The sequence below is a fragment of the Streptosporangium jomthongense genome (assembly GCF_042650425.1).
In the GTDB taxonomy this organism is placed as follows: domain Bacteria; phylum Actinomycetota; class Actinomycetes; order Streptosporangiales; family Streptosporangiaceae; genus Streptosporangium.
In genome coordinates this window covers 5,519-61,070 of sequence record NZ_JBHSBC010000037.1, presented here as the reverse complement: position 1 = coordinate 61,070, position 55,552 = coordinate 5,519, and the positions used below count along the sequence as shown (strand labels likewise).

Here is a 55,552-nt window from a genome sequence, read left to right as displayed (position 1 = left end):
CCCGCTCACCGAACAGGACCGCGGCCTGTGGAACCGCGTCCGCATCGAGGAGGGCGTCGCTCTCGTCACGAACGCGCTGTCCCGCTCCGCGGTCGGCCCCTACCAGCTCCAGGCGGCGATCGCCGCGGTCCACACCGAGGCCGCGTGCCCGGAGGAGACCGACTGGCCGCAGATCCTCGCCCTGTACGAACTGCTCTCCCGGCTCTCACCCGGCCCCGTGGTCACACTCAACCACGCGGTCGCCGTGGCGATGGTCCGGGGGCCGAGGGCGGGGCTGACCCTGCTGGAGACGCTCGACTCCGACGGGCGGCTCTCCGGTCACCACCGGCTCGACGCGGTGCGCGCCCACCTGCTGGAGATGGCCGGGGAGCGGGAGGCCGCCAGGGAGCGCTACCGGACGGCGGCGCGCCGTACCACCAGCCTGCCCGAGCGGCGTTATCTGGAGACGCGGGCCGCCCGGCTGGGGTGAGCGGTTCACTAGGGTGGGCGGGTGCCAGTCCTCCCCGCCCGCCTGTCCCCCGCCACCCGTGTCCGGCTCGCCGCCGTGGCCGCGGCCGTCGTGACCGTCGCCGCCGGGCTCGCGGTCCGCGCGGTCACCGGCGGCTGGTTCGGCAAGTACGCCGGGGACGCCCTGTACACCGTGCTCGTCCACACGCTGGTGGTGGTCGTGGCGCCGCGCCTGCCGGCGGGCCGGGCCGCGTCGTGGGCCCTGGCCGTCAGCTGGGCGGTCGAGTTCGCCCAGCTGACCCCGGTGCCCGCCGCGCTGTCCGAGGCGAGCGTGCTGGCCAGGCTGGTCCTCGGCAGCACGTTCGGCGCCGCCGACCTGGTGGCCTACGCCGTCGGCGCCGCCCTGTCGTGGGCCGGTCACGCCCTCGTCCTGCGTCTTCGCCGTGGGTGAGCGGAGCGCCGGGGCCGTACCATGTGTGGACCATGCCTGAAGGACACACCATTCACCGGCTCGCCGGGCTGCACCGGCAGGTGTTCGCCGGCACGGTCGTCAGCGCGCTGAGCCCGCAGGGCAGGTTCGCCGCCGGAGCGGCGCAGATCGACGGCCGGGTGCTCAGAGAGACCGACGCCCACGGCAAGCACCTGCTGCTGGGCTTCGACGACGACCGGTGGGTCCACATCCACCTCGGCATCTACGGCAAGTACACCTTCGGTCAGGCGCCGCCGCCCGCCCCGACCGGCGTGGTACGGCTGCGCCTGAACAACACCGCCGAGTACGCCGACCTGCGCGGCCCCAACACCTGTGAACTGATCGACCCGGTGGAGAAGAAGGCTCTGCACGCCAGGCTGGGTCCCGACCCGCTGCGCGCCGACGCCGACCCCGAGCTCGCCTGGCGGCGGATCGGGCGCAGCCGTACGGCCGTCGGGGTGCTGCTGATGGACCAGTCGGTCGTGGCGGGCGTGGGCAACATCTACCGCGCGGAGGCGCTGTTCCGGCAGGGGGTCGATCCCGCGCTGCCCGGGCGCGACCTCACCCGGGAGCTGTGGACGGCGATCTGGGACGACCTGGTGCTGCTGATGGCCGAGGGAGTGCGCCTGGGGCACATCGACACGGTCAGGCCGGAGCACACCCCTGAGGCGATGGGCCGCCCGCCCCGCGTCGACGAGCACGGCGGCGAGGTCTACGTCTACCGGCGGGCGGGCATGCCGTGTTTCCTGTGCGGTTCCGAGGTCAGGACCGGGGTGCTCGCGGGACGCAACCTCTTCTGGTGCCCGGGCTGCCAGGGCGGCTGAGCCCGGGCGGCGTCAGAGCAGGCGCAGCACCGCCTCGACGGAGTCCTGGCCCGCCGGGACCAGCGGGAGACGGACGGAGGCGGTCGGGATGCGTCCCTGGGCGTGCAGCACGCCCTTGATGACGGTGGGGTTGGGCTCGGTGAACACGCTCGCCGACAGGGCGGACAGGCGGTGGCCCAGGGCTCGCGCGTGGGCGACCTCTCCCGAGCGCCAGGCCTCGACCAGCTCGACGAACAGCCCGGTGCGCAGGTGGGCCGAGGCGAGGATGCCGCCGGAGCCGCCCAGGGCCAGCAGCGCCGACAGGTAGGGGTCGTCCCCGGCCAGTACGGCGAAGCCCTCCGGCGGGTCCGCCAGCAGCGAGAGGGTGTCCTGGTCGACGCCGCCGACGGCGTGCTTGACCCCGGCGACCATGGGCAGTTCCCCGATCCGCCGCAGGGTGGCGGCGCCGACGGACTGGCCGGTCCGGTAGGGGATGTTGTAGACGACGATCGGCACCGGCGTCTGCTCGGCCAGGGCGGTGAAGTGGGCCAGCACCCCGGCCTCAGAGGGGCGGACGAAGGAGGGCACGGTGACCAGCGCGCCGGTCACCTCGGGCCAGGTCTTCAGGGCGCGCAGCGCCTCGGCCGAACCCCGGGTGTCGCTCGAACCCGCGCCGACGATCAGTTCGGCGGACCGTTCCCGGCACACCTTCGCGCACACCTCGACGACCGCCCGCCGTTCCTCCTCGGCGAGCATGGCGACCTCGGCGGTGGTGCCGAGCGCGACCAGTCCCGCGGCGCCCTCCTCAAGGGCGGCGCGCGCCAGGTCCTCCAGGGCGTCCAGGGCGATCTCGCCGTTTCCGGCGAACGGGGTGATCAGGGGAAGGTAAACACCGCTGAGAGTCATGTCCCCAGCTTTCCGGCCGACGACCATACAGGTCCAGTTCCGTTTCCTTCAGAAACCGTTAAGCTGAACTGATGCTCGATGTGCGCCGTCTCCGTCTGCTCCGCGAACTCTCCCACCGGGGCACGATCGCCGCGGTGGCCGAGGCCCTGACGTTCACCCCCTCCGCGGTCTCCCAGCAGCTGGCCGCGCTGGAACGGGAGGCGGGTGTGGCGCTGCTCGAACGGACCGGCAGGCGGGTGGCGCTCACCCCCGCGGGAGCCGCCCTGGTACGGCACGCCGAGGCCGTGCTGGAGCGGCTCGAACAGGCGGCGGCGGAGCTGGCGACCGCCCGCACCGGACTGGCGGGAACGATCAGGATCGGCGCCTTCCCGGTCGCGACCCGCACGATCCTGCCCGCGGCCCTGGCCGCGCTCGGCCGCGACCATCCGCGTCTTGAGCCGATGGTCGACGAGATCGACCCCGCCGAGGTCGCCCCCCGGCTCAGGTCGGGCGACCTGGACGCCGCGCTGATCCACGAGTACGACCTCGTGCCCGCGGCGCCCGACCTGACGCTGGACACCGAGCCGCTGCTCGACGAACCGATGTATCTGGCCTCCGACCGGGCGGGCGACTCGCTCGCCGAGCGGCACGACGCCCCGTGGATCGTGTCGAAGCCGGGGACGCTCTGCTACGAGATGACCATGCGGGCCTGCCAGACGGCCGGGTTCTCACCCAGGATCCGCCACCACATCGACGACTTCACCGCCGTGCTCGCGATGGTCTCCGCGGGGCAGGGGGTCGCGCTCGTGCCCGGGCTCGGGGCGGCCGACCCGCCGGGGAACGTCCGGCTCACCGAGCTGCCGACGCGTCGCCGTACCCGGATCGCCTTCCGGCGGGGGGCCTCGGCGCACCCGGCGCTGACGGCCCTCACCCTGGCGTTGCGCTCCTCGCTCCCCCGGGGGACGGCCGGCGGGCGGCAATGGGAATTCTCCAGGTAATCGACCGGTCACCTCATGTGATATGAAAGGTGAGGCACCGCCCCGCGCTTCCGGCGAGGGGCTTTTCTGAAGTGCACCACCATTGTCCAGCATCGGGATAATAAGAGAAGGCGGTCGACGTCCTCCGCCTTCCGATCAGAAGGTCACGAAGCCGATCGGTTAACGGATAACGGAGCGTGATAGTGGACGCGATGGACTGGACACTCCTGGCGGAGCTGCAGAGCGACGCGCGGCTGTCCTACAGCGAGCTGGCCCGGCGGGTGCACATGTCGGCCCCGGCCGTCGCCGAGCGGGTGCGGCGCCTTGAGGAGACGGGCGTGATCACCGGTTACCACGCGCGGGTCAATCCGGCGCTGGCCGGGCGGGGGGTGGCCGCGCTGATCAGGATGGCGTGCTACGGGCCGCGCTGTGTGCTCCGCGACGAGCAGGCGCTGGCCTGGCCGGAGATCCTGGAGGTGCACCGGGTGACCGGTGACACCTGCTGCCTGATCCGGGTCGCCGCGGCCTCCATGATCGCCTTCGAGGAGCTGATCGACAGGCTCGCGCCGTACGGTCACCCGTCGAGCATGATGGTCCTGTCCAGCCCGGTCCCCTGGCGTCCCCTCTCCCCTGCGAAGCACGACTGAGCCGGGCGTACGGCGACATTTGTTACCTATGGGATAGTTGCCGTGCGGAATGATCTCTGGCGGCGGACCTCGGAAAGGCGTTAGCGTCTGCGCATGCGCCACGTTGACATACCGGGCAGGCGGCTCAGGCTGCGAGAGGTCACCGTGGACGACGTGGACGCGCTGCACGCCGTCTACGGCGACCCCACGGCGACCGAGCACCTTCCCTTCGACCCCAGGACGCGCGAGGAGGTCGAGGAGATCGTCGCCGAGGCGATGCGGGCCGCGGAGACGGAACCCCGCAGGCTGTACGTCCTGGCGGTGACCGACGTGGCCGAGGGCCGGACCATCGGCGTCGGAAGGCTGCACATCGAGCACGACCACCCGCACAGCGCCGAGATCGGCATGGGCCTGCGCCCCGACCACTGGGGCAGGGGCATCGGCACCGACCTGGTCCGGCTGCTGCTGGTCTTCGGCTTCCGGCACCTGGGCCTGCACCGCGTCTGGGGCGCCAGGTCTCCGGCGAACACCGCCGCCCAGCTCACCATGCTGATGGCCGGGATGGTCGAGGAGGGCAGGATCAGGCACCACGTGCGGGCCCGCGGCACCTGGCGTGACTCCGTCGTCCACTCGGCGATCGAGGACGAGTGGGAGGGCTACCGGGACGTCTGACCCCCCTCTGAGCGTAGGGTGTGGCGAACCACCACAGCCGACATACGAGGGCAAATGACAACAGGGCTGACCTTCCGCCTGTTCGGCACCCTGGAGGTCCGCGACGCCTCAGACCGGCCGCTCGGTCTGGGCACCCGTAAGGAACGCGCCGTACTGGCGATGCTGGCCCTCGACCCCGGCCGGGTGATCCCGCTCGACCGGCTGATCGACGAGCTGTGGGCCGGTGAGGCCCCCTCCGGGGCGACGGGCACGCTCCAGGCCTACATCTCGCACCTTCGCAAGGTGCTCGAACCCGGCCGCAGGCCCCGCACCCCGCCCTCGGTGCTGCTCACCCGTGAGCCCGGCTACCTGCTGGCCGTCGCCCCCGGCCAGGTCGACCTGACACGCTTCACCGCCTGGGCGCAGGACGGCGCCCGCGCGCTCGCCCGGGGAGAACACACCGAGGCCCGCCAGACGCTCGACCGGGCACTCGCCCTGTGGCGGGGCGAACCGCTCGGGGAGTTCGCCGAACTGGCCTTCGCCAGGCCCTCGGTCACCCGGCTCACCGAGATCCGGGCCACGGCCGTCGAGGACCGCTTCGAGGCGCTGCTCGCCCTGGGCGAGGACGCCGCGCACGTACCGGCCCTGGAGGCGCTGACCGAGGAGTTCCCCTACCGGGAACGGTCGTGGAGGCTGCTCGCGCTCGCCCTGTACCGCGCGGACAGGCAGGCCGACGCGCTCGGCGCGCTGCGCAGGGCCAGACGGCGGCTCGCCGAGGACCTCGGCATCGACCCGGGCCCCCGGCTCAGGCGCCTTGAGGAGGCGGTGCTCGGGCACGCCCCCGAACTGGAGGCCCCCGCGCCGACCGTGGCCGTGCGGACCGTCGCACCCGCCGCGGGCGAGGAGCTGGTCGCGCGCTCCGCCCAGCTCCGGTCCGTCGGGGAACGGCTGGCCTCGGTACGGCGCGGCACCGGCGGCGTGCTGCTGGTCACCGGGGAGGCCGGGATCGGCAAGACCAGGCTCGCCCAGGCCGCCGCCGAGGAGGCCGAGGCCCGGGGCTTCACGGTGGCCTGGGGACGCTGCCTGGACGGCGGCGCCCCCGCCTTCTGGCCCTGGCGGCAGGTGTTGCGGGAGTGCGGTGCCGGGTCCTGGCCGCCCGGCGGTCTCACGGGCGGGTCCGACCCCGACGCCGCGCTGTTCGAGCTGTACGAGTCGGTCGTCTCCACGCTGACCGGAACCGGCGGCCCGCTGCTCGTGATCCTCGACGACCTGCACTGGGCCGACGTCTCCTCACTGCGGCTGCTCGGCTTCGTCGCGGGCGAGCTGGCCCGGCGCCCCGTGCTGGTGCTGGCCACGCTGCGCCCGGAACCCGGCGAGCATCCCAGGCAGCTGCGCGACACGCTCGGCGCGCTGGCCGGGCAGCCGGAGACGGAGCGGATCGAGCTGACGCCGTTCGGCGCGGAGGAGGTCTCGGCGTACCTGCGGCGGCACCGGGTCGAGGAGACCCCCGGCCTGGCCGCCGCGCTGCTGGAACGCAGCGGCGGCAACCCCTTCTACCTGGGTGAGCTGGTGCGCCTCAGGAGGAGCGAGCGAGGACTGTCCTCCGCCCTGCCGCCCGGGGCGCGCGACGTCATCGGTCAGCGCGTCGCCAGGCTCCCCGAACGGACGCGGGAGTTGCTCGGCGTCGCCGCGGTCGCCGGGCGCGACGTGGAGGCGGGCCTGCTCGAAGCCGTGACGGACGTCCCTGTCGAGGAGGTCATGTCCCTGCTCGAACCCGCGGTGGCGACCGGGCTGCTGGCCGAGGTGCCCGGCGGCCTCGACTACCGCTTCTCCCACGCCCTGGTGCGTGACGCGCTCTGCTCGGACCTGAGCCGCCTCGCGCTCGCCCGGCTGCACCTGAGGATCGGCCGCTGCCTCGAACGGACGCCGGGCGTCGAGCCGGTACGGCTGGCCCACCACTTCGCCGCCGCCTCCTCGGTCGGCGGGGCGGCCAGGGCCGTCGAACACGCGGGGCACGCGGCGCGGCAGGCCGTGGAGCGGCTCGCCTACGCCGAGGCCGTCGAGCTGTGGGAGCTGGCGCTGTCCTGTCTTCCCTCCGGTGACGAGGCGGGCCGGTGCGCGGTGCTGACCGAGCTCGGGCAGGCCCGCCGTACCGTGGGGGACGCCGAGGGTGCCTTCGGCGACCTGGAGGAGGCGATCGGCCTGGCCCTGCGCACCGGCGACCGCTCCGCGCTGGTCTCGGCGGTCACCGTCTTCGGCGGGCTCGCCGTGTGGAACTGGCGGCCGTACGGCGTGGTCGACGAGCGGATGATCGCCGTCCTGGAGGACCTGCTCGCCGGGCCGCTCACCGAGCACGACCGGGCCGCGCTGCTGGGCACACTGGGCATGGAGCTGTACTACGGGCCCCGGCGCGCCGAGGGCGAGCTGCACGCCACGCGGGCGGTGGAGATCGCCCGCTCCCTGGGCGACCCCGGGCTGCTCGCCCGCACCCTGAACAACCACCTGCTGGTCAGCTGGGTCCCCGGGCGCAACGCCGAACGGCTCGCGGTGGCCGGGGAGATGCTGGCCGTACCGGGGCTGACCAGGGCGGCCGAGCTCGTGGCGCGGGTGCTGCGGATGGCCTGCCTGCTGCGCGCGGGCGACCTGACGGCCTGGGACCGCGACCTGGCCCGTTGTGAGGAACTCCTCGACGAGGTGCGCCGCCCCGAGCTTGAGGCGATGGTGCGCATCGCCGAGACCGCCAGGTGCACCTTGGAGGGACGCTGGGCGGACGCCGAGGCGCTCATCGGCGCCTTCGACGACGTCCGGTACGGCTCCAGCCTGTGGCAGGGCGCCGAGTTCCGCAGGCTGCTGACGAGGTTCGTCTGCGAGAGCGGACGGGGCCGGCCGCGGCTCGTGCTCGACGAGCTGGTCGAGGCGGCGGAGCGGGCGCCGATGGTCCCGTTGCGCCCGGTCGCCGTGCTGGCCGCGGTCGAGGCGGGCAGGCCGGACCTGGCGCGGGAGCTGGCCGAGCGCTGGGGCACCGAGGTCGGGCAGGACTGGATCGCCGACTTCCTGCTGCCCGTCTGGGGGGCCGTCTCCGCCGGGATCGGCGTGCCGGAGCCCGGGCCGCTCTACGAGGCGCTCCTGCCCTGGGCCGACCAGCTGGTCGTGGCGGGCACGGGCTGTGTCGCGTGGGGCTCGACCCACCATGTGCTGGCCGGGCTGGCCGCGCGGCTCGGCCGTACCGAGGCGGCGCGGGAACACGCCCGCGCGGCCGTCGCCACCCACCGCGCGCTCGGTCTGGCCCACTGGGCGGAACGCAGTCAGGCGCTGCTCAGCGAACTTGGAACGGTCGAACGGCGTGTTCCTCCACCCTCGGAAATGTCGTGACGGAATTGCCGCCTTTTTCGCTGACGGAAAGCGTGAAATGGGCCTAGAGTCCGCGCATGTGAGTGAGAGTTCCATCCTCCCCGTACGCGGGCGCGCCGTGCGGCCGTCAGGCAGGCACCGCAGACCCGTGCCCTCCCACCTTCCGCCGGAGGCACCCGCGCTGGTGCTGGCCACGCTCGGTGACGGCTCCGGTGTCGCCGCCGAACTGACCGCCCTGATCCGAGGGGACAACCCGCAGATCGAGGTCCGTCTCGTCGGTCTCGGCGAGGACGGCAAGGAGCTGGTCGCCGCGCTGGAGGACTCCGGCCGGGAACGGCCGCAGGACGGCACCGCCGCCGTCGTGGTTCCGCTGCTGACCGGCCCGCACCCGGTCGCCGACCCGCTGATCGCCGGGGCGGTCGCGGCCAGCGGGGTCACGGTCACGGTCACCGAGCCGCTGGGGCCGCACCCGCTGCTGGCGGAGGCGCTGCACATCCGCCTCGCTGAGCGGGACCTCGCCAGGGCCGACCGGATGCGGCTGCTCAACGTGTCCAGCCCGGTCGACGCGGTCATCCTGGCCACGGTCGGCGGGGAGGCCGCGGCGGCCGAGGCGCAGCCGACCGCTGTGCTGCTGGCCTCCCGGCTGACGCTGCCCGTCCTGGTCGCCTCGCTGGACAGCGCCCCCGACGCCGCCGACGCCGCGGCACGGCTGCGCGGGATCGGCGCGCAGCGGATCGCGCTGTCCCCCTGCCTCATCGGCCCCGAGACCGGCGCGGACCTCGCAGGCGCCACCGCCGCGCGGATCGACGCCGAGTGCGCCGCCCCGCTGGGCGCGCACGGCCTCATCGCCGATCTGGCCGCCCGCGCCTACGGGAGCGTCCTGGCCGCGGGCTGACGCCGGGGCCCTCTCCCTCGGGTCAGGGCTCCAGCCAGACATAGCCGGCGAAGCGGCCGGTCCTGCCGTCCCTGCGGTGGGAGAACAGGTCCTCGGTCTCGATGGTGCAGCGGGTGTCGTGGGTGACCTCACGCACCCCGGCCTTGCCCAGCTGGGAGTTGATCGCGGCGCGCAGGTCGAGGGCGGGGGTGTCGTCGCGTGTGATCGACCACGCCTCGGGCAGCACGGCCGCGACCTCGGCGCGCAGGGCCGCGGGCACCTCGTAGCAGCTGCCGCAGGCCATCGGGCCGATCAGAGCGGTCATCCGCGCCGGATCGGCGCCCCGCCGGACCATCTCCTCGACCAGGGCCGGGACGACGCCGAGGACGGTGCCGACCCTGCCCGAGTGCGCGGCCCCGACCAGTCCCGCCACCGGGTCGGCCAGCAGGACGGGGGCGCAGTCCGCGCACAACGCCGCCAGGCCGAGGCCGGGAACGTCGGTGCACACGCCGTCCAGCGGGGGCGGATCGTCCCCGAAGGGCTCGGTCACGTGACGGACGTCGGCGCTGTGCACCTGCCGCATGAACACGACCCGTTCGAGGCCGAACTCCGCGGCCGTCGTGGCCCGGTTGGCGGCCACCGCCTCCGGGTCGTCGCCGCACAGGCCGCCGAGATTGCGGCCGTGGTACGGCTCCGCGCTGACACCGCCGTGGCGGTCGGTGATCCTCATCTGAAATTTCACGGCCCCGACCTTACCGACCGATGGAACCGCCCTCCCGGTCCCGTCCGTTTCTCCGGACGACGCATCCCCACGGAACGGGAGTCCGATGACGAAGATCGTCTATGACCGGAAGGAACAACTGCAGCAGATCGAGAGCGGCCTGCTGCCGGGGGAAAAGATCATCGCCGTCTACGACGCGATCGGCACCGGCACCGGTTTTCTCGGCCTGACCGACAAAAGGGTGATCGTGCAGGACAAGTCCTTCGTCGGCAAGCGGATGGCCCTCACCAGCATCCCCTACGCCAGGATCTCCGCGGTGAGCGTGGTGAGCAACCGGTCCTTCGCCGGATCGTTCTTCTCCTCCGGGGCCATCGCCGTCCATGTGGGAACCCACACCTACGAGGTCGAGTTCCGCGGCGACGGGAAGGCCCACCACGCGCACAACGTGATCCTGCACTTCATCACCGGGTCCTGAGGCCCCGGTGCGCCGGCGGTCAGGGACGGGTGAGCGAGCGGTACAGATCCATGGTCCGCTCGGCGATCCTGGGCCAGGAGAAGTGCTCGACGGCCCTGACCCGCCCGGCGGCCCCCAGCTCGGCGGCCAGCGCGGGGTCGGCGAGCAGCCGGTTGACCCGTTCGGCGAGGTCGGCGGCGAACCGCTCGGGGTCGTCGGGGGTGCCGTCGGCGGCCGACTGTGCGATCGGGACCAGCAGGCCGGTCGAACCGTCGGCGACCACCTCGGGGATGCCCCCGGTCGCGGTGGCGACGACGGCGGTCTCGCAGGCCATGGCCTCCAGGTTGACGATGCCCATCGGCTCGTAGACCGAGGGGCAGACGAAGACCGTGGCGTGGGTGAGGATCTGGATCACCTCGGGACGCGGCAGCATCTCCGAGATCCACACGACGCCCTCCCGCTCCTGTTCGAGCCCCCGCACCAGCCCGGCGACCTCCTCGGCGATCTCCGGGGTGTCCGGCGCGCCCGCGCACAGCACGAGCTGCGCCCCCGGGTCGAACTCCCTGGCCGCGTGGAGCAGGTGGACCAGTCCCTTCTGCCGGGTGATCCGCCCGACGAAGACCACGTACGGCCTGCCCGGGTCGATCCCGTGCCGGGACAGCACGTCGACGCCGTGGTCCGGGGCGTACTCGCCGGTGTCGATCCCGTTGTGGATCACGTTGACCCGTTCCGGCGGGATCTCCGGGTAGCAGGCCAGCACGTCACGGCGCATCCCCTCGGAGACGGCGATGATCGCGTCCGCGGTCGCCAGCGCGCCGCGCTCGGCCCACGACGACAGCGTGTAGCCGCCGCCGAGCTGCTCCGCCTTCCACGGGCGCAGCGGCTCCAGGCTGTGCGTGGTGACCACGTGCGGCGTGCCGTACAGCATCTTGGCGACGTGACCGGCGAAGTTGGCGTACCACGTGTGGCTGTGCACCAGGTCGGCGCCCGCGCAGCCCGCCGCCATCTCCAGGTCGACGCCGAGCACCCGCAGCGCGGCGTTGGCCTCCTGGAGCCCCTCGGGAACCCGGTAACCCGTGACCCCCTCCTCGGGACGAGGCGGACCGAAACACCGGACGCGGACGTCCGCAAGCCGGCGCAGCTCACGGGCGAGGTACTCGACGTGAACCCCCGCCCCGCCGTACACCTCGGGCGGATACTCACGGCTCAGCAGATCAACGCGCATGCGATCACCCTAGTGTTTCATCCCAGTGCGTCAGGTTAGGGTCCTGCATATGAGAGTCCTCGCGATCGTGCTCGCCGGTGGTGAAGGTAAACGGCTGATGCCGCTGACGGCTGACCGGGCCAAGCCCGCAGTACCTTTCGGGGGGATATATCGGCTCGTCGACTTCGTCCTGTCGAACCTGGCCAACGGCAACTACCTGCAGATCGTGGTGCTGACGCAGTACAAGAACCACAGTCTCGACCGGCACATCTCCCAGACCTGGCGGCTGACGTCGATGCTGGGCAACTACGTGACCCCGGTGCCCGCCCAGCAGCGCCTCGGCCCGCACTGGTTCTCCGGTTCCGCCGACGCGCTGTTCCAGAACCTGAACCTGGTCTACGACGAGATGCCCGAGCACGTCATCGTGTTCGGCGCCGACCACATCTACCGGATGGACCCCCGCCAGATGGTGGCCCAGCACGTCGACTCCGGCGCGGAGGTGACGGTCGCCGCGATCAGGCAGCCCCTCTCACTGGCCGACCAGTTCGGCGTGATCGAGACGGACCCGGCGGGCCGGAAGATCGCCGCCTTCCGGGAGAAGCCCAAGGACGCCGTCGGCCTTCCCGACGCGCCCGACCAGGTGTACGCCTCGATGGGCAACTACGTCTTCAGAACCCAGGCGATGCTCGACGCGCTGCGGGAGGACGCGCTCGACCCCACCAGCAAACACGACCTGGGCGGGAACATCATCCCGATGATGGTGAAGTCGGGCAGCGCCGAGGTCTACGACTTCGCCGACAACGTCGTGCCCGGCTCGACCGACCGGGACAAGGGCTACTGGCGGGACGTGGGGACCCTGGACGCCTACTACGAGGCCCACATGGACCTCATCTCGGCGCACCCGGTCTTCAATCTCTACAACACCCAGTGGCCGATCTACACCGGCCACGATCCGCTGCCCCCGGCCAAGTTCGTGCACAACGACGGCGACCGGATCGGGCGGGCCGTGGACTCGCTCGTCTCCGCCGGTGTGATCGTCTCCGGCGGCCTGGCCGAGCGCTCCGTCCTGTCCCCCGGCGTGGTGATGCACTCCCACTCCAGGGTCGAGGACTCGGTGCTGATGGGCAACGTGAAGGTCGGGCGGGGCGCCGTCGTCCGCAGGGCCATCATCGACAAGAACGTGGTCATCCCGGACGGCGCCAGGATCGGCTTCGACCTCGAATACGACCGCAGCCGCTTCGCGGTGACCCAGAACGGCATCGTGGTCATCGGCAAGAACGAGGTCATCGAACGTTAGTGTCCGCGCGCCGTCGGACGGCGCGCGGGACGGTCCTCCGGTCAGGCCGGGGCGGGAAGCCGGTCGAGGATGGCCTGGAACATGGCGACGCTGGTCACCGCCATCTCGTCCATCCGCTCCTCCAGCCGGTCGAAGCGCCGGTCCATCACATCAAGACGCCCGTCGAGCGCCTCGAACCTCTTGGCCATGGCCTCGAACCGCTCGTCGATCATCTCGAACCGCCGATCAATGGCCTCAAACCGCCGGTCCATGGCGTCGAAGCGCTCGTCAACGGCCTCGAACCTCTTGTCGATGGCGTCGAAGCGCTCGTCGACGGCCTCGAACCTCCTGTCGATGGCGTCGAGGCGCCCGTCGACGGCCGCGAAATGCTCGTCGATCGCGGCGAAGCGCCGGTCGACGGCCGCGAAGCGCTCGTCGATCGCGGTGAAGCGCCGGTCGACGGCGTCGAAGCGCTCGCGCACCTCGTCGCGGAGCAGGTCCACCTTGGCGTTGACCTGCTCGACCCGCCGCTCGACCCGCTCGACGCGCCGCCCGACCTGCTTGAGCCCGTCGGCCAGCAGGTCGACCCGGTCGGTCAGCACGTCGAGCTTCGTGTAGACGGGCGTCAGCGCCTCGTAGGCCCGCACCGAGGCCTGCTGTCCGCATCTGGTGCCGAGCACGATGAAATCCTCCTCCAGGCGGGTGACCCGGTCCTCGATGGTGGGGGTGAGCATGGGGGGCTCCGTACGTCGTGGTCCAGCGTAGTCAGGCCACGCCGGCGAGAGTGGGAACGCGGGGGGTGAGTCCTCGCGGGTCTCAGCTTGGCCCCTCCTGAGGGCGCTCCGCGGCCACTTCGCCAAAGAACCTTCCTCTTTTTCCCAGCGTTCTGACCTGCGAAAAGGACATATTTCGGGTCACCCGGTGCCAGGGATCTCAATATCTCCGTTGACGGAGTGAGTACTCACTCCGCATCATGAAAGGCATGAGACCCAAAGAGAACGCGACACCCGACCCGGCCCGGCGGCGTGCTCCGGGCATGAGCCAGGAACGCCGCCGGGAGATGATCGTCATGGCCGCGCTCCCCCTCGTCGCGGAGTACGGCGCCGCCGTCACCACCGCGCAGATCGCCAGGGCGGCCGGGATCGGCGAGGCCACCGTCTTCAGGGCCTTCACCGACAAGGAGGAGCTGCTCGACGCCTGCGTCGTGGAGGTGCTGCGCCCCGACCACGTGCTCGAACAACTCGCCTCCGTCCCCCTCGACCAGCCGCTGACCGAGCGGCTGACCGAGGCGGCCGAGGCCATGCGGGCGCACATGGCGCGGATCGGCACGGTCCTGGGCGCCCTGCACGCCTCGGGGCGCCGCTCACGCGGATCCCGCACGCAGGAGGAGGGGGCCGGAGCCCCGTCCGACCGCGCCGCCTCGTTCAAGGCGACCCGCGACGCCCTGACCGAGCTGTTCGAACCCGAGGGCGACCGGCTGAGGCTGCCCCCGGAGCGGCTGGCGGCGCTCTTCCTCAGCCTGACGTTCGCCGGCGCCCGCGGTTCGGCCGCCGACGTCGAACCGAGCGTCGCCGAGATCGTGGACGTGTTCGTCCACGGAATCCTGAATTGACCGAGGCGAAAGGACAGTCATGACCGTCACCCTGAACCACACCATCGTCCCCGCCGCGGACAACGGACGGGCCGCCCGCTTCCTCGCCGACGTCATGGGGCTGGAGTGCCTGCCGCCCACGGGCTCGCGCGGCCACTTCGTCCCGGTGCGGGTCAACGACTCCCTCACCCTCGACTACATGACGGTCGAGGAGCCCCACGCGGTCCATCTCGCCTTCGAGGTGGACCCGGCGACCTTCGACGGCGTCCTGGCCCGGCTGCGCGCCGGAGGCGTGCCGTACGGCAGCCGCCCCGACGCCCCGGACAACGGCCGCGTCGACCATCCGCTCTGCCCTCGCGGGCTGTTCTTCAGGGACGAGAACGGTCACCTCTTCGAGGTCATGTCCCCCGGGTGAGCGGGGGTCACCGGCGCCACGGAAAGCGGGCGGGCCTTCCCTCCAGGAAGGCGGCGACCCCCTCGGCCCGTTCCGCGCCGGAGCGCCGCTGCCAGTCGCGTACGCGTGTCTCGGCGTCGCCTCCCTCGACGATGTCGCCGATGATCTCCTTCGTGGCGGCCAGGGTGAGCTGGGAGCGTCCCGCGAAGGTACGTGCCAGGCCGTACACGCGTTCCCCGAGTTCGCGGGGCGGGTGGACCTCGTCGACCAGGCCGGTGCGCAGCGCGGTCGCGGCGTCGACGAGGTCGGCCGAGTAGAGCAGGAGCTTGGCGGCCGAGGGACCGACGAGGCCGACCAGGCGGCGGGTCGCGCTCAGCGGGTAGACGACGCCGAGCCTGGCCGGGGTGATCCCGAAACGGGCGTCGTCGGCGGCCAGGCGCAGGTCACAGGCCATGGCGAGCTGGCAGCCCCCGCCCACACAGAAGCCCTCGATCATCGCGATCGTCGGTTTGGGGAAGCCCGCCAGGGCCTCCTCGGCGACGACGGTCAGGCCGGTGTCGTCGCCCGCCTCGGCCAGCCCGGCGATCTCGGAGATGTCCGCCCCCGAGCAGAAGGTGCCGCCCGCGCCGGTGAGGACGAGGACGCGCACGGCCGGATCGGCGGCCGGCGAGGCCAGGATCGTGGGCAGCGCCCGCCACATCGCCGCGGTCATCGCGTTGCGCTTGGCGGGACGGTTGATCCGCAGGGTCGCGACATCGCCGTCGACGGACAATTCGAAACCATTAAAGATCTCCACGAGATAGATTCTTCCTGGACATTTCACACAGCGCCGAGGCACCCCCGAACCTGAGAGGCCGGATGCGGCTGAAGCCCCCCTTCCCGAGGATGAACTCCGCCGAGCGCCGCATCTGGGACGCCTACCCCTCGGGTTCCTGGGTCGATCTGCGCAGCGGGGACGACCAGGCCGACGACCCGGCCAACGGCCCCGGATGGGGACCGGAGCGGACGGTCAGGGCGGAGGTCGTCGCGGCGCTGCTGCGGGGCGCGCGGCCGCCGGAGCCGGGCAGGAGCGCCGGGCTGCGGCTGGCGGGCGCCCACGTCACCGGTGTGCTCGACCTCGCCGACGCCACGCTGACCGGCAAGCTGCACATGGTCAACTGCTACCTGCCCGGGGGCGTCTCCATGACCGACACGATCGCCGTCGGCGTACGGCTGCGCGGGTGCGAGATAGCGCGGATCAGGGCGGCCGGGTGCACGGTCAACGCCATGCTCGACTTCGACGGCTCGACCGTCCACGGCGGTATCCGGCTGGACAACGCCCAGGTCAAGGGACAGGTCCGGTTCGCGGGGCTACGGGTGAGCGCCGAGGAGACCGCCGAGGCGTCCGACAACGCGGTCCGGGACGTGCGCAGGAGGATGTCGGAGGAGGAGCTCAGGGAGCGGGGTCACCGCCACGGGCAGTGGGCGCTGTGGGCGGGCGGCATGACCGTCGAGGGCGGGGCGTTCATGCGGGACATGCGGGTCAACGGCGGCCTGCGGATCATCGGCGCGAAGTTCCGGGGTGGCATCTACCTGCAGCGGTCGGTCATCACCGCGACGGGCCCCTACGCGATCCAGGCCGACTTCATGGAGGCGGGGGCCGCCGAGCTGAGCCGTGGTTTCCAGGCGACCGGCACGATCAGGATGCGCAACTCGCGCGTCAACGGCGTCCTGTCCTTCGACGGGGCGACGCTGCGGGCTCCCGGCCGGGTGCTGCACCTGAGTCACGCCCAGATGGACGAGCTGATCCTGCGGCCCGACTCCATCGAGGGCGAGGTCAACCTCGCCTACTCCCGTATCGGCGTGCTGCTCGACGCCCCGGCGGACTATCCGGGCGCGGTGTATCTCAACGGGCTCGTCTACGAGGCGCTGCGCGGCTCGGCCTGGAGCGTCAACGACCGCCTGGTCTGGGTGGACAAGGACTCCTACGGCTACCGTCCGCAGCCGTACGAGCAGCTGGCGGCGTGGTTCCGCCGGATCGGCCACGAGCAGGACGCCCGGCGGGTGCTGCTGGCCAAGCAGCGGCGGCGCCGCCGTACGCTCAGGCCCGCGGGCCGGATCTGGGGCAGGCTGCTCGACCTCGTCGTCGGGTACGGCTACCGCCCCTGGCTCGCCGGGCTGTGGGTCGCGGTGCTGCTGGCCGCGGGCACCGGGGTCTTCGCCGCGGTCCCCCCGACGCAGATCGACCCGGAGGAGATCAGGGTCTTCCAGCCGTTCGTCTACACGCTGGACCTGCTGGCCCCGGTGAGCGTCTTCGAGCAGCGGGGGGCGTGGGACCCGACCGGCTGGACGCGGTGGCTGGCCTGGACGCTGATCGCCTCGGGATGGATCCTGGCCACCGCCCTGATCGCGGGCACGGCCCGGGTGCTGCGTCCAGGCCCGTCGTCCTGAGCGGGCCGTCCTGAGCGCGCCGGGGTCAGGCCATGTCCACCCGGAGTCTGGGCAGCGCCTCCGGGTACTTCTCCCTGACGTATCTCACCAGGTGCTCGCGCATGTCGCACTTGAGGTCGAAGGCGCTCGGCGAGTCGGCGGCGCTCATCAGCGCCCGCACTTCGAGCAGCCCGTTCGGCAGGGTGTCGGTGACCTGGAGGGTCCAGTCCTTCTGGTCCCACAGCGGGTGCTCGCGCAGGGCCCGGTAGAGCTCGACACGCAGTTCCTCGACGGGGACGGTCCAGTCGATCCTGAGCATCACCGCGCCGATCACCCGGCTGGTGTGCCTGGTCCAGTTCTCGAACGGGTTGGTGGTGAAGTAGGAGACCGGGAGCACCAGCCTGCGTTCGTCCCACAGGCGCAGCACCACGTAGGTGAGGCTGAGCTCCTCGATCCGCCCCCACTCCCCCTGCACGACCACCACGTCGTCGAGTCTGAGCGCGTCGCTGAAGACCAGTTGCAGGCCGGCCAGCAGGTTGCCCAGCATCGACTGGGCGGCGATGCCGACGACGACGCCCGCGATGCCCGCCGAGGCGAGCAGTCCGGCGCCGAGCGCGCGTACCTGCGGGAAGGTGAACAGCATGGCGCCCAGCGCCAGCAGGACGACCACCGCTGAGGCGACCCGGCGGACCAGGGAGATCTGGGTGCGGATCCTCCTGGCCCGCCGGTTACGCTCCCCCTCGACGCTGACCAGGCGGTCGAGGACCACGTCGGTGACCGCGTAGGCGGCCTGGATGGCCAGCCAGGTGACGCATCCGATCATGAAAAGGGTGATCGTCCGCTCGATCGCTTCGTCGACCGTCCCCTTGGCCATGCCGGGAAGGTAGAGCGTGTTGGCGGTCGCCACGACCGCCAGGGCGAAGGCGGGCCAGGTGCAGCGGCGCACGAGCGGCCCGGCCAGGACCCACCGCTCGCCGATCAGCCTCCAGCGCAGTGCCCGCCGTACCATCTCCACGCAGGCGACGGCGGCCAGCATCGAGGCGATCAGGATGATCCATCTGGACACGGACGCTCTTCCCCCCTGACGGTCGCTTGCCGGGTGGATGCCCCGGGACGCGCGGCCTATTCAGAAGGCCTCGTCAAAAGCGACAGTTCCCTCAACTGCTATCTGATAGGCCGAAACTCTCCGCTCGAAGAAGTTCGCGAGCTCCTGGACGTCCTGCAGCTCCATGAACGCGAAGGGGTTGGCGGTGCCGTACCGGACGGGCAGCCCGAGCCGGGTCAGCCGCTGGTCGGCCACGTATTCGAGGTACTGCCGCATCTGGCCGGGGTCCATGCCGGACCGGCCCTCGCCGCACAGGTCCTCGGCGAAGGCCAGCTCCGCCGCGACCGCCTCCTCCAGCATCCGGGTGACCTGGGCGCCGAGCTCGTCGTCGAACAGGCCGGGTTCCTCGGCCCGTACGGTGTCCACCACGGAGAAGGCGAACTCCATGTGCATGGACTCGTCGCGGAAGACCCAGTTGGTCCCGGTGGCCAGGCCGCCGAGCAGGCCCCGCGAGCGGAACCAGTAGACGTAGGCGAAGGCCCCGTAGAAGAACAGGCCCTCGATGCACGCGGCGAAGCAGATCAGGTTGAGCAGGAACGCCCGCCGGTCGTCCCGCGTCCGCAGGCTGGTCAGCCCGCCGAGCGAGTCGATCCACCGGAAGCAGAACTCGGCCTTGTCCCTGATCGAGGGGATGTGCTCGATCGCGGCGAAGGCCCTGGCCCGCTCCTCGTGGTCGGGCAGGTAGGTGTCGAGCAGCGTCAGGTAGAACTGGACGTGCACCGCCTCCTCGTAGAGCTGCCTGCTGAGGTACAGGCGCGCCTCGGGGGCGTTGACGTGCTGGTAGAGGTTGAGCACCAGGTTGTTGGCCACGATCGAGTCACCGGTCGCGAAGAACGCGACGAGACGGTTGATCAGGTGGCGCTCCTCCGGCGTCATTCTGGCCAGGTCCGCCACGTCGGAGTTGAGGTCCACCTCCTCGACGGTCCAGGTGTTGCGGATGGCCGCCCGGTAGCGTTCGTAGAAGTCCGGGTAGCGCATGGGGCGCAGGGTGAGGTTCATACCGGGGTCGAGCAGCATTCGGAGAATGACCTTTCGGCTTGGGTCACGGGGCCTACTGGCAGGCGTCGCAGTACTCGGGGTTCTCCAGCGAGCAGGCGATCACGTCCTGCTCGGGGAGCGACTGTGCCGCGGTGGCCGGCACAGTCGCTGACACAGCGGCCGGCACAGTGGCCGACACGGTGGTCTGCGCGATGCGGGTGGCCGGACGGGAGCGCAGGTAGTAGGTGGTCTTCAGGCCCGAGCGCCAGGCGTAGGCGTACATCGAGGAGAGCTTGCCGATGGTCGGGGTCGCCATGAACAGGTTGAGCGACTGCGACTGGTCGATGTACGGCGCGCGCGCCGCGGCCAGGTCGATCAGCGCCTTCTGCGGCAGCTCCCACGCGGTCCGGTAGAGCGTCCTGAGGTCGTCGGGGATGCCCGGGACGTCCTGGATCGAGCCGTCCGCCCGCTTGATCGCGTCCCTGATCTGCGGGGTCCACAGGCCCCGGGCCGTGAGGTCGGCGACCAGATAGCGGTTGACCTGGAGGAACTCCCCGGAGAGGGTCTCGCGCTTGAAGACGTTCGACACCTGGGGCTCGATGCACTCGTAGCAGCCCGCGATGGAGGCGATGGTGGCCGTGGGGGCGATCGCGATCATCAGCGAGTTGCGCAGGCCGGTCACGGCGATCCGCTCCCTGAGCGCCGTCCACTCCGCCGAACGGGCGGCCCCGTAGTGGTCGGGGTGCAGCACGCCGTCGGCGGCGCGGGTGTCCCCGTAGGAGGGGTGGCGCCCCCGCTCGGCGGCCAGGTCGCTGGAGGTGGCGTAGGCGGCCAGCGCGATCTCCTCGGCGATCCGGGTCGACAGCTCAAGCGCCCGCGGCGAGTCGAACGGCAGCCGCAGCGCGAAGAAGACGTCGGCCAGCCCCATCACGCCCAGCCCGACGGGCCGCCAGCGCTCGTTGGCCGCGCGGGCCTCGGGCGTCGGGTAGAAGCCCAGGTCGATGGTCCTGTCCAGGAACCTGACCGCGGTGCGAGCCGTACGGCGCAGCCGCTCCCAGTCCACACCGTCCGCGGTGAGGTGGGCCGCCAGGTTGATCGAGCCGAGGTTGCAGACGGCGGTCTCCGCGTCGCTGGTGACCTCCAGGATCTCGGTGCACAGGTTCGACAGGTGGATGACGTTGCCCGGACGGGCCGTCTGGTTCGAGGTCCGGTTCGAGGCGTCCTTGAAGGTCATCCAGCCGTTGCCGGTCTGGGCCAGCGTGCGCATCATGCGGCCGTACAGGGCACGGGCCGGGACCTGCCTGACGAACCCGCCCTCGGCCTCCGCCCTGCGGTAGGCCTCCTCGAACGCCTCGCCGTACAGGTCGGTGAGGTGCGGGACCTCCTTGGGGTCGAACAGCGACCACATCTCGTCGGCCTCGACCCGCCGCATGAACTCGTCGGGGATCCAGTTGGCGAGGTTCAGATTGTGCGTACGGCGCGCCTCCTCGCCGGTGTTGTCGCGCAGTTCGAGGAACTCCTCGATGTCGGCGTGCCAGGGCTCCAGGTAGACGCAGGCCGCGCCCTTGCGACGGCCGCCCTGGTTGACGGCGGCGACGCTGGAGTCGAGGGTGCGCAGCCACGGCACGATGCCGTTCGAGTGGCCGTTGGTGCCGCGGATCAGCGAGCCGCGCGAGCGGACCCGGGTCCAGGCGATGCCGATGCCCCCGGCGTACTTCGACAGGCGGGCGACCTGGCCGTAGCGCTGGTAGATGGCCTCTAGCTCGTCCCTCGGGGAGTCGAGCAGGAAGCAGGAGGACAGCTGGGGCCTGCGGGAACCGGAGTTGAACAGGGTGGGCGAACTGGGCAGGTAGGACAGAGTGGCCATGAGCCCGTACAGTTCGGCGGCCTCCTCGACCGTCTCCGACAGACCGCAGGCCACGCGCAGCAGGAAGTGCTGGGGGCGTTCGAGGACCTTGCGGGTGCTCGGGTGGCGCAGCAGGTAGCGGTCGTAGACGGTGCGCAGCCCGAAGTACTCGAACCTGTCGTCGGCGGCCGGGTCGACCAGCGCGTCGAGGGCGGCGGCGTTGGCGGCGACGAAGGCGGCCAGCCCGTCCTGCAGGAGCCCCGCGCCGTGGGTCGCGGCGATCGACTCGGAGAATGTCGTGACGCCGTGCTCGGCGGCCTCCTCGGCGATCAGGCCTGTCAGCAGCCTGGCGGCGGCTCTGGAGTTCTCCGGGTCGGTGATCACCCGGGCCGCGGCCTCCTCGATCGCCCGCCTGCGATCGTCCGGCGAGTGCCCGGTCTTCTCCGCCTTCTCGGCCAAGGTCTGTGTCACGTGCCACCCCTCGTGCAGGTAATCCCCGTACGGCTCACGGAGCAGGGCGCGCGTCAACGGGCGGCTCCCGGGCACGCCGGACCGCCTCGTCCCGCGGCTCTCCCTCGAAGCCCTGGACAACTCTCGTGCCGAGCGGGGACCTGGTCGGTCCCCTCTCCACACACCGCGGGCAGGTCTTCGGACTCACGGGCGTGACGCGCGCTCCTACCGGCCGTCGCTTCCCGGGCGTGGTTCACCCAGTGCTCAGTTGACGGCTTTCGTTCCCGTTCACCGCTGCGGGGCAGTCCCGGTCTCTCACCGGGTTCCCTGTTGCCTCGCCCTCGTGGGCGAACCAGCGACGACCAGGATCCTACATCTAGTGCCGCCTGACGCAACCACCCCAACAGTTTGTGTCGGGGATGCTCAGCAACCCGAGCTCGTTGAGCACCGCGCGGGTACGGCGGGTCTCCGTGACCAGCCACCGGCGGAAGTCGTCACCGCTCAGGTACGCCCGGTGCCAGCCGTTGGCCGCGCACACGGCCTGCCATCGGGGCGAGGCGTCGATCCGGTCGCACAGGGCGACCGCCCCGTCCCGGTCGCCGGGGCTCATGGCCCGGGGACCGAGCACCCCGCACCAGTCGGCGTACTCCAGGCGCACCTCCCGCTCCATCAGCGTCGGCGCGTCGATGCCGTCGATCCGCTCCCCCGAGGAGACCGCGAGCGGCATCAGCCGGCCCGTGGCGATCTTCGGCAGGAGGGAGCCGGCCGAGCCGAGGAGCGCGGCCACCCGCCCCTCGTGCAGCGCCTCGACGGCCTCGGACTCGGTCGGGTAGCCGGCGTACTCCATCAGCCTGACGTCGACGCCGAGGCACTTGCCGATCATGCCGTAGAGCACGTGGTCGGAGCCGCCCTCGGCCCCTCCCCCGACCACCAGCCGCGCCGGGTCGCGGCGCAGCGCCGCGACGAAGTCCTCGAAGGTCCGCAGCAGGGAGTTCGGGGAGACGGCCAGGACGGACCAGTCTCCGGCCAGCCTGGCCAGCGGGGTCGAGGCCGCCAGCACGGAGTCCGCGTCGGCGGTCTCGCCGCCCGCCAGCATCGGCACGCCCGCCAGGAACACCCGGCCCTCGCGCGCGAAGGGGCCCCCGACGGCGGCGAACGCGGTCAGGGCGGCCATCCCCTGGGCGCCCGCGCCGCTCACCTCGACCGCACCGGCCATCCTCTCGCCGGTCAGGATCGCGGCCAGCGCGTGGGCGGCCTGGTCCCAGCGCCGCCCGCGGACGACCGGCGCGACGATGGTCAGCCTGCGCGCCCACCCCGCACCGGGGCCGCCCATGTCACCGCAGCCCCCGGCGACCATGACCCCCAGCGCGAGCGCGAGGAATCGCCTACGGTGCATAAGCGTCCCTTCCGCCGAGATCCCCCAGATCTCTCGATACCCTACGTTGCAGATATGTCACTCTCTGCACCGCAATTGGGGCATCAGGCGCTCACTCCACGGTGACGCTCTTGGCGAGGTTGCGCGGCTTGTCCACGTCGCGGCCGAGCGCGACGGCCGCGTGGTAGGCGAACAGCTGCAGCGGGATCGACAGCAGGATCGGGTCGAGCTCGATCTCGTTCCTGGGCACCACCAGGCAGTCGTCGGCCAGCCGGGGATCGGCCTCGCGGTGCCCGACCATGAGCACCCGCCCGCCGCGCGCGCGGATCTCCCCCAGCGTGGTGAGGTTCTTGTCCAGCAGCTCGTCGTCGGGGACGACCGCCACGGTCGGCATCTCCGGGCCGATCAGCGCCAGCGGCCCGTGCTTGAGCTCGCTGGCCGGGTAGGCCTCGGCGTGCACGTAGGAGACCTCCTTGAGCTTCTGCGCGCCCTCCCTGGCCACCGGGTATCCCCTGACCCTGCCGACGAACATCATGCTCGGCGAGTCGGCGTACTTGCCGGCCAGCTCCTTGATCCGGGGTTCGAGGGCGAGGATCTCCCCGATCTGGCCGGGCAGCGCGCGAAGGCCCTCCACGATGCGCCGGCCGTCGGCGGGCGACAGGTCGCGCACCCTTCCCAGGTGCAGGGCGAGCAGCGCGAAGGCGACCGCGGTCGAGGTGAAGGCCTTGGTGCTCGCCACCGAGACCTCGGGGCCCGCGTGCAGGTAGAGACCACCGTCGACCTCCCTGGCGATGGCGCTGCCGACGGTGTTGACGATGCCGAGCACCCGGCCGCCCTTGCGCTTGAGCTCCTGGACGGCGGCCAGGGTGTCGTAGGTCTCCCCCGACTGGCTGATCGCCACGTAGAGGGTGTCCGGCTCGACGACCGGGCTGCGGTAGCGGAACTCGCTGGCGGGCTCGGCGTCCGACGGGATGCGCGCCAGCTCCTCGATGAGCTGGGCGCCGATCTGGCCCGAGTAGTAGGCCGAGCCGCACCCGATGATCTTCACCCGGCGGAAGGAGCGGCTCTCCCGCGCGTCCATGTTGAGCCCGCCCAGATGGGCGATGTGGAAGCGGTCGTCGAGGCGCCCGCGCAACGTCCTGGCGACCGTCTCCGGCTGCTCGGAGATCTCCTTGAGCAGGTAGTGCTCATAGCCGCCGGTGTCGTAGTGCCCGGCCTCCCAGTCGACCGTCAGCGGCTCCTTGGCCGTCTCCCGCGCGTCGCTGGAGAAGGTGTTGAAGCCGTCGGCCTTCAGCACCGCGAGCTCGCCGTCCTCCAGGTGCACCACCTGGCGGGTGTAGCGGACCAGCGCGGCCACGTCCGAGGCGGCGAACATCTCCTTCTCGCCGATGCCCAGCACGATCGGGCTGCCGTTGCGCGCCACGACCACCTCGCCGGGGCGCCGGGCGTCGACCACCGCGACGCCGTAGGTGCCGACGACCCGCTTGAGCGCGGCGCGGACCGCCTCCGCCAGCGAGTCGGTGTCCTCGACGGTGCGGGCGATCAGGTGGGCGAGCACCTCGGTGTCGGTCTCCGACAGGAAGACCGCGCCGTCGGCCTCCAGCTTGGCCCGCAGCTCGTCGGCGTTCTCGATGATGCCGTTGTGCACGACGGCGACGCGCTCGTCGGCGGACAGGTGCGGGTGGGCGTTGACGTCGCTGGGCGCGCCGTGGGTCGCCCAGCGGGTGTGCCCGATGCCCAGGGTTCCCTTGAACCTGGCGGGCATTACGGCCGCCAGGTCGGCGACCCTGCCCTTGACCTTGCGCATCTTCAGGCCTCTGTTGGAGACCACCACGCCGGCCGAGTCGTAACCGCGGTACTCAAGGCGCTGCAGGCCCTCAAGCAGGATGGGGGCCGCGTCCTTCGGCCCCACGTAGGCCACGATTCCGCACATCTGACCGCTCCTTACCCGTAGACGATCCGGCGCAACTGGCGCAGGGACAGTTCCGGTGCGGCGACACGGCGGGAGCTCAGCTCGGCGGCGATCCTGGGAAAGATCGCGTCGTTGACCAGCCCCCTGGACTTGAGCTCGGCGTGACGCCGCCGGACGAACTCCTCGGTGGGCTCGGAGAAGTAGGCCAGCACGTCCGCCACCACCCTCGCGGCCTCTCCCGGACCGAGCGCGCTCGTCCGGGTCAGGTGGGCGATGAGGTCCTCGTGGGGATGCCATGCCGTCGACACAGAGGAGGACCATACGCAGCCATGTTGGCGTTTACCAAGTTTTCTGCCCGATTCCGGGCAGGAAAGATTGCCGTGGATCTCCCTCCGCCCGGCCATAAGACGGTCCGCGACCACCCATAACTCTGGGTAGTGATCACGCCGGAAGGGAACCTCATGCGCCGTCTGCCGGGGATATCGATCGTCGCCGCCCTCTCAGTGGCGGCTCCGGCACCCGCCTGGCAGCCCCCGCCGTACGGCTCCGCGTCCCCTGCCGCCCCCGCGAGCCTGCGGGAGGCCTTCACCCGGGCGGCCGGAGAGTACGGCGTGCCGGAGAACGTGCTGCTGGCCGTGTCCTACCTGGAGTCCCGCTGGGACGTCAACGGCCGGCTGCCCAGCGTCGCGGGCGGCTACGGCCCCATGCACCTGGTCGACGGCCGGGCCGTCACCCGGGCCTCCACAGGGAGCGGCGTCCACCGGGACGCCGAGGGCGACCCCCGGGGCGACGAGAGCAGGCCGTACCGGGTCGGGACCCGGGACGTGGCGCCCGCGCCGCCCGAGGACACCCTGCGCCGGGCCGCCGAGCTGACCGGGATCGACCCCGGTGTGCTGCGCGCGGACCCGGCCGCCAACATCCGGGCCGGGGCGGCGCTGCTCGCCGACCACCAGCGGCGCTCCGGAGGAAGGCCGGACGCCGGAGCGGCCGGTTGGTACGCCGCGGTCGCGCGGTACGCGGGACCCGGTGAGACCGGGGCCGGGCGGGCCTTCGCCGACGCGGTCTACGCGACGATGCGCGCCGGGGTCTCCCGCGTGACCGACAGCGGCGAGCGGATCGTCCTGCCGCCCGCGCCCGGCCTGGGACCGGCCGGGACGGGGACACCCGGGCTGCGCCGCGCGTCCGGCACCGTGACGCCCGACTGCCCCCCGGAGGTCTCCTGCGAGTGGGTTCCCGCCGCCTATCGGCGCACGAGGAACGGCGGGCACGGCAACCACGACCGCTACGACGGCCGTCGCCAGGTCGACTACATCGTCATCCACGACGGGGAGACCTCCTACGACGCGATGACCAGGCTCGTCAGGAACCCCGACTACCTGAGCTGGCACTACACCGTGCGCTCCGGCGACGGGCACATCGCCCAGCACCTGAGGCCCGACGACATCGGCTGGCACGCGGGCAACTGGTACTTCAACTCCCGCTCGATCGGCATCGAGCACGAGGGCTACCTCGCCAAGGGCGCCTGGTTCACCGAGGCGATGTACCAGGCGTCGGCCAGGCTGGTGGCCCATCTCGCCGAGCGTTACGGCATCCCTCTCGACCGGGCGCACATCCTCGGCCACGACAACGTGCCGGGCACCACCCCGGAGACCGTCCGCGGCATGCACCAGGACCCCGGCCCCTACTGGGACTGGGCCCACTACTTCGAACTGCTCGGCCACCCGCTGACCGCCTCCGGGGACCAGGACGCGCGCTCGGTGATGATCAAGCCCGACTACGTCCTCAACCAGCCCTACTTCACCGGCTGTCTCCCCTCCGGGGAGTGCATGCCCGCGAGCGCGGCCTCGGTCTGGCTGTACAGCGCCCCCTCCGATGAGGCGCCGCTGGTCAGGGACGTCGGCAGGCACCCCGGCGGCGACTCGACCTACAACGTCTACGACCACGCGGCCCGCGCCTCCACCGGTCAGCGCTACGCCCTGGCGGGCCGCGAGGGCGACTGGACGGCCATCTGGTATCTGGGCCAGAAGGCCTGGTTCCACGACCCCGCCGGCGAACCGGCCTCGATGCCCGCCTCGGGAGGCCTGGTGACCCCGAAACCCGGCCGCTCCTCCGTCAGGCTGTACGGCAGGGCCTATCCCGAGCGCTCCGCCTATCCCAGGGGTGTGTCCGCGCAGCGCCTCGTCCCGTTGCAGTACTCCCTGCCCGCCGGGCAGTTCTACAGTCTGGGGCTGACGACGAGGGGCTCCTACCTGCGCTCCTCCGCCACGGCCGCGGTTCGGCACCGGGTCGTCACGGGGGACGCGCGCTACCGGCAGATCCAGTTCGGCCACCGGGTGATGTTCGTCCGCGCCTCCGACGTCCAGGTGATCTCACCATGACGATCTTCCGCACACCGCCTCGGTTGCGCGCATCCGCCCGCCGGAGGCGCTAGAGTTTTCCCGTGCACCGGACATCGTTCCGGGCGACACGCGGAAGTGGCTCAGTGGTAGAGCATCACCTTGCCAAGGTGAGGGTCGCGGGTTCGAATCCCGTCTTCCGCTCCGGCAGGTCCGCGAGGGCCTGACTGGTGGAGTGGCCGAGAGGCGAGGCAACGGCCTGCAAAGCCGTGTACACGGGTTCAAATCCCGTCTCCACCTCAGTGCACCGACGTCGGGGGCTCCGGCATCCGATAAGGTAGCGCGAGTGCGGCCGAGGGGCGACCCGAGGCGGTTGTGCGGAAGTGGCTCAGTGGTAGAGCATCACCTTGCCAAGGTGAGGGTCGCGGGTTCGAATCCCGTCTTCCGCTCTGATGTTTCCCGAGGACGATTAGCTCAGCGGGAGAGCGCTTCCCTGACACGGAAGAGGTCACAGGTTCAATCCCTGTATCGTCCACCACGACAACGAAACCCCGGCCCGCCAAGGGTCCGGGGTTTTTCGTTTCCCATGTGCGCAGACTCACGGTCGTTCACGCGGCCGGGTACGGCGAGGCGGGCGACGACCCGGAACCTGGAACCCGAGGGCAGGTGCCCGGGGTCGTCTGAGCAGCCGGCGGCGGGAGTCTGCGGTGGTCATGGAGGTCCCCGCACGTTGATCGAAAACTCAACGTCACGTTTCACACGCGGTTCTTACCGCTGAGGAGGCACCATAGAGGGACACATAATGCAAAAAACGGTTGATTGCCACGTTCGTCAGCCGTGGTGGAAGGGGCGAGCCTGTGCATCGCGTGGTGGTCGATCCGGAGGTCCCGGCCGAAGTCGCCAGCCTCATGCGCCGGAACGGACGCCTGCTCTCCCGGTTCAGATCCGGCTGGAATCCCGAACCGGACGGCGCCGCACGCGTCCCGGCGGTGATCGTGGCCACCTTCGGTGCCACGATGCTGGCGGGGCTGGGCGGCACGCTGCTCGTCGGGGTCCCGCTGGCCTTCTCCATCACCGCCGCCGTCATCTGCCTGACCGTCCTGGGTGTCATCTACCTGGCGACGAAGCCCGCCCCCGCCGACTCGGTCGAGCGCGTCCTGTACCGGCACGCCCGGCACTACCGGGGGGGCTACCTGATCCTTGAGGACTTCGACTACGGCGCCAGGGAACTGCTCGGCCGGGCGCAGCGGGCGATCGACCACATCCTGCGCTCCCGGGTCAACGTCATGGGCATGCTCGACAGCGTGCGCAACGCGGTGATGCTCCCGGCGGAGGAGTGGCAGATCGCCCGGCTGCTGACCAAGCTGTCGGAGCTGCGGGCCAGGCACCGTCACATGGCCAGGGGCGGCAGGACCCCCGAGGTCGCCGCCGCCATGGCGCCGATGGAGCGGGCCCTCGCGGCCAGCGAGGCGGCCGTCGTCGCGCGGGTCGAGGCGCTCGAACGGTACGCCGCCCACGTGACGCAGGCCGACCACGCCCTCGTCTCCCAGGGGCAGATCGAGGTGCTGCGCGCGCAGCTTCCCGAGTACGAGCAACTGGTCGCCGAGACGGGCGCCGCCCGGTTCCTCGCCCCGGAGATCGGCAACCTCAGCGAGGACGCCGAGCAGTTGCGGCGTGCCCTGCGGGACAGTCTCCGCTCCGCCCATGAGGCGTTCCGTTACCTCGACGGCCCCCTCTCCCGTTGACCCTGAATCGGTATCCCCTCCCGCCGGATGGGTACCTTTTTCCCATGACGGGACAACCAGTGCTGTTGTATGACGGCGACTGCGGTTTCTGCGCCACCTGCATCGGGTTCGCCGAACGCAGGATCGGTCTGCGCGCGCGCCCGGTCCCCTGGCAGTTCGCGGACCTCGCCGAGTTCGGCACCACGCGGGAACGCGCGGAACACGAGGTCCTGTGGGCCGAGGACGGCCGTCTGTACGGCGGCGCGCAGGCCGTCGCCCGGCTGTTCCTGGCCGCCGGGAGGCCGTGGAGCCTGGCCGGGCACGCGCTGCGGGTCCCGCCGCTGCGCTGGGTGGCCCACTGGGGTTACCGGCTCGTGGCGGCCAACCGCCATCGCCTGCCGGGCGGCACCCCCGCCTGCGCCCTGCCCTCGAAGCGACGATGACCGTCCTGCTGACCGGCTTCGAGCCGTTCGACGGCTCCTCGGTCAATCCGTCCTGGGAGGCGGTCGGCCTCGTCCAGGGGGTGCGGGCCGTACGGTTGCCGTGCGTGTTCGGCGAGTCGCTGGAGCGGTTGCGGGCGGCGGTGGCCGAGCACGACCCGTCGGTGGTCGTCTGCGTCGGCCAGGCCGGGGGCAGACCGGACGTGACGGTCGAACGGGTGGCCGTCAACCTCGACGACGCCCGCATCCCGGACAACGCGGGACGGCAGCCGATCGACGAGCCCGTGGTGCGCGGCGGTCCCGCCGCCTACTTCGCCACGCTGCCGGTCAAGGCGTGCGTCGCGGCGGCCAGGGCGGCCTCGGTGCCCGCGAGCGTCTCGCAGAGCGCCGGGACGTTCGTCTGCAACCACCTCTTCTACGGCCTGATGCACCTGATCGCCACCGAGCGGCCCAGGATGCGCGGCGGGTTCGTGCACCTGCCGTTCACCCCGGAGCAGGCCCTGGGCCGCGGCGTGCCCACTGCGCCCTCGATGCCCTCGGCGACGGCGGCGACGGCGCTGACCGCCATCGTGACCGCCGCCGTCTCCGTGGGTGACGACCTGCGCCTGGTCGGCGGCTCCCTGCACTGAGCCCCGCCGCGGGGGCCGATCTACAGGGGGACGCCGAAGACCGCGCGGCGTCCCGCGAACTCGGTGACGCTCCACAGCGTGTTCCTGTCCCGGACGCAGGTGAGGTCCTCGGGACCGCTCGGGTAGGGCCGCCTGGCCACCGTCTCCCCCGCCACGAGCAGGGCGCCGTTCCTGGTGGAGCCCGCGCCCTGGCTGAGGTACCAGGTCCCGTTGCAGGAGAGCGCGCCCTGGATCTTCGGCTCGGGCAGGAGGTAGGCGTCCACGGCCCTGGCGACCCCGGCGTCGTCGGCCCGCAGGGAGCCGTCCTGGTCGAAGGCCCAGCGGGCGACCCTGCCTGCCTCCTGCCGGGTCTCCACGTACTCTCCGGAGACCAGCGTGCCGGGGGTGGTGCTCCGGTCCACGGCCGCGAAGGAGAACCTGGCCTCGCCCGTACGGCTCCAGGCTCCGGTCTGCGGCATCACGTAGCGGTAGCCGAAGGCGGTGTACACCCCGCCCCTCCTGCCGATCGTGGTCGTGCCGTCGCCGTTCACCTCGAAGATCTGCCGGGTGTCGAACACCCGCATGCCCCGCTCGGTGTCGGCGACGTACAGCAGGTCGCCGTACCAGGCGACGCCTCCGGCGTGGATGTTGATCGGGGAGATGCCGCCCGCGGTGTCGGCCACCACGAGCAGGACGTGCCGGTAGCGCAGCGTGGCCGGGTCGAGGAAGGACAGCCGGATGCCCCGTTCCGGCGCGGACTGGGGTTTGAAGTACCAGCTCACCACGAAGGCGTTCCTGGCCAGGCCCGCGTCGGAGGAACAGGTCAGGCCCTGGGGGTACCAGTCGGTGACCTCGTTGTCCGCGGCGTCGAAGCAGTACCAGTCGACCGGTTTGGGGTTCATCGTACCGAACGCCCTGGTCCCGGCCGCTCCCTTCCTGATCGCCACCCGGTTCGCCTTGGTCAGCACGGTCTCCAGAGGGACCCGCTTGAGCCATCTCCCCAGTGCCCCGGCCCCGGCCGCCAGGTCGCCGTCGTCACGTCTCAGCTCGAACGGTTCAACCGCCGTGGCCGTCATCGCGCTCATAAGGGGATTCTCCTTCTCCGACGGCCGTCCTGGCAGGCGGTCGAGATGCGGAGTTCACGAGTATGCCGGTCTCAGGCCCCTTTTGTGATCAAATCTGGAGGATCATTCCGGCCAGGTGTGCACGGGCGCGCCGGTCAGCGCCAGCTCCCGGTAGCGGGCCACCATCCTGGCCCGTGCCGCCGGGTCCCCGGCGAGGTCACCCAGCGCCTCCCGCTGCCAGACCGACCCGGTACGGCGCCGCCCGACCCGCTCCCGGATGATGTTCAACGTCCACTCGGCCTCCTCGGGCAGCACGCCGACCCGTTCGAGCCCGGCGGCGGCCGCGGGGAGCAGGTCGAGCGCCAGCCGCGCCGCCGGGATCTCCCCCGGCCTGCCCGGCCAGGCCAGTGGCGCGTCCAGGCCGTGGATCGCGGCCCGGTAGAAGTTGCGGTAGGCGGCGGAGAAGGGGAACTCCTCGACCGGCTCGACCGCCAGGGCGGCGGTGAGTCCGAGCAGGAACGCGCTGTTGGCCGCCATGTCCAGCGGCGTCGGCCCCGCGGGCAGCGAACGCATCTCCACCCGCAGGTGACCGCCGTCCGCCGGGTCGTAGACGGGCCTGTTCCACTGCCACACCGTGCCCTGGTGCAGCCGCAGCTCGGCCAGTTCCGGCACCTCCTGCTCCTGGCTCTCCTTCCAGGTCATCGGCAGTACCGGCTCGTAGTCGCGGACGCACGCCTCGAAGATCTCCCCTGCCCCGGTCACCCACCCGGAGCCGAAGGCCACCCGCCTGTCCCTGCGGTCGCGCCGCTCCACGTCACGGTCGTCGGCGGCCTCCTCGAACAGCGCGATCCTGGTCTCCTCCCACAACCTCCTGCCCAGGAAGCCCGGCGAGTTGCCGCTCACCGCCAGGACCGGCCCGATGGCCAGCTGGGAGGCGTTGTAGACGCGGGCGAAGTCACCGGGAGGCGTGCGGAAGTGCACCTGCCAGGAGGTGTTCGCGCTCTCCAGGATCACCCCCTCGACTTCGAGCTCAAGCTGCTCGGCCCCCTCGATGCTCACCCGGAACGGTTCGGCGCGCAGCCGCCGCATCCCCCGGCTCAGCGCCCGGTAGCGGCTCTCGTCGCTGAGCGCCTCGTGGGTGAAGTCGAACTCGCTGAGCGAGGGCAGGATTCCGATCGCCACGACCCGGCCGCCCTGCGTCGCCGCCGCCGCGTCCGCCATGGCCATGGTCTCCTGCAGCTCGCGTACCAGCCCCGTGAACGGGCGCCCGGCGATCGGCAGCGGCGTCAGGTTGACCTCCAGGTTGAACCTGCCCAGCTCGGGCACGAGCCGCTCGTCGTCCGCCGCCTCGCGCACCTCGTGGTTGCGGGGAAGCGGCCTGCCCTCCGGGGTGACGAGGAAAAGCTCAAGCTCGGCCCCGATCGTCGCCGGTCCCGCACCGAAGCCCGGCCTGGCGAGCAGCTCCCGAAGCTGGTCGAGCTGCTCCTCCAGCCGTTTCCCGAAGCGGGCGAACTCCGCCTCGGTGAAGCGGTCCTTGTCGACTTGCTGGCCCATCGGCACCGTCCGATCAGTCGCTCCTGCTGTTGCCTCCTCCCTGTCCCGGCTGGACGGTTCTAATCAGCCCACCGAGCAAGTGCCGCCACGTACGGCGATGCGGCCAGGCCGGGGTCAGGCCAGGCAGGTCAGCGGCCTGCCGCCGTTGAACGCCAGCATGTCGGTGATCACGGTGGTCAGGTCGACCGGTCCGCCGAGGGCGGCTCCGTCCAGGTCGGCGTAGGCCCGGTGCAGGTTGCCGACGATCCGCTCGGGGTCGAGCAGCGCGCCGTACTCGCCGAGGTCGGTCTCCCTGGCGGTCTCCAGCGGCGAGAGGCCGGCCGCCCTGCCGCGCTCGGCGGTGTCCATCACGAACCGCAGGTATCCCCGCACCCGTCCGATGACCTCGGGGCCGCAGACGTCGCCGTGCCCGGGGACGATGGTCGTGGCGCCCAGCTCCTCGATCCGGTCGAGGGCTTCGAGCGACCCCAGGACCGACCCCATCAGCACGAACGGCGTGCCGCCGTTGAAGACCAGGTCTCCCGCGAACAGCAGCGACCGCTCCGGGATCCATACGATGGAGTCGTTGGTCGTGTGCGCGGGCACGCCGATGTGCCGGACCTCGCAGCGCAGCTCGTCCGAGTACACGGTCACGCCGTCGGTGTAGGTGAGGAACGGCGGGCAGGCCCGCAGGTCGCCCCAGTCGACCTCGGTCCAGGCGATCGTGCGGTAGGCGGGGATGCCCTCGGCGAGGATCGCCTCCCTGGTCCGTTCGTGGCCGACGATCGTCGCCTCGGGGAAGGCGAAGTTGCCGAAGGTGTGGTCGCCGTGGTGGTGGGTGTTGACCAGCGTCGTGATCGGGTTCGCGGTGACCGACCTGATCGCCTCGCGGTAGGCCAGCGTGCGGCGTTCGGTCGAGCAGGAGTCCACGCTGATCACCCCGCGCTCACCGACCAGGAAACCGGTGTTGTTGACCCACCAGCTCCCGTCGGGCTGAACATAGGCGTAGACGCCGTCCGAGACCTCCTCGATCCGGGCGGGTGGCAGGGGATGGTCGTGTGGGGATGAGCTCATAACGGCATTGTCGGGCCCGAGCCGGCGACCCACGATCAGGAGGGCACGCCGTTCATCCGTTCGAGCCGCCTGCGGATCCGCTCGGCGGACAGCACGTTGAGCGCCTCACCCGCGGCGAGCGTGCGGGGCAGCAGCTCCGCCTGGGTGGTCAGGGCGCGGAAGAGGACCTCGACCGTCACGTCGTGCTCGGGACGCAGGACGACCTCGACCCGGTCTCCCGCCTCGATCCGCCCCGGTTCGATGACCCTGAGGTAGGCGCCGGGCCTGGCGACCTGGGTGAACCGCCGTACCCATCCCCTCTCCGCGAGCCAGCCCGCGAAGGTCCGGCAGGGAATGCGCGCGGAGGTGACCTCCAACACCAGATCGGCCCCGATCCGCCAGCGTTCGCCGATCAGTGCCCCGTTGACGTCCAGGCCCGAGGTGGTGAGGTTCTCCCCGAAGACACCGTTGGACAGCTCACGCCCGAGCTCCGCCTGCCAGAGGTCGAGGTCCTCCCTGGCATAGGCGTAGACCGCCTGGTCGTCGCCGCCGTGGTCGCGCAGGTCGCCGATCACGTCCCCGGCGACGCCGCTTCCGGCCGTGCCCGTCGGCCCGCCCGGCGCGGCCACGGCCACCGGCCCCGCCACGGGGCGCTTGTCGATCCCGGTGAGGGCGGCGTCGGTGTAGTCCGCCGGACGGCCGCGCCCGGCGTTGACGGAGAGAAGGTGAGCCATGGAGGCAGCCTACAAAGCTCTCCGGAGAAGTACGCGCCTCCCCGGTACCGACCTCGAAGGAGCTCGGGAGGACCGCTGAGAGCATGTCCGCCGGGCGGGCATCTGCACCCTTTTGGGTGGGATTTTTGACGCTCTGTCACCCGACCGAAACCGAGAGAAAAGGGCGGCCGTCACGCCACATGACCAGTTTGTCCTCGTCATGAAAGATCCTTATCCCGTTCATTACAGCGTCGATCCCCAGTTGTTGATCTTCAAATCACTCCGATGGAAGCCTGTGAACGCCGCGGAGGCAACGTGCCCCCGCGCCGTCTCATCGCTGTTTCGAAAGGTGATCGACCCATGCGTTCCCTCGTCCTGTCCGCCGCCGTGGTCTCCACGGTCGCGGCCTTCGGCATGGCCCTCGCGCCCGCCGCGAGCGCCACGCCGTCCCCCTCCGAGTCTCCTTCCGCCTCCTCCAGCGGCGCCGGACAGACCGCACGAGGCGAGCAGCACTGCGTGATCCGCCCGAGCACCGGTAAGCGCCCCGTCAACATGAACTGCTACCGCACCTACACCGAGGCCGTCTCCGACGTCACCGGAGGGAGGGTCGCCGACGCCCCCGACCCCTCCATCATGACCAGCGCCGACCGCGCCGCCCTTGACCGCCGCATCGCCGCCGCCGGCCAGGCCGGCAAGCAGGCGGGCGTGCTGGCGGACGAGTACCCGGTCCGTGTCGCCACCGCGTGGGAGCACGAGAACTACCAGGGCTCCAGCATGATGTTCGCCAGCAAGCAGGGGTGCTACGGAAACTACAACGTCTACAAGTACGCGGAACTGGCGTATGGCTGGAACGACATCATCTCCTCGATCCAAACCTTTGAGGGCTGCCGAGGCCTGCTCTACGAGCACACGTACTTCGGCGGCTCCTACACCTACCGGTTCAACAAGCTCTCATCCCTTGGCCGGATGAATGACCGGGCCTCTTCCGCCCAGATCGGTTACATGCCGAACGAGTAAGCGTTCGTCGCCCGGCTGAACCTCGCCCGCCCCATCGACGGCGGGAGAGACGAGCCGGTTGGCACGACCGAAACCACGAGCGGTCATCGGGCCGATGCCACCCGGACGCCGGCGAAGAACACACCGGCCAGGGTGGAATCCCCGTTCCTGGGATCCCCCTCGGCGGCGGGCCTGTCGCCACACGTCGTGACGGGCCCGCCGGTGCCACCCTCGAACCGTCAGCGGGCGGGAACGAACCGCACGCTGCCGAACTCGGCGGACTCCAGGGACTCGCCCGCCCACGGGGCCGCCCTCTCAGCAGGGGCTCGCGTACAGCAACGCGAAACGGTTCGTCCCGTTGACGGCGTCCCCCTTGGCGTGGCCGACGGGGTAGCACCTGAAGTCATGCGGGTTGCTCAGGACATGCGTCCCGGCCCAGGCTCTCGTAGCCGAAGGTTCCCGCCCCGGCGAAAGCGGAGCCGGGAACGGCCCCGATAAGCGCGACACCGACGGCGAGAGCCCCAGAGCGGTGGACATCGCACAGCGCAAAGCAATCACTCCTTGTCGCCGATCAACCGCACAGGACGACCCAGGGGACTCAGCCCCGGGAAGAGGAAAGAAAAACGCGCGGACGCAGGCGGCGGAGAAACCCACCAAGAAACACCGGGCAAAGACCATTATTGACGACGAAGCGAAATATGCATTGATGGGCAGTGAGCTCGCAAACCCGCGTGGGGCGGCCGGCGGCGACACCTCTTTCGAGGCGCCGCTACCACACAGACCGGTGGAACCGGCCCTGCCGTAGCGAGTGATACCTCCACGCCGGATATATCCGGCCTTCATGGACAGGCAGACCACAGCCGCCTTTTTGCGTTTTCCATCCGCGCGCAATGGCTCCGCCAACTCCGAGCGACCACTCGTCACCTCCGAGACCGCCCCGAATCGCCACTTATACGAACGAGGAAGGGCTGCCACGTTTTCGGTGACCAGGCACGGCGACCGGGGCCACTCCAATCCCGATGACGCCAGGTAATGGTCACCGGGAAACACAGATCCATTGCCTGATGCAATAACCCATTGCAGCAATACCCTTACCCTCGGTAATCGACTCGGCGCCACACCAAAGGCAATCGCAGAAAGGATCTCCATGAAACTCGTCACCTGGACCCTCGTCGGCATCGCCGCTGTCGCCCTGCTGACGCCGGTCACCGCCCACGCATCCTCCTCCGGCTCCGCGGCCAACGCCGCCCGCAGCACCAAGGTCGTCTTCCACAACGTCACCGACTGCACACTGACCCAGATCGGCAAGGAGACCTACCACGGCATCTGGGTCATCGAGCCCAACTCCAGCATCGCCCGCACAACAGCGACTACTTCAAGACCGAGTCCGACGGCGTCCTCACCGGCACCGAGGCCGCCATCAAGTACCGCGCCGACAACTGCTCCCGCGCGGGCAAGGAAGTCCGCTTCCACTGGGACAACCCTTACCACGGCCGTAACGGCTACGACTTCGACGGCACCGACGGTGCCTTCACCACCCGCTACACCGGCGGAAACGGCGACAACGCCACCGTCGACGCGCACGTGAGCTGACCCCTCCCCGGCCTGACCGGTCCCGGCGGGACCGGTCAGGCCCCGGCGCCCACATGGACCCTCCCGCGATCGAGTGCTCCCGGCCCCGGGTCGCCATCCACTGAGCGCACCGGAGCCGTCGGCGATCTTTCCCCGGGCTTGCCGCCCACGTGCCGGTCTCTAGATCGAAAGCCGCGTATAGCAGGGAGGTGACGTCTCCAAGCACGGACCACCGGGGAAAGGCCAGCATGATTCAGCAGATGATCGCCCTGTCAGCCGTCGCCGTCATGGCGCTGAGCGGTACGGCCGCGGGCGCGGTTGCGTCCACGGCGCCGCCGGACGCCAACGAGCAGGACAGGAGGTTCCTGGTCCAGGCCCACCAGGACAACCTGGCCGGGATCACGGCGGGCAGGGCCGCCGTTCGCAAGGGTCACGACCGGGACGTGCGGGCCCTGGGCAGGCGGCTGGTCACCGACCACACACGGTTGGACGCGGAGGTCAGGCAGGTGGCCCAGCGGCTCTCGGTGTCCCTGCCCGAGGAGGCGACCACGGCGCAGCGCATCCAGTACAACCGGATCTCCGCCAGGAACGGGGACGCCTTCGACTGGGCATGGCTGTCCGTCGCGGCCGTTGACCGCCGTGCGGCGCTCGCCCGGGGGGCCAAGGAGCTGGCCGACGGCTCCTCGGCGCAGGTCAAGCGGCTGGCCACCGACGCCAGGCCCGTCCTGCTGAGGCACCTCGAACTGCTGCGGCGCCACTCGGGCAGCGGCGCGACGGCCGGCGAGCCGGGCAGGCCGGGCCGGACCACGGCCGAGACCACCACCGGAACCACCGAGACCACCGAGACCGTCGAGCCCTTCCTGATCCAGGAGGAGGGTTAGGGTCGGACGATGACCGATCTCACGGACCTCGCGCAACTGGTCGGCGGAGACCACGGCCTGGCCGTCGTCTCGACCTTCCGCTCAGACGGGACGATCCGCTCATCCGTGGTCAACGCGGGGGTGCTCGACCACCCCGTCACGGGGCGGCCGATCGTCGGGTTCGTCGTCAGGGGTGACTCTCGCAAACTCGCCGACCTGCGGGCCAGGCCGTACGCCTCGGTGGTGCTGCGCGCGGGCTGGCGGTGGGCGTCCGCGGACGGGCCGGTCGAGCTGGCCGGGCCGGACGACCCGCTGCCCGGGATCGACGCCGAGGGGCTGCGGCTGCTGCTGCGGTTCGTCTTCGGCGCGGCGGGCGGGACCCACGACGACTGGGCGGCCTACGACCGGGTCATGGCCGAGGAGCGGCGGACGGTCGTCCTGCTGACCCCCGACCGTCAGGCGGGCAATCCCTGAGGTGGTTCCCGGCCGGGTGAGCGCGGCTCCTGATCGACACCTTGACCCGGGGCCGCCGGCACCTGGCCGGTGCCCGTCCGGCCGTCTGCCCGCCTCTGGCCGGTGCCCGTCTGAGGGGTACCGGCCCGTCCGGCGGGTGCCCGCCTGAGCGGGTGGCGGACCGTCCGGCCGGGTGCTCGCCCGGCCGGGGCGCCGGACCGTACAGTCGAGCGATGGACCCTCGTGACCGCGTGATCGAGTTGTTTCATCGGGTGGCGGCGTCGGTGCCCGCCTATGGCGCGTTTCTCAGGGAGCGGGACATCGATCCCGCCCTTATCAAGACATTTGATGATTTCGTACGGCTGCCGCTGACCAGCAAGGACACCTACACCCGCCGCTATCCCCTGCCCGAGCTGTGCCGGGACGGCGTGATCGGGGACATGATCTCGGTCTCGTCGGGGTCGACGGGGACGCCGTCGTTCTGGCCGCGTTCCGTCGCCGACGAGCAGGTGATCTCCGAACGCTTCGAGGAGGTCTTCAGGGACGCCTTCGGGGCGGCGGGGCGCCGTACGCTGGCGGTCGTCTGCTTCGCGCTCGGCACCTGGGTCGGCGGCCTGTTCACCCTGGCCTGCTGCCGTCACCTGGCCGCCAGGGGGTATCCGATCACCTGCGTCGCGCCCGGCAGCGACCGGCGGGAGATCCTGCGGGTGATCCCCGAGCTGGCCCCGCACTTCGACCAGGTCGTGCTGCTCGGCTATCCCCCCTTCCTCAAGGACGTCATCGACGCCGGGATCGCCGAGGGGGTGCCCTGGGCCGACTACTCGATCAAGCTGGTCACCGCCGGGGAGGTGTTCAGCGAGCAGTGGCGCACCCTGGTCGCCGAACGGGCGGGGATGACCGACCCCGCGCTCGACACCGCCTCCCTGTACGGCACCGCGGACGCCGGGGTGCTCGGCAACGAGACGCCGCTGTCCATCCGCATCCGCCGCTTCCTGGCCGAGCGCCCCGAGGTGGCCGAGGAGCTGTTCGGCCGGCAGCGGCTGCCGACCCTCCTGCAGTACGACCCGGCCGTGCGTTTCTTCGAGGAGCACGAGGGGACCCTGTTGTTCTCCGGCGACAACGGCGTCCCGCTCGTCCGCTACCACATCGCCGACGAGGGCGGCCTGGTCCCCCATGACCGGATGCTCGGGTTCCTGGCCGGGCACGGCTTCCGCCCGACCTCGGCGGAGCCGCGTCTGCCGTTCGCCTACGTCTTCGGCCGCAGTCACTTCACGGTCTCCTACTACGGCGCGAACGTCTATCCGGAGAACATCTCGGCCGGACTCGAACAGCCGCAGGTCAGCTCCCTGGTGACGGGCAGGTTCGTCCTTGAGGTGACCGAGGACGCCGGGCACGACCGGCGGCTGGCCGTCGCGGTCGAGCTGGCGGCCGGGGTGCGCGGCTCGGCGGAGACGGAGCGCCTGGTCGGCGAGTCGATCCTGGCCCAGTTGCTGCGCCTCAACAGCGAGTTCGCCGCGTACGTGCCCCCGGCGCGGCGGCACCCGGTCGTCTCCCTGAGGGAGAAGGGCGACCCGGAGTACTTCCCGCCGGGCGGAAAGCACCGTTACACCAGGGGGTGAAACCCTCGCCGGGAGAAGGATCATTTCCCTGCCGGGCCTTCCCAAAAATGATCGCGAATTCCTCGACGAGGACGGCCCGGCCGATCGGAACCAATCGTCTCCCCAGTTCAACGGCCCACGCGCGAAAAACAGGGGCTTCGGTGATCGAATGGCGGCCGCACCCCGAGACCTACCGTAAAGAATGTCGTCGCGGCACCAAGAAAACACAAAGGCCCGGTTATGCTGGCACCCAGACGAAAGTGGAAAGGTTCTTTCATGAACAATGACGCCGTCTGGGTGCGGGGTGTCACCGGCGTCCAGATGCACCACACCACCGACTTGCAGGACGCGACCCGCTTCCTGGGCAACGCGGTGATGGCGCTGCGGGCCGCGCACGTGCGGACCGGCGACGAGCGCTACTCCGGTCTCGCCGAGCAGCTCAAGGCCGTGACCGTGCAGGCCCGGGGGCTGGAGAGCCAGGCCAGGGCGAGCATGGAGGACCTGCACGTGGCCGACCCCGAGCTGTTCCTGCGCTGCCGTGACGGCGAGGAGCCCTGGCCGGACGAGATCCAGGCGGGGTTCATCCCGCGCCACACCTGCCGGGACCGGTGCCTCTACCACGACCACGACGTCCTGGGCGCCATCACGCAGTGCACCTGCGGGCGGCCCCCGTGCCGGGCGTGCGCCATCGGCGGTGCGCCCGTGGCGTAGCCACGGGAGATCTAGGCTTCTGTCATGGCACGAGCTAACGACGCCGTGGCGGCGGCCCTTGAGGAGTACGCCGAGCTGTTCGCGATGGCGGGCGGCGACGCCTTCCGGGTGCGCAGCTACCAGAAGGCGGCCAAGGCGATCGCCGGGTTTCCCGAGGACATCGCGGCCACCCCGGTCAGGAACGTGCCCGGCGTCGGCGCGGCGATCGCGGGCAAGGTCGAGGAGTACCTCGAACGGGGCGGCTTCCGCCAGCTCGACGAGCTGCGGGCGCGGATTCCCGAGGGGGTGCGGCGGCTGACCCGGATCGCCTCCCTCGGCCCGAAGAAGGCGGTCTTCCTGTTCCAGGAGCTCGGGATCGACTCCCCGGAGGCGCTCGCCGAGGCCATCGGGCAGGGACGGCTGCGGGGGGTGCGGGGCTTCGGGCCCAAGACCGAGGAGAACCTCCTCAGGGGGATCGAGCAGCTTGAGGTGGCGAGCAGGCGGGTGCACATCGGCGTGGCCATGGAGCTGGCCGAGCGGATCATCGCCTCACTGCCCGCCGAGCGGATCGCCTACGCCGGGTCGCTGCGCCGGATGAGGGACACCGTCGGCGACGTGGACATCCTGGCGGTCGGGCCGGAGAGCCTCATGGAGGTCTTCAGGGCGCAGCCGTACGTGGCGGAGGTCATCGCCTCGGGCGAGAAGAAGACCTCGGTGCGCACCCACGAGGGGCTCCAGGTCGATCTGCGCCTGGTTCCCGCGGAGTCGTGGGGCGCGGCGATGCAGTACTTCACCGGCTCGAAGGAGCACAACGTGCACCTGCGCGAGATCGTGGTGAAGAGGGGCTGGAAGCTCTCCGAGTACGGCCTGTTCGACGGTGGCCGGGTGATCGCCGCCGAGCACGAGGAGGACGTCTACCGGGCGCTGGGCATGGCGTGGATTCCCCCGGTGCTGCGGGAGGACGGCGGTGAGATCGACGCCGCGCTCAGGGACGGGCTGCCCGTCCTGGTCACCGAGCGCGACCTGCGGGGCGACCTGCACACCCACACCGACCTGACCGACGGCATCGCCTCGCTTGAGGAGATGGTCGCCGCCGCCCACGCGCGCGGCCACTCCTACTACGCGGTGACCGACCACGCCCCCGACCTGGCGATGCAGCGGATGACCCTGGACAAGGCCCTGGAGCAGCGTGAGCGGCTGCGGCGGCTCCAGGAGGACTATCCGGACATGCGGCTGCTGCACGGCACCGAGCTCAACATCGCCCCGGACGGCTCGGTCGACTGGCCCGCCGAGGTGCTCGCGGGCTTCGACGTGTGCGTGGCGAGCGTGCACTCCCACTTCACCCAGTCGCGGGAGGAGATGACCAGGCGGTTCGTCACCGCCTGCGAGAACCCGCACGTCCACGTGATCGGCCATCCGACGACGCGCCGGATCGGCAGGCGCCCTCCCGTCGACGCCGACTGGGACGAGGTGTTCCGCGCCGCGGCCCGCACCGGGACCGTGATGGAGATCGACTCCTTCCCCGACCGTTCCGACCTGCCCTCGGACCTGGTACGGCTGGCGCGCCACCACGGGGTGCGCTTCTCGATCGACAGCGACGCCCACGCCGTGCCCCACCTGGACAACCAGCGTTTCGGGGTCGGCGTCGCGCAGCGCGCCTGGCTGACCGCCGAGGACGTGGTCAACACCTGGCCGGTCGAACGGCTGCTGGACCTTCTGCGTCCATGATCCGCGGCGCTTCATGCCGTTCGCGTGCGCAACCCTTACCTGACCGGGTGGGATGGAACGCCCTTCCTGTACGGCATGCGTATTTAGTGTGGTGAAGAGCGGGGGCGTCCTGAGGCCCCGGGGCGAAGCGGGGCGATGATGGACGTGAACAGTCTGTTTTCCGTGAGAAGGTCCGACCGATGCGCCAGCTGACCGCCCTCGACGCACAGTTCCTGCACGCCGAGACGCCGACGACCACGACCCATGTCGCCGGGCTGGCGATCCTCGACCCGGCGGGGTGCCCGGGGGGCACGCTGACCAGGGAGGCGCTGGTCGACCGGCTCAGGGAACGACTGCACCTTGCGCCCGTGCTGAGCCTGCGCCTGGCCGAGGTGCCCTTCGGCCTCGGCAGGCCGTACTGGGAGGAGGTCGCCGACCTCGACGTCGCCGGCCACGTCCGCGAGCTGACCCTCTCCGCGCCCGGGGACGACAGGCAGCTCGCCAGGAAGGTCGCCAGGCTCCACGAACGGCGCCTCGACCGCGGCCGCCCGCTGTGGGAGATGTGTCTCATCCACGGACTGGCCGGGGGGCGGGTCGCGCTCTACGCCAAGATCCACCACTGCGCCCTGGACGGGGTCACCGGCGCGGAGACCCTGGCCGCCATGCTCGACCTCACCCCCGAGGCCCCCGAAACCTCAAAGGCTCCCAAGACCCCCAAGGCTCACAGGGCTCACGGGGCCTCCAGGCCCCCCGAGGCCGAGGCCGCCCCCGGTCAGGGGACGCTCGCCGTACCGGAGGGCGAGGAGGCGCTGGGGCCGCTGGCCATGCTCACCGCCGCGGCGGGCAGGTCGGTGACGTACCCGGGCAGGGCGCTGCGCGCGCTCGGCCGGATGATGACCGACCTCGACGCGATACCGGGGGTCTCGGCGCTGCCCGGCGCGCGGACGGTCGCGGAGACCGCCAGGACGATCGCCGGGAACCAGGCGGAACTGCCCGAGCTGCCGCCGCTGACCGCTCCCCGCACGCCGTTCAACGGCCCGATCAGCGCCAAGCGGCGTCTCGCCTACGGCTCGATCCCGCTCACCGAGGTCAGGCACGTCGCCAAGTCCTTCGGCCTCAGCGTCAACGACGTGGTCATGACGGTGTGCGCCTCGGCGCTGCGTTCCTGGCTGCGCGAGCACCACGCGCTGCCCGACCGGCCGCTGGTCGCCGCGGTCCCGGTCTCGGTCCGTACGGCCGCCGCGCGGGCCGGAGACGTGGTCGGCAACCGGCTGTCCGTCATGGTCACCCAGCTGCCGACGGACGTGGCCGACCCGCTGGAGCGGCTGCGGGCCATGGGCGCGACGATGCGCGTGGCCAAGCGCCGGTTCGCCGAGTCACCGGCCACCTGGCTCGACGGGCTCTCCACGCTGCTGCCCACGGTCCTCACCTCGGTGGCGACCCCGGCGATCTCCCGGCTGGCCTCGGTCACGCTGCCGCCGATCAACCTGATCGTGTCGAACGTGCCCGGTCCCCAGCTGCCGCTCTATCTGTGCGGGGCCCGGCTGCTGGCCTATCATCCGGTCTCGGCGCTGAGCGACATGAGCGGCGGCCTCAACATCACCTGCTTCTCCTACGACGGGTCACTGGACTTCGGGGTCCTCGCCTGCCCGGATCGGGTGAAGGACGTGTGGCGGCTGATGGACCACCTGCGGGAGGCGATGGAGGAGCTGGCCGCGCTGGATCCGCGCTCCTGACCGTCCTCATCCCAGGGCGTGGGCGATCAGTTCGGCGACGGCGTCGGGGTCGATGTGGTGGCCGGTGAGCTGGCAGAGGTTCTCCTGGTGCAGCAGCACGGCGGCGAAGGTGACCGCCGCGACCTCAAGCCGGGCCGCGTCGCCGCGCGGGGTGGGCAGCGCCAGCTCCAGGGCGAACCTGGCGCGCCTGACGATCTCCCCGTTCAGCCTGCCGAGCCGGTCGCGGACCGAGCCGTGGGTGTCGGCCTCACGGAACAGGATGCGCCGCATCGCCGGGGAGGCCCGCAGCGGCAGGCGGCGGGCCAGCCGGGACAGGCTCTTGGCCGCGTCGCCGGGGACGGCCTCGACCTCGGGGGTCTCCTCGACGAGTGTGCGCTCGTCGACCAGTGCGACCAGCACGTCGATCTTCCTGGGGAAGTAGTGGAAGACGAGCCCCTTCGGCACCCGGGCCAGGCGGGCGATCGCCGCGGTCGGCGTGGCCTCGTAGCCGCCGCCCGCGAACAGTTTCTCCGCGGCGTCGAGGATGCGTGTGCGCGCGTCCGGGCCCGGGGCGTCGCCGGAGCGCGGTCTGAGGCTGCCCACAGCCAGACGATAACCGCCTGGTGGCGCGGTTTTCCATGCCGGTTTCCCGCTGGTTTCCCTACCGCGGGGAAAGCGTCCCCTCATCGGTTCCCCGCTCACCCGCCGTCGCCCTTCGCGACCGTTTCCGGACCGTCGCCAAAGGGTGCCCGGTGCGGTCCGTGATCACCGGACGCCTACCCTGATCAGCATGACCTTCTCCGAACTGAGCCTCTTCCCCGTCTGTCTCGGCGGCAACGTCTTCGGCTGGACCGCGGACCGTGACGCCTCCTTCGCCGTCCTGGACGCCTACGCCGAGGCGGGCGGGAACTTCGTCGACACCGCCGACGTGTACTCCGAGTGGATCCCGGGTCATTCCGGGGGCGAGTCGGAGACCGTCCTGGGCGAGTGGCTTGAGTCCCGGGGCAACCGCGACCGGATGGTGATCGCGACGAAGGTCGGCGCGATGAGCGGCCGGGCCGGCCTGTCGGCGGCGAACATCCGCCTGGCCGTCGAGGACTCGCTGCGGCGGCTGCGGACCGACCACATCGACCTGTACTGGGCGCACGTCGACGACCAGGAGACGCCGCTTGAGGAGACCCTCGGCGCGTTCGACGCCCTGGTGCGCGAGGGCAAGGTTCGCGACATCGGGGCCTCGAACTACGGGGCCGAGCGGCTCACCGAGGCACTGGCGATCTCCGAGCGGGAGGGCCTTGCCCGTTATGTCGCTCTGCAGCAGCACTACAACCTGCTCGAACGCGACTACGAGGGCGGGCTGCGCGAGGTGGTCGCCGCCAACGGCCTGGTCAGCACGCCGTACTTCGGGCTGGCCAGGGGGTTCCTGACCGGGAAGTACCGTCCCGGTGTCGAGGTGCGCAGCGCCCGCGCGGGCGGGGCGACGCCGTACCTGGCCTCCGAGCGTGCCCTCAGGGTGCTGGACGCGCTGAACAGGGTGTCCGCGGAGCGTGGGGTGGCCCAGGCGACGGTGGCTCTGGCCTGGCTGGCCGCCCAGCCGACGGTCGCGGCCCCGATCGCCAGCGCCCGCACCGTGGAGCAGCTGGAGCAGCTGCTCGCCGTCGCCGATCTGAAGCTGGGCGAGGAGGAGCTGGCCCTGCTGGATGAGGCCTCACGCTGAGAATCCGGGCACCGACGGGCCCCCGCCCACCGGTGCCCGGACGTTATCCGGTGCCGTTCCTAGTGCCGTACGGCCTGCTCGGCGCCGATGCCGGTGAGCGAGCGGACCTCGATCTCGGCGTACTTGCCCGGGTTGTACTCCTTGCTGAGCCGCGCGCCCACGTAGCCCGCCAGGAAGCCCAGGGGGATCGAGACGATGCCGGGGTTGCTCAGCGGGAACCAGGCGAAGTGGGCGCCGGGGAACAGCGAGGTGGCGCCTCCCGAGACGACCGGGGAGAAGATCACCAGGATCAGGGCCGACAGCAGGCCGCCGTAGATGGCCGAGACCGCCCCCGCGGTGTTGAAGCGCCGCCAGAACAGGCTGTAGAGGATGGCGGGCAGGTTGGCCGAGGCGGCGACCGCGAAGGCCAGCGAGACCAGGAAGGCCACGTTCTGCCCCTGGGCGAGGATGCCGAGCCCGATGGCGACCGCGCCGATGACGAAGGCCGAGATCCTGGCGACCAGGATCTCCTCCCCCTCGGTGACCTTGCCGCGCTTGAACACGTGGGCGTACAGGTCGTGGGCGAAGCTGGAGGAGGAGGCCAGCGTCAGACCGGCGACGACGGCCAGGATGGTCGCGAAGGCGACGGCGGCGATGACCGCGAGCAGGATCGTGCCGCCGACCTCGCCGAAGACGGCCCTGCCGACCGCCTCGGCGAGCTGTGGCGCCGCGGTGTTGCCCGCCTTGTCCTGCCCGGCGATCGCCTCGCCGCCGACCATCGCCGCCGCGCCGAAGCCGAGCACGAGGGTCAGCAGGTAGAAGACGCCGATGATGCCGATGCCCCACAGGACCGACTTGCGGGCCTCCTTGGCGGTGGGGACGGTGTAGAAGCGGATCAGGATGTGCGGCAGGCCGGCGGTGCCGAGCACCAGCGCCAGGCCGAGACTGATCAGGTCGATCTTCCCGGCCAGGCCCTGGGCGGCGGTGCCGTACTTCAGGCCGGGGATGAGGAAGGCGTCGCCCTTGCCGCTGCCCGTGGCGGCGGAGCCGAGCAGCCCGGAGATGTTGAAGCCGTACCGGCCGAGCACCAGCAGGGTGACCAGGGCCGCGCCGGTCATCAGCAGCACGGCCTTGACGATCTGCACCCAGGTGGTGCCCTTCATCCCGCCGACGACCACATAGATGACCATCAGCAGGCCGACGCCGACGATCGTCAGCGCCTTGCCCGTCGAGGAGGTGATGCCGAGCAGCAGGCCGACCAGCGCGCCCGCGCCGACCATCTGGGCCAGCAGGTAGAAGATCGAGACGGTGATGGTCGACACGCCCGCGGCCGTGCGGACCGGGCGCGGGCTCATCCGGAAGGCCAGCACGTCGGCCATGGTGTACTTGCCGGAGTTGCGCATCAGCTCGGCGACCAGCAGCAGCGCGACCAGCCAGGCGACCAGGAAGCCGATCGAGTACAGGAAGCCGTCGTAGCCGGACAGGGCGATGATGCCCGCGATGCCGAGGAAGCTGGCGGCCGACATGTAGTCGCCGCCGATCGCCAGGCCGTTCTGCAGGCCGCTGAAGGAGCGCCCGCCCGCGTAGAAGTCGGCGGCGTCCTTGGTGTTGCGGCTGGCCCAGAAGGTGATGCCCAGCGTCGCCGCGACGAAGACCAGGAACAGTGCCGTGGAGAGCGTCTGGTGGCTCACGCCGCCTCCCTCTCACGCTCGGCCTCACGGCGGAGCTCCTCGGCCAGCGGGTCCAGCCTGCGCTCGGCGTAGCGGGAGTAGGCCCAGGCGATCCAGAAGGTCGAGACGAACTGGAGCAGGCCGAGGATCAGTGCCACGTTGACGTTGCCGAAGAGTTTGACGCCCATGAAGTCACGCGCCCACCCGGACAGCACCACGTACAGCAGGTACCAGGCGAAGAAGGCCGCGGTCATCGGGAAGGCCCAGGACCGGAAGCGCCGTCTGAGCTCCTGGAAGCCCTCCTCACCCTCTATCCGTTCGTACACCGATGGTTCCTTACGCCCGGCGGTCATCGGACCTCCCGCATATGTGATGTGGATCACGGATAACGTAGGAGGGGACGGTACCCCGCGTGGAGTACCGCCGAGAGGCTCTTCGCCCAGGTGGCGTCGTGTCGCGGCAAGTTGGTGATGGTGTGCGGTGAAAGGTCCTTTCCGTGCGCCGAGCGGCCGGGCGAGCCCGTCAGCGGCGGCCCGCCAGGCGCCGCAGGGCCCTGCCGGTGGGCAGGACGGGCACCGCGCTGTGCACCATGGAGAACGCCTCAAGGCCGGGGACGATCACGGTGAGCACCGGGCACCTGTCGTGCTCCGGGTTCCACCGGAAGGAGTAGGCCCCGAACCCGGCGTGCCCGAGCGTCCGCAGGATCGCGGCGATCTGCTCGCCGACGCCCTGCCCGCCGTCCTCGGGGCCGGCCTCGGGCAGCTTCGCGTCGAAGACGACACGGTCGAGCAGCGGGGCGGGGTCGAGCCGGGCGCAGCGTTCGAGCAGCGGCCAGCGCCGCAGGCTCTCCAGCCTGCGGCCCAGGGTCAGGTCGACGCCGAGGGAGAGGTTGAACGACGACTGGACCACCTCGGTCAGCGCCCGCTCGACGGCGTACTCCGGGTCGAGGGAGGCGCCGGAGCCGATCACCCCCGGGTACGGCCCGGCCCGGGAGGGGAGCGCGCAGTAGACGGGGATGCCCAGGTCGGAGGTGATGTCGATGATGATGGGGAGCGCTCCCAGATAGGTCGCGGCCTCATCGTGCAGGCGCCGCAGGTCGGGCGGGAGACTCTCCGGGTCGAGCGCGGACAGTCTCGACCTCCCGCCGAGGTACCAGTCGAGGAGCGCGTGTGACAGCGCGTCCCGTTCGACGACCTCCAGCAGGCCGTGCAGGAGGGCGTCCTGCTCGCTGACCCCGGCCGCGGTGCCGTTGTCGTAGGCGTAGCGCAGGTAGGGCTCGTAGCGCAGGTCGTCCCCGGGGATCGGGTGACTGCGGCAGGAGGGCGAGCGGGAGAAGGCCGGGTACCACACCGGGGACCGTCCCGGGCTCAGCGGCTCGGCGCGCAGGCAGGCGAGACCGGCGTCCGGATAGTCGCGGGCCAGGCGCTGGATCATCTCCTCACCGCGCAGCTCCGGCTGGGAGACCACCGTCCCGACCGGGATGGCCCGCACCCGCCCGCTGTCGTGGGCGAGCGCCGCCTGCCCCTCCTCGTGCTGGAGGTGCTGCCAGGCCTCGAACAGCGCGCTGACCGTGCTCTGGGCGCCGGCTCCCTTGCCGAGGGAGGCGGTGACCGCGCGGCCCTCGGGGTCGCGCACGGTGCAGCGGTGCACGGGGAACTCCGCCGACCCCGCCGAGACCAGCTCGGCCGAGAGCCCACGGTCGGCGAGTACGGACTCGATGACGGCGAGCGCGCCGGTCAGGCCGGTGCCGCGCTCGCGCTGGGCGCGCGCCATCGTCGTCAGAGGGTTCCGGGAGCGAACCGGACGGTGAAGAACTCGTCGAGGAGCACCCTTTCGGACAGGGTCACCGAGAAGTTGTCCTCCAGCTGGAACCCGTCCGGTTTGAGAAGCGACTGGCCGTTGGAGTTGCTGTTGCCCATCGCACGCTCCTGTTGTCACTCGAATAACAGAAATGTCCTTATATTACAGGCCATTTCGACATAAGTCATAGATCATTGTCAAGTAGAGCGGGGGCGCCAGTCACCCCGGTCGAGATCCAGCGTCTCCGGCGTGTGCAGGCGGACCATCGTCCTGGCCACACCGGGCGGGATACGGCTTCTGGTCAGCAACGAGACCACGACCATGACGGTGAACGCGACCGGCACCGACCACGCCGCGGGCTGGGCCAGCAACGCCCCGGCGAGCCCGGTGTGCGGCCCCTCCCCGATCGTCAGCAGCACCGCCCCGCAGGCCAGGCCGCCGCCGACGACCAGCCCCGCCATCGCCCCCGGCGGCGTCAGGCGCCGCCACCAGATGCCCAGCACCAGCAACGGGCAGAAGGAGGAGGCCGAGACCGCGAAGGCGAGCCCGACCACGTCGGCGACCGGCAGCGAACGCGCCGACGAGGCGAACACCAGCGGTACGGCGACCGCGACCACCGCCGCGACACGGAAGGAACGGACCCCGCCCCGCAGGATGTCCTGCCCGATGACCCCCGCGACCGAGACGGTCAGTCCCGAGGAGGTGGACAGGAACGCCGCGAAGGCCCCCGCCGTCACCAGCGCGGTCAGCAGGTCGCCCGCGGCGCCCCCGACGAGCCGCCCCGGCAGCGTCAGCACCACCATGTCGCTGCCCCGCAGCCCCGGCAGGTAGACCCGGCCCAGCGCGCCGTAGAGGGCCGGCATCAGATAGAACAGGCCCAGCAACGACAGCACCGCCAGCGTCGTACGGCGCGCCGCCCGCCCGTCCGGGTTGGTGTAGAAGCGCACCAGCACGTGCGGCAGCCCCATGGTCCCCAGGAACGTGGCCAGGATCAGCGAGTAGGTCGAGTAGAGGCCGTACTCCCTGCCGCCGGACAGCGGCAGCGCCCAGGTGGCCACGTCCCGCGCGCTCAGGCCGGGCGCGCCGTCCGCCCGCCAGGCCAGCACCAGGAAGACCAGCGGCACGGCCAGCGCGGTGAGCTTGAGCCAGTACTGGAAGGCCTGCACGAACGTGATCGAACGCATACCGCCCGACAGCACGTTCACCCCGACCACGCACGCGACCACCAGCCCGCCCGCCCAGTCGGGCGCCCCGGTGACGGCCCGCAGCACCAGCCCCGCGCTCTGGAACTGCGGCATCAGGTACAGCCAGCCGATCAGCACGACCAGCACACCGGCCATCCGCCGTACGGCCATCGACTCCAGACGCGCCTCGGCGAAGTCGGGCAGCGTGTAGGCGCCGGAGCGGCGCAGCGGCGCCGAGACCAGGACCAGCAGCACCAGGTAACCGCCGGTCCAGCCGACGGGCAGCCACAGCATGTCCGCGCCGTACAGCAGGATCAGCCCCGCGATGCCCAGGAAACTCGCCGCCGACAGATACTCCCCGCCGATCGCGGAGGCGTTCCACAGCGGGGAGACCGTGCGGGAGGCGACGTAGAAGTCGGAGGTCGTGCGGGACAGGCGGATGCCGAACGCCCCGATCAGCACCGTGGTGAGCATCACCAGCACGACCGCGGCCACACCGTAGACGACGTTCACCCCGCCCGGTCCACCAGGTCGGCGAAGTGGCGCTCGTTGCGCTCCGCCTGCCGTACGTACAGCCACGCGCCGATGACGAAGACCGGGTAGATCACGCCCGCCAGCACGACCCACGGCAGGGGGACACCCAGCACCAGGACCGCGCGCAGCTCGGGCACGAGCAGGAACAGCAGCGGCAGGCCGCCGACCACGCAGGCCAGCACGGTGCACACGAACAGGGCGAGCCGGAACTGGGTGCGCACCAGCGAGCGCATGTAGACCTCGCCGAGGCTGGTCTGCTCGTCGATCTCCCTGGTCACCGGGTAACGGGGGTTGCGGGCGGCCGTGGTGCGCGGGCTGGTCACCACCTCGCGGCGCGGGCGGCCCTCGTCCCCGCGCGGGTGCTCCGCCCCCGCCCTGCTCACTCGGGCCTGCCCTTGCGCGCCCTGCGGACCAGCAGGTCGCGAAGCTCCCGGGTGTGCCTGCGGCTGACCGGGATCTCGGTCCCGCAGACGCGCACCACGCACCGCCCCGAGTCGATGTGCAGCTCGTCGATGTGCTTGACGGCCACCAGGTGGCTGCGGTGCACACGCACGAACCCCGCCGAGGACCACCGCTCCTCCAGGGTCGCCAGCGAGATGCGGACCAGGTGGCTGCCGCCCGCGGTGTGCAGGCGCGCGTAGTCGCCCTGCGCCTCGACGTAGCGCACCTCGGTGCTGGCCACGAAGCGGGTCACCCCGCCCAGCTCGACCGGGATCGTGCCCGGCCCCGCCCGGCTCGCCCCGTCCCCGTCCGGCAGCTCGGCCGACACGCACACCCGTCGTACGGCCTCGGCCAGCCGTTCGGGCCTGACGGGCTTGAGCAGGTAGTCCTCCGCCTTGATCTCGAAGGCGTCCACCGCGTGCTCCTCGTAGGCGGTCACGAACACCACCCGGGGCGGGTTGGCGAACTGCGACAGCAGCCTGCCCAGCACCACCCCGTCCAGGCCGCGCATCCGGATGTCGAGGAAGACGGCGTCGATCGGACGCCCGTCGGCGATCGCCCGGTCGAGCACGCGCAGCGCCGCGGCGCCGTCCCTCGCCTGCGCGACCTCTCCGATTCTCGGGTCGTCCCGCAGCAGGTAGGCCAGGTCCTCCAGGGCGGGAAGTTCGTCGTCGACGGCCAGGACTCGAAGACCGGTCACGGGCACTCCTCCGGATCGTCGAGGGGGAATCCCTAGAGGGTGATGAATCAGACATCACCTGTCAACAGTTCCTGACCTGCCGAATCCACAGAAAGGTGTTCAGTGGGCGGAGACACCCGGGTGGTACTTCGGCACACGGACGCTCACCTTGGTTCCCGCGCCCTTGCCGGTCTCGGCCACCAGGCCGTACTCGTCACCGTAGACCTGACGCAACCGCTCGTCCACGTTGGCCAGGCCGACCCCGCCCGTCCCCGAGCGCTCCTCCGCGTCCCCGGCCAGAATGCGGCGCAGCCGTTCGGGGTCCATGCCGACGCCGTCGTCCTCCACGCTGATCCGGCACTCGGCCCCGGCGTCCTCGGCGATGATCGAGATGCGGCCGATGCCCGGCTTGCTCTCCAGGCCGTGCCTGACCGCGTTCTCCACCAGCGGCTGCAGGCACAGGAACGGCACGGCGACCGCGAGCACCTCCGGGGCGATCCGCAGCGTCACCTGGAGCTGGTCGCCGAACCTGGCGCGTTCCAGGGTCAGGTAGCGGTCGATGGACCGCAGCTCCTCGGCCAGCGTGGTGAACTCCCCGTGCCGCCTGAAGGAGTAGCGGGTGAAGTCGGCGAAGTCCAGCAGCAGCTCACGGGAGCGGTTGGGGTCGGAGCGCACGAAGCTGGCGATGGTCGTCAGCGAGTTGTAGATGAAGTGCGGGGAGATCTGCGCGCGCAGCGCGCGGACCTCGGCCTCCATCAGCCGCGTCCGCGAACGGTCGAGCTCGGCCAGCTCCAGCTGGGAGTCGACCCAGCTGGCCACCTCGTGGGTGGCCCTGACCAGGCCGGCCGAGGCGTGCCCGCCGTAGGCCGCCAGGGAGCCGACCACCCGGCCGTCCGTGGTGAGCGGCACCACGACGGCGTATCTGATCGGGCACTCCGGGATGTCGCACGAGACGACCTCGGGGCCGAGCACCTGGGTACGGCCCCCGCCGAGGGTCTTGGCCGCGTAGGCGAACGCCTCGGCGGCGTGGTGCTCCCCCTCGCCGTCGTAGACCAGAAGCCGCTGCCCGTCGGTGATGGCCAGCGCCGGGGAGCCCAGCAGCTCGCGCAGATGCCGCGAGGCCTTCTGGGTGCCCGCCTCGGTGAGCCCGGCCCGCAGCGGCGGCGCGGCCAGGGAGGCGGTGTGCAGGGTCTCGAAGGTGGCGCGCTCGGCCGGGCTGCTGCCCAGCTCGCGCCTGCCGCGCAGCACGCGCCACAGCACCAGGGCCGGGACGCCCACCAGGGCGGCTACGAGCAGCGCGGCGACGAGGGGTTCCACGTCCCGGACCCTATCCTCGCACGTGGGTCGGCGCCCCTCCGACGGAGATCAGATCCCCTCCCCATGCCTTTACTTTGTAGATCAAAGACATGCCGACCGGCCCGGACCCCTTCAGGAACACCGCTTTCAGGACGTCCGCGCCGAGGGGCTGAAAGGCGTGAGGGCCTCACGGACACGCAGGGCGTACGACGCGGCCTCCCCTGGGCCGTCGTAGGCGGTCCGGGGCCAGAAGAAGCCGCGCAGGCCGTCCTTGCGGTTGCGGGGCACCACGTGGACGTGCAGGTGCGGCACGCTCTGACTGATCCGGTTGTTCATCGCGACGAACGTGCCGCCCGCGCCGAGCCCCCGCTCGACGGCGGCGGCTACCGCCTGGACCCGCTGGAAGAACGGGCCGACCGAGGTGGGAGGCAGGTCGGTGAGGGTCTCGGCGTGCGCGGCGGGGGCGACCAGGACGTGCCCCTTGAAGACGGGCCGGATGTCCAGGAAGGCGGTGGCCACCTCGTCGGAGAACACCACCTCTCCCGGCCGCTCCCCCGTCGTGATGGCGCAGAACAGGCATCCCTCGGCTGGCATCCCCCCAGGATAGAGGGGGCGCGACTAGCATTCACCCCGGTCGTGTTCCCGTCCGCGAGGAGAAACCCGTGTCCGCAGAGCCCCGTCAGACCCCCTGGAGCGACTCCTACGACGGGTGGCGGGCGGACGCCGCGGACCCGGCCTTCAGCGAGTGGCTGCGCTCCGGCTCCGAGCCGGAGTGGACGGCGGTCGTCACCCACCCGTTCGCTGCCTCCATCACCCGGGGGCTGACCTCTGAGGAGGCCATGCGCCGCTACCTGGTGCAGGACTTCCAGTTCGTCGACTCCTTCACCGCGCTGCTCGGCGCCGCCGTCGCCGCCGCGGACAACTTCGAGTCACGGGTGCCGTTCGGCCGCTTCCTCGGCGAGACCGCGACGACGGAGGAGAAGACCTACTTCCACCGGGCGCTGGCCGCCCTCGGCGCGAGCGAGGCCGAGCTGACCGCTCCCCCGCTCGAACCGGTGACGGCCGACTTCCGCGCGCTGATGGACGAGGCCAGAAGGAGCCTGGACTACCCGGCCATCCTGGCGGTCCTGTGCGTGGCGGAGTGGAGCTACCTCGGCTGGGCGAGCCTGGCCGAGGAGCCGCTGCCCGGCGGTCCCGGCGGCCCGGGGAGCTTCGTGCACCGTGAGTGGATCGAGTTGCACGAGGGACCCGCGTTCCGCGCCTGGGTCGCCTTCCTGCGCGGCGAGCTCGACCGCCTCGGCCCCGCGCTCCCCGCGCGGGAGCAGGCCCGCGTGCTCGACGTCTTCCGCCGGGCCGTACGGCTTGAGCTGCGCTTCTTCGACATGGCCGCCGGTTCGTGAGAGCCGGCCGCCGGGGCTCCCGCGGGCCCCGGCGGCGGCCGACGTCAGGAACGCACCTTCGTGACGACGGTCTTGGTGAAACGGAAGACGCAGAACCGGTCACGCGCGGCGGCGCGGCCGTAGTGCCGCTCGAAGTCCTTCTGGCCGAGGCCGTCGACGCTGTCGAAGCCCAGTCTGGCCACCGCCGTCCTGCCGCCGTGGCGGGCGAGGGTGGTGCTCAGGACGATCCTGCCCTTGTGCGGAACCGGCTTGGAGACGTCGCTGGGAACCTCGCACCACAGGCCGTCACGGTACCTGTGGCAGGGGAAGGTGGCCACCTTCCTGCCCGAGGGGTCCATGAGGGTCGCCGTGCGCGGGGCCTTCGCGCCCCTGGGGAGGGTGCCGCCGACCCAGAAGGAGGCCCAGTAGGGGGCGAAGGACTCCATCCAGGTCATGGAGTAGTCGAGGGTGTAGGTGACGCGCCCGCCCTGGTGGACGCGCGGGGTTCCCTTGGCCTTGAGCTTGATCTTGACGAGGGGTTCCCGTTCGCACTTCTCCACCGCGCCGACGCAGGTCGCCGCCTGCGCGGGGGCGATGGGTGACAGGGCGACCGCGACGAGGGCGAGACCCGTGGTGAGGCCGAGAGCTCGGCGCATGAGTCCTCCTGGGGGGATCGGCCGGAGAGGGGGTCCGTACCCTGCGGCGATCCCCGCTCCGGACTCGGGAGGCGCCACATCGGGAGGCCGCGGCCACCTCGCGGCGGACAAGACCTCCCGCACCGATCACTACGTACGGACGGCCGGAACGGTTCAGCGGGGAGTCACCGGTCCCCCGGATACCGGGCGGGCGGAAAGGAGGGGGTCCGCCGCCCACCCGGAAACGGCCAGATTACCCCGCCGCCCCCCGAATCCGCCCATCCCAAAACATCACCGGGTCACGGGTGGCGGGCCTGTGGAGCGTTCTACCTTCTCCGGCCGCGCCTCAGCAGGCGGAACACGACCAGGCCGACGGCCGCC

53 protein-coding genes, 4 tRNA genes and 1 riboswitch (1 of these 58 only partly in view) are annotated in these 55,552 nt (G+C 71.3%); of the genes, 31 read left to right on the top strand and 26 right to left on the bottom strand.

The features are described 5' to 3' along the window. The 3 genes in view from ACFOYY_RS31450 to ACFOYY_RS31440 are tightly spaced (at most 32 nt apart) and all read left to right on the top strand, a layout consistent with a single transcriptional unit that may run on beyond the window. Positions 1 to 469, top strand: partial view of an RNA polymerase sigma factor gene (locus tag ACFOYY_RS31450; protein WP_362775796.1) — the final stretch only. It extends 788 nt beyond the left edge of the window; only the last 469 of its 1,257 coding nucleotides appear in the window; its start codon lies off the left edge, out of view; its stop codon occupies positions 467 to 469. Between the two features lie 21 nt (positions 470 to 490). Beyond that, the gene (locus ACFOYY_RS31445) at positions 491 to 898 is read left to right on the top strand and encodes a ribosomal maturation YjgA family protein (protein ID WP_362775794.1); all 408 of its coding nucleotides are present in this window, start codon (positions 491 to 493) and stop codon (positions 896 to 898) included. A 32-nt stretch (positions 899 to 930) separates the two neighbouring features. Beyond that, positions 931 to 1,740 carry an Fpg/Nei family DNA glycosylase gene (locus ACFOYY_RS31440; RefSeq protein WP_386194676.1) on the top strand — a complete coding sequence of 270 codons (810 nt, stop codon included), beginning with the start codon at positions 931 to 933 and terminating at the stop codon, positions 1,738 to 1,740. A gap of 12 nt (positions 1,741 to 1,752) precedes the next feature. Here the strand turns inward: ACFOYY_RS31440 and ACFOYY_RS31435 are convergent, their stop codons facing one another. Continuing rightward, entirely contained in the window at positions 1,753 to 2,625 is an 873-nt protein-coding gene (locus ACFOYY_RS31435) for a 4-hydroxy-tetrahydrodipicolinate synthase family protein (RefSeq protein WP_352011625.1), read from the bottom strand. A gap of 71 nt (positions 2,626 to 2,696) precedes the next feature. Between ACFOYY_RS31435 and ACFOYY_RS31430 the strand changes: the two genes are divergently transcribed. From ACFOYY_RS31430 to ACFOYY_RS31410, 5 genes are all read left to right on the top strand, one after another. Beyond that, entirely contained in the window at positions 2,697 to 3,602 is a 906-nt protein-coding gene (locus ACFOYY_RS31430) for a LysR family transcriptional regulator (RefSeq protein ID WP_352011624.1), read from the top strand. 191 nt (positions 3,603 to 3,793) lie between these two features. Next, positions 3,794 to 4,228 carry an Lrp/AsnC family transcriptional regulator gene (locus ACFOYY_RS31425; protein WP_352011623.1) on the top strand — a complete coding sequence of 145 codons (435 nt, stop codon included), beginning with the start codon at positions 3,794 to 3,796 and terminating at the stop codon, positions 4,226 to 4,228. 93 nt (positions 4,229 to 4,321) lie between these two features. Then, on the top strand, positions 4,322 to 4,879 hold the full coding sequence (locus ACFOYY_RS31420) for a GNAT family N-acetyltransferase (protein WP_352011622.1): 558 nt from the start codon (positions 4,322 to 4,324) through the stop codon (positions 4,877 to 4,879). Positions 4,880 to 4,933: 54 nt separating this feature from the next. Beyond that, positions 4,934 to 8,230 (top strand): BTAD domain-containing putative transcriptional regulator, encoded by a 3,297-nt coding sequence (locus ACFOYY_RS31415; RefSeq protein WP_386194673.1) that lies wholly within the window; start codon positions 4,934 to 4,936, stop codon positions 8,228 to 8,230. Positions 8,231 to 8,288: 58 nt separating this feature from the next. Beyond that, the gene (locus tag ACFOYY_RS31410; RefSeq protein WP_352011620.1) at positions 8,289 to 9,104 is read left to right on the top strand and encodes a sirohydrochlorin chelatase; all 816 of its coding nucleotides are present in this window, start codon (positions 8,289 to 8,291) and stop codon (positions 9,102 to 9,104) included. Positions 9,105 to 9,126: 22 nt separating this feature from the next. Here the strand turns inward: ACFOYY_RS31410 and pgeF are convergent, their stop codons facing one another. Next, positions 9,127 to 9,813, bottom strand: coding sequence for a peptidoglycan editing factor PgeF (pgeF, locus tag ACFOYY_RS31405; protein ID WP_352011731.1), 687 nt, complete (start codon positions 9,811 to 9,813; stop codon positions 9,127 to 9,129). Between the two features lie 97 nt (positions 9,814 to 9,910). Here pgeF and ACFOYY_RS31400 point away from each other — a divergent pair, with 97 nt between their 5' ends. After that, a complete protein-coding gene (locus tag ACFOYY_RS31400) occupies positions 9,911 to 10,279 on the top strand; it encodes a PH domain-containing protein (protein WP_352011619.1) in 369 nt (122 codons plus the stop codon). Between the two features lie 19 nt (positions 10,280 to 10,298). On the opposite strand, the gene glgA is transcribed toward ACFOYY_RS31400, so the two are convergent. Beyond that, positions 10,299 to 11,483: a glycogen synthase gene (gene glgA, locus ACFOYY_RS31395; protein WP_386194671.1), complete on the bottom strand. Its 1,185-nt coding sequence runs from the start codon at positions 11,481 to 11,483 to the stop codon at positions 10,299 to 10,301. A gap of 25 nt (positions 11,484 to 11,508) precedes the next feature. On the opposite strand from glgA, the gene glgC reads away from it, so the two are divergent. After that, a complete protein-coding gene (gene glgC / locus ACFOYY_RS31390; RefSeq protein ID WP_352011617.1) occupies positions 11,509 to 12,759 on the top strand; it encodes a glucose-1-phosphate adenylyltransferase in 1,251 nt (416 codons plus the stop codon). Positions 12,760 to 12,800: 41 nt separating this feature from the next. Here glgC and ACFOYY_RS31385 read toward each other — a convergent pair whose 3' ends face one another. Beyond that, on the bottom strand, positions 12,801 to 13,472 hold the full coding sequence (locus ACFOYY_RS31385; RefSeq protein WP_386194668.1) for a hypothetical protein: 672 nt from the start codon (positions 13,470 to 13,472) through the stop codon (positions 12,801 to 12,803). Positions 13,473 to 13,720: 248 nt separating this feature from the next. Here ACFOYY_RS31385 and ACFOYY_RS31380 point away from each other — a divergent pair, with 248 nt between their 5' ends. Together ACFOYY_RS31380 and ACFOYY_RS31375 are read left to right on the top strand one after the other, a co-directional pair. Beyond that, positions 13,721 to 14,350, top strand: coding sequence for a TetR/AcrR family transcriptional regulator (locus ACFOYY_RS31380; protein WP_352011615.1), 630 nt, complete (start codon positions 13,721 to 13,723; stop codon positions 14,348 to 14,350). Between the two features lie 19 nt (positions 14,351 to 14,369). Continuing rightward, complete coding sequence (locus ACFOYY_RS31375) at positions 14,370 to 14,744, top strand: VOC family protein (RefSeq protein WP_352011614.1); 375 nt, start codon at positions 14,370 to 14,372, stop codon at positions 14,742 to 14,744. A gap of 7 nt (positions 14,745 to 14,751) precedes the next feature. Here the strand turns inward: ACFOYY_RS31375 and ACFOYY_RS31370 are convergent, their stop codons facing one another. After that, positions 14,752 to 15,519: an enoyl-CoA hydratase/isomerase family protein gene (locus ACFOYY_RS31370; protein WP_352011613.1), complete on the bottom strand. Its 768-nt coding sequence runs from the start codon at positions 15,517 to 15,519 to the stop codon at positions 14,752 to 14,754. Positions 15,520 to 15,581: 62 nt separating this feature from the next. Between ACFOYY_RS31370 and ACFOYY_RS31365 the strand changes: the two genes are divergently transcribed. After that, complete coding sequence (locus ACFOYY_RS31365; RefSeq protein WP_386194666.1) at positions 15,582 to 17,153, top strand: hypothetical protein; 1,572 nt, start codon at positions 15,582 to 15,584, stop codon at positions 17,151 to 17,153. Positions 17,154 to 17,178: 25 nt separating this feature from the next. Here the strand turns inward: ACFOYY_RS31365 and ACFOYY_RS31360 are convergent, their stop codons facing one another. The 6 genes from ACFOYY_RS31360 to ACFOYY_RS31335 all read right to left on the bottom strand — a co-directional run bounded on the left by ACFOYY_RS31360 (position 17,179) and on the right by ACFOYY_RS31335 (position 25,106). Beyond that, on the bottom strand, positions 17,179 to 18,198 hold the full coding sequence (locus ACFOYY_RS31360) for a mechanosensitive ion channel family protein (protein WP_352011611.1): 1,020 nt from the start codon (positions 18,196 to 18,198) through the stop codon (positions 17,179 to 17,181). A gap of 60 nt (positions 18,199 to 18,258) precedes the next feature. Beyond that, the gene (locus ACFOYY_RS31355; protein WP_352011610.1) at positions 18,259 to 19,254 is read right to left on the bottom strand and encodes a ribonucleotide-diphosphate reductase subunit beta; all 996 of its coding nucleotides are present in this window, start codon (positions 19,252 to 19,254) and stop codon (positions 18,259 to 18,261) included. A gap of 34 nt (positions 19,255 to 19,288) precedes the next feature. After that, on the bottom strand, positions 19,289 to 21,532 hold the full coding sequence (locus ACFOYY_RS31350) for a ribonucleoside-diphosphate reductase subunit alpha (protein ID WP_386194663.1): 2,244 nt from the start codon (positions 21,530 to 21,532) through the stop codon (positions 19,289 to 19,291). A gap of 151 nt (positions 21,533 to 21,683) precedes the next feature. Continuing rightward, positions 21,684 to 21,883: riboswitch (cobalamin riboswitch) on the bottom strand. A 4-nt stretch (positions 21,884 to 21,887) separates the two neighbouring features. Further along, positions 21,888 to 22,907 carry a Bug family tripartite tricarboxylate transporter substrate binding protein gene (locus tag ACFOYY_RS31345; protein WP_362911463.1) on the bottom strand — a complete coding sequence of 340 codons (1,020 nt, stop codon included), beginning with the start codon at positions 22,905 to 22,907 and terminating at the stop codon, positions 21,888 to 21,890. A 91-nt stretch (positions 22,908 to 22,998) separates the two neighbouring features. Beyond that, positions 22,999 to 24,819: a glutamine--fructose-6-phosphate transaminase (isomerizing) gene (glmS, locus tag ACFOYY_RS31340; protein WP_386194661.1), complete on the bottom strand. Its 1,821-nt coding sequence runs from the start codon at positions 24,817 to 24,819 to the stop codon at positions 22,999 to 23,001. An 11-nt stretch (positions 24,820 to 24,830) separates the two neighbouring features. Then, the gene (locus tag ACFOYY_RS31335; RefSeq protein ID WP_352011606.1) at positions 24,831 to 25,106 is read right to left on the bottom strand and encodes a hypothetical protein; all 276 of its coding nucleotides are present in this window, start codon (positions 25,104 to 25,106) and stop codon (positions 24,831 to 24,833) included. Positions 25,107 to 25,259: 153 nt separating this feature from the next. Here ACFOYY_RS31335 and ACFOYY_RS31330 point away from each other — a divergent pair, with 153 nt between their 5' ends. The 8 genes from ACFOYY_RS31330 to pcp all read left to right on the top strand — a co-directional run bounded on the left by ACFOYY_RS31330 (position 25,260) and on the right by pcp (position 29,927). Then, positions 25,260 to 27,176: an N-acetylmuramoyl-L-alanine amidase gene (locus ACFOYY_RS31330; protein ID WP_352011605.1), complete on the top strand. Its 1,917-nt coding sequence runs from the start codon at positions 25,260 to 25,262 to the stop codon at positions 27,174 to 27,176. 90 nt (positions 27,177 to 27,266) lie between these two features. Then, positions 27,267 to 27,338, top strand: a tRNA-Gly gene (locus tag ACFOYY_RS31325). 25 nt (positions 27,339 to 27,363) lie between these two features. Continuing rightward, positions 27,364 to 27,434 (top strand) — tRNA-Cys (locus tag ACFOYY_RS31320). Between the two features lie 77 nt (positions 27,435 to 27,511). Next, positions 27,512 to 27,583, top strand: a tRNA-Gly gene (locus ACFOYY_RS31315). A gap of 14 nt (positions 27,584 to 27,597) precedes the next feature. Next, positions 27,598 to 27,672, top strand: a tRNA-Val gene (locus ACFOYY_RS31310). 319 nt (positions 27,673 to 27,991) lie between these two features. Next, the gene (locus ACFOYY_RS31305) at positions 27,992 to 28,879 is read left to right on the top strand and encodes a hypothetical protein (RefSeq protein ID WP_352011604.1); all 888 of its coding nucleotides are present in this window, start codon (positions 27,992 to 27,994) and stop codon (positions 28,877 to 28,879) included. Between the two features lie 44 nt (positions 28,880 to 28,923). Then, positions 28,924 to 29,301, top strand: coding sequence for a thiol-disulfide oxidoreductase DCC family protein (locus ACFOYY_RS31300; RefSeq protein WP_362775771.1), 378 nt, complete (start codon positions 28,924 to 28,926; stop codon positions 29,299 to 29,301). Then, complete coding sequence (gene pcp, locus ACFOYY_RS31295; RefSeq protein WP_386194655.1) at positions 29,298 to 29,927, top strand: pyroglutamyl-peptidase I; 630 nt, start codon at positions 29,298 to 29,300, stop codon at positions 29,925 to 29,927. The genes ACFOYY_RS31300 and pcp overlap by 4 nt, the downstream gene beginning before the upstream one ends. A gap of 20 nt (positions 29,928 to 29,947) precedes the next feature. On the opposite strand, the gene ACFOYY_RS31290 is transcribed toward pcp, so the two are convergent. From ACFOYY_RS31290 to ACFOYY_RS31275, 4 genes are all read right to left on the bottom strand, one after another. Beyond that, positions 29,948 to 30,991, bottom strand: coding sequence for a hypothetical protein (locus ACFOYY_RS31290; protein ID WP_362775769.1), 1,044 nt, complete (start codon positions 30,989 to 30,991; stop codon positions 29,948 to 29,950). A gap of 102 nt (positions 30,992 to 31,093) precedes the next feature. Further along, positions 31,094 to 32,524, bottom strand: a complete 1,431-nt coding sequence (locus ACFOYY_RS31285) for a glutamate--cysteine ligase (RefSeq protein WP_352011600.1) — start codon at positions 32,522 to 32,524, stop codon at positions 31,094 to 31,096. 114 nt (positions 32,525 to 32,638) lie between these two features. Beyond that, a complete protein-coding gene (locus ACFOYY_RS31280) occupies positions 32,639 to 33,577 on the bottom strand; it encodes an MBL fold metallo-hydrolase (protein ID WP_362911468.1) in 939 nt (312 codons plus the stop codon). 35 nt (positions 33,578 to 33,612) lie between these two features. After that, positions 33,613 to 34,290 carry an MOSC domain-containing protein gene (locus ACFOYY_RS31275; protein ID WP_362775763.1) on the bottom strand — a complete coding sequence of 226 codons (678 nt, stop codon included), beginning with the start codon at positions 34,288 to 34,290 and terminating at the stop codon, positions 33,613 to 33,615. 339 nt (positions 34,291 to 34,629) lie between these two features. On the opposite strand from ACFOYY_RS31275, the gene ACFOYY_RS31270 reads away from it, so the two are divergent. From ACFOYY_RS31270 to ACFOYY_RS31235, 8 genes are all read left to right on the top strand, one after another. Beyond that, positions 34,630 to 35,286, top strand: a complete 657-nt coding sequence (locus ACFOYY_RS31270) for a hypothetical protein (protein ID WP_352011597.1) — start codon at positions 34,630 to 34,632, stop codon at positions 35,284 to 35,286. 1,140 nt (positions 35,287 to 36,426) lie between these two features. Continuing rightward, a complete protein-coding gene (locus ACFOYY_RS31265; protein WP_386194765.1) occupies positions 36,427 to 36,858 on the top strand; it encodes an aegerolysin family protein in 432 nt (143 codons plus the stop codon). 239 nt (positions 36,859 to 37,097) lie between these two features. After that, positions 37,098 to 37,718 (top strand): DUF4142 domain-containing protein, encoded by a 621-nt coding sequence (locus tag ACFOYY_RS31260; RefSeq protein WP_386194650.1) that lies wholly within the window; start codon positions 37,098 to 37,100, stop codon positions 37,716 to 37,718. A gap of 9 nt (positions 37,719 to 37,727) precedes the next feature. After that, positions 37,728 to 38,171, top strand: coding sequence for a pyridoxamine 5'-phosphate oxidase family protein (locus ACFOYY_RS31255; RefSeq protein WP_352011594.1), 444 nt, complete (start codon positions 37,728 to 37,730; stop codon positions 38,169 to 38,171). Between the two features lie 212 nt (positions 38,172 to 38,383). Beyond that, positions 38,384 to 39,769, top strand: a complete 1,386-nt coding sequence (locus ACFOYY_RS31250) for a phenylacetate--CoA ligase family protein (protein WP_362775759.1) — start codon at positions 38,384 to 38,386, stop codon at positions 39,767 to 39,769. A 255-nt stretch (positions 39,770 to 40,024) separates the two neighbouring features. Beyond that, the gene (locus ACFOYY_RS31245) at positions 40,025 to 40,459 is read left to right on the top strand and encodes a hypothetical protein (RefSeq protein WP_352011592.1); all 435 of its coding nucleotides are present in this window, start codon (positions 40,025 to 40,027) and stop codon (positions 40,457 to 40,459) included. Positions 40,460 to 40,483: 24 nt separating this feature from the next. Beyond that, positions 40,484 to 42,166 (top strand): DNA polymerase/3'-5' exonuclease PolX, encoded by a 1,683-nt coding sequence (gene polX / locus ACFOYY_RS31240; protein WP_352011591.1) that lies wholly within the window; start codon positions 40,484 to 40,486, stop codon positions 42,164 to 42,166. A gap of 179 nt (positions 42,167 to 42,345) precedes the next feature. After that, entirely contained in the window at positions 42,346 to 43,881 is a 1,536-nt protein-coding gene (locus ACFOYY_RS31235) for a WS/DGAT/MGAT family O-acyltransferase (RefSeq protein WP_386194645.1), read from the top strand. 6 nt (positions 43,882 to 43,887) lie between these two features. On the opposite strand, the gene ACFOYY_RS31230 is transcribed toward ACFOYY_RS31235, so the two are convergent. Beyond that, positions 43,888 to 44,463 carry a TetR/AcrR family transcriptional regulator gene (locus tag ACFOYY_RS31230; RefSeq protein ID WP_352011589.1) on the bottom strand — a complete coding sequence of 192 codons (576 nt, stop codon included), beginning with the start codon at positions 44,461 to 44,463 and terminating at the stop codon, positions 43,888 to 43,890. Between the two features lie 187 nt (positions 44,464 to 44,650). On the opposite strand from ACFOYY_RS31230, the gene ACFOYY_RS31225 reads away from it, so the two are divergent. Further along, complete coding sequence (locus tag ACFOYY_RS31225; protein WP_386194641.1) at positions 44,651 to 45,574, top strand: aldo/keto reductase; 924 nt, start codon at positions 44,651 to 44,653, stop codon at positions 45,572 to 45,574. 59 nt (positions 45,575 to 45,633) lie between these two features. Here ACFOYY_RS31225 and ACFOYY_RS31220 read toward each other — a convergent pair whose 3' ends face one another. The 9 genes from ACFOYY_RS31220 to ACFOYY_RS31180 form a co-directional block, all read right to left on the bottom strand. Beyond that, positions 45,634 to 47,244 carry a solute symporter family protein gene (locus ACFOYY_RS31220; RefSeq protein ID WP_352011587.1) on the bottom strand — a complete coding sequence of 537 codons (1,611 nt, stop codon included), beginning with the start codon at positions 47,242 to 47,244 and terminating at the stop codon, positions 45,634 to 45,636. Continuing rightward, a complete protein-coding gene (locus tag ACFOYY_RS31215) occupies positions 47,241 to 47,549 on the bottom strand; it encodes a DUF485 domain-containing protein (RefSeq protein ID WP_386194638.1) in 309 nt (102 codons plus the stop codon). The genes ACFOYY_RS31220 and ACFOYY_RS31215 overlap by 4 nt, the downstream gene beginning before the upstream one ends. A gap of 196 nt (positions 47,550 to 47,745) precedes the next feature. Further along, the gene (locus ACFOYY_RS31210) at positions 47,746 to 48,996 is read right to left on the bottom strand and encodes a YcaO-like family protein (RefSeq protein WP_352011585.1); all 1,251 of its coding nucleotides are present in this window, start codon (positions 48,994 to 48,996) and stop codon (positions 47,746 to 47,748) included. Positions 48,997 to 49,001: 5 nt separating this feature from the next. After that, positions 49,002 to 49,142, bottom strand: coding sequence for a hypothetical protein (locus ACFOYY_RS31205; RefSeq protein WP_352011584.1), 141 nt, complete (start codon positions 49,140 to 49,142; stop codon positions 49,002 to 49,004). Between the two features lie 78 nt (positions 49,143 to 49,220). After that, positions 49,221 to 50,720, bottom strand: a complete 1,500-nt coding sequence (locus ACFOYY_RS31200; RefSeq protein ID WP_386194633.1) for a sodium/solute symporter — start codon at positions 50,718 to 50,720, stop codon at positions 49,221 to 49,223. Further along, positions 50,717 to 51,124, bottom strand: a complete 408-nt coding sequence (locus tag ACFOYY_RS31195) for a hypothetical protein (RefSeq protein WP_352011582.1) — start codon at positions 51,122 to 51,124, stop codon at positions 50,717 to 50,719. The genes ACFOYY_RS31200 and ACFOYY_RS31195 overlap by 4 nt, the downstream gene beginning before the upstream one ends. Beyond that, complete coding sequence (locus ACFOYY_RS31190; RefSeq protein ID WP_352011581.1) at positions 51,121 to 51,882, bottom strand: LytR/AlgR family response regulator transcription factor; 762 nt, start codon at positions 51,880 to 51,882, stop codon at positions 51,121 to 51,123. Before ACFOYY_RS31190 ends, ACFOYY_RS31195 begins: the two co-directional genes overlap by 4 nt. A gap of 99 nt (positions 51,883 to 51,981) precedes the next feature. Further along, the gene (locus ACFOYY_RS31185; protein WP_352011580.1) at positions 51,982 to 53,178 is read right to left on the bottom strand and encodes a sensor histidine kinase; all 1,197 of its coding nucleotides are present in this window, start codon (positions 53,176 to 53,178) and stop codon (positions 51,982 to 51,984) included. Between the two features lie 126 nt (positions 53,179 to 53,304). Next, on the bottom strand, positions 53,305 to 53,751 hold the full coding sequence (locus ACFOYY_RS31180; protein WP_362775744.1) for an HIT family protein: 447 nt from the start codon (positions 53,749 to 53,751) through the stop codon (positions 53,305 to 53,307). A gap of 68 nt (positions 53,752 to 53,819) precedes the next feature. On the opposite strand from ACFOYY_RS31180, the gene ACFOYY_RS31175 reads away from it, so the two are divergent. After that, complete coding sequence (locus ACFOYY_RS31175; RefSeq protein WP_352011578.1) at positions 53,820 to 54,557, top strand: TenA family protein; 738 nt, start codon at positions 53,820 to 53,822, stop codon at positions 54,555 to 54,557. Positions 54,558 to 54,601: 44 nt separating this feature from the next. Here the strand turns inward: ACFOYY_RS31175 and ACFOYY_RS31170 are convergent, their stop codons facing one another. After that, positions 54,602 to 55,192: a hypothetical protein gene (locus tag ACFOYY_RS31170; RefSeq protein ID WP_352011577.1), complete on the bottom strand. Its 591-nt coding sequence runs from the start codon at positions 55,190 to 55,192 to the stop codon at positions 54,602 to 54,604. Positions 55,193 to 55,552 lie beyond the last annotated feature (360 nt).

Excerpts from the sequence above, each read along its gene's own strand:
- ACFOYY_RS31440 (WP_386194676.1), top strand. The coding sequence starts at position 931 with ATGCCTGAAGGACACACCATTCACCGGCTCGCCGGGCTGCACCGGCAG.
- ACFOYY_RS31435 (WP_352011625.1), bottom strand. The coding sequence starts at position 2,625 with ATGACTCTCAGCGGTGTTTACCTTCCCCTGATCACCCCGTTCGCCGGA.
- ACFOYY_RS31430 (WP_352011624.1), top strand. The coding sequence starts at position 2,697 with ATGCTCGATGTGCGCCGTCTCCGTCTGCTCCGCGAACTCTCCCACCGG.
- ACFOYY_RS31425 (WP_352011623.1), top strand. The coding sequence starts at position 3,794 with ATGGACTGGACACTCCTGGCGGAGCTGCAGAGCGACGCGCGGCTGTCC.
- ACFOYY_RS31420 (WP_352011622.1), top strand. The coding sequence starts at position 4,322 with ATGCGCCACGTTGACATACCGGGCAGGCGGCTCAGGCTGCGAGAGGTC.
- ACFOYY_RS31415 (WP_386194673.1), top strand. The coding sequence starts at position 4,934 with ATGACAACAGGGCTGACCTTCCGCCTGTTCGGCACCCTGGAGGTCCGC.
- pgeF (WP_352011731.1), bottom strand. The coding sequence starts at position 9,813 with ATGAGGATCACCGACCGCCACGGCGGTGTCAGCGCGGAGCCGTACCAC.
- ACFOYY_RS31400 (WP_352011619.1), top strand. The coding sequence starts at position 9,911 with ATGACGAAGATCGTCTATGACCGGAAGGAACAACTGCAGCAGATCGAG.
- glgA (WP_386194671.1), bottom strand. The coding sequence starts at position 11,483 with ATGCGCGTTGATCTGCTGAGCCGTGAGTATCCGCCCGAGGTGTACGGC.
- ACFOYY_RS31385 (WP_386194668.1), bottom strand. The coding sequence starts at position 13,472 with ATGCTCACCCCCACCATCGAGGACCGGGTCACCCGCCTGGAGGAGGAT.
- ACFOYY_RS31380 (WP_352011615.1), top strand. The coding sequence starts at position 13,721 with ATGAGACCCAAAGAGAACGCGACACCCGACCCGGCCCGGCGGCGTGCT.
- ACFOYY_RS31375 (WP_352011614.1), top strand. The coding sequence starts at position 14,370 with ATGACCGTCACCCTGAACCACACCATCGTCCCCGCCGCGGACAACGGA.
- ACFOYY_RS31365 (WP_386194666.1), top strand. The coding sequence starts at position 15,582 with ATGCGGCTGAAGCCCCCCTTCCCGAGGATGAACTCCGCCGAGCGCCGC.
- ACFOYY_RS31355 (WP_352011610.1), bottom strand. The coding sequence starts at position 19,254 with ATGCTGCTCGACCCCGGTATGAACCTCACCCTGCGCCCCATGCGCTAC.
- ACFOYY_RS31345 (WP_362911463.1), bottom strand. The coding sequence starts at position 22,907 with ATGCACCGTAGGCGATTCCTCGCGCTCGCGCTGGGGGTCATGGTCGCC.
- glmS (WP_386194661.1), bottom strand. The coding sequence starts at position 24,819 with ATGTGCGGAATCGTGGCCTACGTGGGGCCGAAGGACGCGGCCCCCATC.
- ACFOYY_RS31330 (WP_352011605.1), top strand. The coding sequence starts at position 25,260 with ATGCGCCGTCTGCCGGGGATATCGATCGTCGCCGCCCTCTCAGTGGCG.
- ACFOYY_RS31300 (WP_362775771.1), top strand. The coding sequence starts at position 28,924 with ATGACGGGACAACCAGTGCTGTTGTATGACGGCGACTGCGGTTTCTGC.
- pcp (WP_386194655.1), top strand. The coding sequence starts at position 29,298 with ATGACCGTCCTGCTGACCGGCTTCGAGCCGTTCGACGGCTCCTCGGTC.
- ACFOYY_RS31290 (WP_362775769.1), bottom strand. The coding sequence starts at position 30,991 with ATGAGCGCGATGACGGCCACGGCGGTTGAACCGTTCGAGCTGAGACGT.
- ACFOYY_RS31285 (WP_352011600.1), bottom strand. The coding sequence starts at position 32,524 with ATGGGCCAGCAAGTCGACAAGGACCGCTTCACCGAGGCGGAGTTCGCC.
- ACFOYY_RS31280 (WP_362911468.1), bottom strand. The coding sequence starts at position 33,577 with ATGAGCTCATCCCCACACGACCATCCCCTGCCACCCGCCCGGATCGAG.
- ACFOYY_RS31275 (WP_362775763.1), bottom strand. The coding sequence starts at position 34,290 with ATGGCTCACCTTCTCTCCGTCAACGCCGGGCGCGGCCGTCCGGCGGAC.
- ACFOYY_RS31270 (WP_352011597.1), top strand. The coding sequence starts at position 34,630 with ATGCGTTCCCTCGTCCTGTCCGCCGCCGTGGTCTCCACGGTCGCGGCC.
- ACFOYY_RS31260 (WP_386194650.1), top strand. The coding sequence starts at position 37,098 with ATGATCGCCCTGTCAGCCGTCGCCGTCATGGCGCTGAGCGGTACGGCC.
- ACFOYY_RS31255 (WP_352011594.1), top strand. The coding sequence starts at position 37,728 with ATGACCGATCTCACGGACCTCGCGCAACTGGTCGGCGGAGACCACGGC.
- ACFOYY_RS31250 (WP_362775759.1), top strand. The coding sequence starts at position 38,384 with ATGGACCCTCGTGACCGCGTGATCGAGTTGTTTCATCGGGTGGCGGCG.
- ACFOYY_RS31245 (WP_352011592.1), top strand. The coding sequence starts at position 40,025 with ATGAACAATGACGCCGTCTGGGTGCGGGGTGTCACCGGCGTCCAGATG.
- polX (WP_352011591.1), top strand. The coding sequence starts at position 40,484 with ATGGCACGAGCTAACGACGCCGTGGCGGCGGCCCTTGAGGAGTACGCC.
- ACFOYY_RS31235 (WP_386194645.1), top strand. The coding sequence starts at position 42,346 with ATGCGCCAGCTGACCGCCCTCGACGCACAGTTCCTGCACGCCGAGACG.
- ACFOYY_RS31225 (WP_386194641.1), top strand. The coding sequence starts at position 44,651 with ATGACCTTCTCCGAACTGAGCCTCTTCCCCGTCTGTCTCGGCGGCAAC.
- ACFOYY_RS31210 (WP_352011585.1), bottom strand. The coding sequence starts at position 48,996 with ATGGCGCGCGCCCAGCGCGAGCGCGGCACCGGCCTGACCGGCGCGCTC.
- ACFOYY_RS31205 (WP_352011584.1), bottom strand. The coding sequence starts at position 49,142 with ATGGGCAACAGCAACTCCAACGGCCAGTCGCTTCTCAAACCGGACGGG.
- ACFOYY_RS31180 (WP_362775744.1), bottom strand. The coding sequence starts at position 53,751 with ATGCCAGCCGAGGGATGCCTGTTCTGCGCCATCACGACGGGGGAGCGG.
- ACFOYY_RS31170 (WP_352011577.1), bottom strand. The coding sequence starts at position 55,192 with ATGCGCCGAGCTCTCGGCCTCACCACGGGTCTCGCCCTCGTCGCGGTC.